Source organism: Acinetobacter zhairuonensis (assembly GCF_022601715.1).
In the GTDB taxonomy this organism is placed as follows: Bacteria; Pseudomonadota; Gammaproteobacteria; order Pseudomonadales; family Moraxellaceae; genus Acinetobacter.
Window position 1 is genome coordinate 1 of record NZ_JAKVIM010000001.1, and the last position, 57671, is coordinate 57671.

Here is a 57671-nt window from a genome sequence, read left to right on the forward strand (position 1 = left end):
CTACATCTACATCTACATCTACATCTACATCTACATCTACATCTACATCTACATCTACATCTACATCTACATCTACAATTTTCTGAAAGTTAAGTTTTCGAATGCTTAGATTGGCATATTCATTGCTTATTTTATGCTATCTGGTCAGACCAGTCAGACAATGCGTTGATATGGAGCAACAATGGATTTACAGCAATTTAACCAGTTGAGTCGTGTGCAAGCCCAAGCGCTATTACAGCCTTGTGTACATATTCCACATTGGATTGAAGCATTAATTCAACAGCGACCATTTTCCTCGACAGATCAACTGTTTCACTATGCAGTTGAACAGGCGCAGGGATGGAGTTGGGTAGAAATTGCGGAAGCCTTGGCGCAACATCCACGCATTGGTGAGCGTAAAGCAGCAGCAGAATTGTCAGCGAAAGAACAGGATTTTTCTAAACATGAGCAGTCCCAGCTAGGTGCAGATGTAGCATTACAACAAGCACTGTATCAGGGCAATCTAGATTATGAGCACAAATTTGGACATATTTTCCTGATTCGTGCTGCTGGGCGTACAGGGCAAGAAATGCTCTCGGAATTACACCGTCGTCTTAGCAATACCATTCAACAGGAACAGCAAGAAGTACAGCAGCAGTTGACCGAAATTGCAGTACTGCGTTTAAAACAGGAAATTCAATAATGGCTGGAATTAGTACTCATATTTTAAATGCATCTGTCGGGCAGCCTGCAGTTGATGTCGTGGTGAAATTATTGCGTCATTTCGGCGATTCATGTGTGTTGCTAGATACACAACACACTGATCAAGACGGTCGAATCAAAGCCTTTGATGTAGATCAGTTTGAGCAGGGTAATTATCAATTGGTCTTTGAAGTCGCTGCTTATTTTGAGCAGCAGCACGTTGCCAGTTTTTATCCACGTGTCTGTATTGATTTTAAGGTCGTAGATGAAACTCAGCACTACCATGTGCCGTTATTAATCAGCCCATTTTCTTATTCAACTTATCGCGGTAGTTAAAGGTCACCGAAGCCTTCACAAGATTCAGGACTTTGAGGAACAACACATGCAGCACCAGAATATAAACTCAGAAACACCGAATATTGCCCCAGAACATCAACAGTTGGGATTGAATAAAAATGTCATGTTTGGCTTACAACATGTTTTGACCATGTATGGCGGCATTATTGCACCACCGTTGATTATTGGTGCTGCTGCAGGCTTGGCGCCAGCTGAAATTGGACTTTTGATTGCAGCCGCTTTATTTGTAGGTGGTTTAGCTACGGTATTGCAAACCATCGGTTTTAAATACTTTGGTGCGAAATTACCGATTGTACAAGGGGTATCGTTTGCGGGTGTGGCAACCATTCTAGCAATATTAAGTACGGGCGGGGGCTTGCCAACGGTTTATGGAGCCGTGATTGCAGCATCCCTTATCGGATTGGCAATAGCGCCATTTTTCTCCAGAATTATTCGCTTTTTCCCACCCGTAGTGACGGGTTGTGTGATTACCATGATTGGTATTTCACTGACACCTGTGGCGATTCGCTGGATTATGGGGGGTAATCCCAAAGCTGAAAACTGGGGAGATCCTGCCAATGTCGGCTTAGCCGCACTGACTTTAGCCATCGTGCTGATTTTCAGTATGCTGCGCAGTGTGATTTTACGTCGCTTAGCTATTTTGGTTGCGATAGTGCTGGGTACGATCTTCGCTTGGAGCATGGGCTTTACCGATTTCAGTAAAGTCGCAGCGGGTCCTATATTTGCGATACCGAATCTGTTTCATTTCGGTCTGCCTGTATTTGAAGTCACCGCCATTCTGTCTATGCTGATTGTCACGCTGGTGATTATGACCGAAACGACAGCGGACATTATTGCGCTTGGGGAGATTGTAGGTACGCCAGTAGATGCTAAACGCATTGGAGATGGTATTCGTGCAGATATGTTGTCTAGTGCTATTTCACCTTTATTTGGTTCATTTTCTCAAAGTGCCTTTGCCCAGAATGTTGGCTTGGTGGCAATCACTGGGGTGAAAAGCCGTTTTGTGGTCGCAACAGCGGGAGGCATTCTGATTGTATTAGGCTTACTGCCAATTGTGGGACGTTTAGTTGCCTCGATTCCTATGCCTGTATTGGGTGGTGCAGGGATCGTCTTGTTTGGTACGGTTGCCGCAAGTGGGATTCGTACACTGGCAAAAGTAGATTATAGCGATAACAGCAATTTGATTATTGTGGCGACTTCCTTGGCGATAGGCATGATTCCGATTGTAAATCATGAGTTTTATGCACAATTCCCAACATGGGTGAAAACCTTATTACATTCGGGCATTAGCTCAACCTGTATCAGTGCCATTTTACTGAACTTGCTGTTCAATCATTTACCACGGACGCGATCACAACTGGGCTTAGATTCGATTGCATCTGAAACGAAGCATACGTCTTCATAGCTCTGTTGCTATTCACTTAATTCTTCAATTTTTTAGTCAAACTTAATTTAAAAGGTGCTTATTCAATTTTGAATAGGTCTAGGGGAGCTTTTGACTTCAAATAGTCCAAAAGCATATTTAAATAATAAACAAGTAATTGTTTATTAAAAATAAATTAATTTTAAATATTGATCTTGGGGTTGTTATGCAAACGTTTAAATTAAAATCAGCACTGTTCATGCTCGCAATGACTTCGGCAATGCAAAGTTGGGCAGCAGACACCAGTCTGAATGGGATGTTCAATATGGGACAGGATTGTCAAATCGAATCCAATTCAGTGGCGACATTTGGTGCAGCACTGGGTTGTGGTGCAGTCCATGGAGCAGTAAAGAGCCTGTATTATTCGACCAATAATGCCTACTTTGTCGAAGGTTTAAACCAAGACACGGTTTCGATGGGCGGCTATATTCGCTATGAAACCGCTCCATTTTATGGGGTACAAGCCGCAATTGGTTATGACCTGCAACGTCGTTTAGATGAGAAAAATAAGCATCCTGAAGTCTCAGAACTGAAAGAAGACCGTGATGGTTTGGCTGAAGCCTACATCTCATGGAAAAATGACATGGCACGGGTGACCATTGGTAATCAGCGCTTAAATTTACCTTTTATGGGGGATTATGCTGATCGACGTGTACTGTTGAATCTTTACCAAGCGGCTGATGTACAGATAGGTAATCACAAAGATTATTTACGCTTCACCAAAGTGAATAAATTCAAGAGTTATGGTGATGATGAATTTACTGAAACTTCGCGTCAAAATGCCAATCTTGATACCGATGGGGGCTGGTTGATTGGTTTAGGTAAAGCCTTTAATTTCGATAACCAAAAACAGTTAAAAACACAGTTCTGGTATCAAAGTTATGATGACTATACCGATTTGATTTATACCCAAGCTGATTTCGCTTTACCATTATGGAAAACCGCCCCTGAATTCTCTGTGCAATATATCAATGGACGAGAGCAGGGTAAGGCATTGGCAGGTGAGGTGAATAGCAATATTTTTGGTGTGCAAGCAGCATTCAAAGTCGTACCGAAAGCCACATTAAAACTCGCTTATGATTATATTAAACCTGATCATGAGAGTTATTTAAATGGTGCATTACTAACACCCTATGCCACGAAAACCTCGTCGGGTGAAATTTTTGCCCAGCCATTTTTCACCAGTACCCAAGACTTAGGAGCGGGCAATGCACTGATGGTCTCACTGGATGGCATGCTGGCGGATCAGTTGATTGGTGGGGTACGCTATTCATTCATGGATTTGAAAGAGGCAGAAAATGTTGAAAGTCGTAATCAATCAGAATATATGCTGTTTGGAATTTACAATTTTAAAGGGGTACTGAAAGGTTTAAGCGTGAGTAACTTTGCGGGCATTCAAACTTCGCCACGCTACAACAAAGACTTTTTACAAAACCGTTTTGCCATTTCTTATAAATTTTAAGATCTACACAGGATTAGCATTTTTTCTCGAGCAAGGATGCTGTTTTTTTACAGATATATAGACACAAAAATGCCCCGAATCTCGGGGCATTTTTATAGCAAGGTTTAGTCTAAAGGATTACCGACAATATTGCTGATAATGCCTTGCATGATATGGCTACCTTGTTCTTGATACAGCGACTGATACCATTCTTCAGTCAACTGACGATCTTTCATATGGGTCACATCACAACGCTTACGGGCACGCAGTACCATTTCACGGGTACGTTCATTGCGTTTGTTTTGATAGCGGGTTAAGGCATCTTCCAAACCAAAAGTATTGATTTGTAAGGCACGTGCCAAATAAATGGCATCTTCCATGGCTTGGCAGCCACCTTGACCAATGTCAGGGGTAGTGCTGTGTGCAGCATCACCAAGTAACACTACACGTCCTTTGTAGAACGTCATAAAGGGTTCAATGTCATGAATTTCGACCCGATTGGTCTTTTGCTCATCAATACTGTCAATCAACAGTTGTACAGGTTCACACCAACCTGCAAAGTATTGTTTTAAAGTCGCTTTGTATTGCTCACGTTGATTCGGTAATCCGACATCCAAGGGCACATCAAAGAAGAAATAGAAACGGTTATCGGCAACAGGCATCAGCGAGACACGTTTACCTTCGCCAATATATGTGGTCCATTGTCGAGCAGGAGCGAGTCCTTCATTAATTTCGACCAGACCATTCCAATTGACATAGCCAGCATAACGGCGTTCAACCGTATGTCCCAGTACGTGTTGACGTGTGAGAGAGTGGGTGCCATCTGCACCAATCAGCAAGTCGGCTTCGACCGATGATCCATCTTGAAAATGAATGCAGACCTGCGTAGCTTGGTCTTCGATGCGAATCATCTTTTTTCCCAGCTGAATATCCTGCATGCCAAAGTGCTGCATTAACAGGTTTTGCAAATCGGCACGTGAAACAGGATAAGCCTTTTGCCCGACTTCTTTGTACAGCGGCGTCAGGCTAAATTGGGTCATGGTTAGCTGATTTAAGCCATCTACATACGCCAAGGATTCCATTTCACCACCCAGTGCTTGAATCTCATGCGTCAGACCAAGGTAGTTCAAGCACTTGACCCCATTCGACCACAGCGAAATTGCAGCACCGACAGGCAAAATTTCAGTGGCTTGCTCGTAAATCGTGACTTGATGCCCGAATTTTTTTAAGGCGATACCTGCGGTCAAACCGCCCATACCTGCACCGACAATTGCAATCTTCATGGATGAGAACCCTATCTATTTTATTTAAACAATTAAAATGTATAAGGTGCTTTAAGCGAGAACTGTGCCAATTTTACGTCACTGGTTTTACTGGTATGACCAGTGTTTATGCATCATAAAATTGCAGAAAAAATCTAAACGATCTTTGATGATTCATAATATGAGAGAAAGTGGTGCAAGAAGTGAAAAGGGCTTCTTGGTTGAGGTTCAAAAGTGATATTTGCACCAAGAAATTCTAAGGATGATATTTCTTACTAGTGAGTTTTAAGGGATAACTCAAATGATAACCTGAGCTGAAAGCCCCATGATGCTGAGCAGATGTCAGCATGAATTGACTAGATTTGGATATTCAAACAAGGGAGATAAAAATAAACGAGGGTAAAGTTTTGACCATCGTTTAAATTGCAGGCTGGAAAAACGGACTTAATTGATTGCTTGATGTCTAGAGAAGTAAACCCCTGCACGTTGTGCAGCACCAATGATATGCGCTTGCATGGCTTTTTCAGCTGCTAAGGCATCTTGCTGGCAGAGTGCCTTTAAGATGGCTTCATGCTCTTGCACAGTTTTAAAGGCTAAATTTGGTTGTAAAAAGGGTAAGATCTGGCTCTTTTTAGTCCATTCGGTGTGCATCTTAAGTGTTTGAATAATCGATTGATTGTTGCTTAAATCAATAATGTATTGATGAAAGGCATAATCAAATTCGGAAGCCGCTTGCCAGTCTTGTTTCTGAATCGCATGGCTGAGTTGCTCATGGTATTGCTGTAACAGGACTTTGTCTTCGGGGCTTAAATATTCGCATGCCAACAGCGCCGAAAAACTTTCTAAAACATAACGTAATTGATAGAAATCTTTTAAAGATACACGATGTTCGCCGTCCCACTGTTCCGAGGCTTGGCTATGTTGTGAAATCACATAAACCCCTTTACCTGCCTTAATTTCCAGTAAACCTAAAGCAGCGAGTCGGGTCACGGCTTCTCGTAAAGAGGCACGGCTAATGCCCAGTTGTAGCGCCAATTCACGTTGTGAGGGCAATACTGAACCAACACCATAAACACCTTGCTGAATGCGTTGATGAATCACTTCTACAGCTTGCTCAGTCACCTGAGATGATTTTCTATTGAGCATGGCTTGAGGCTTCATAATAAGCACCGCATCCTATTTAAAAACGAACAACTTGATTCTACACAAAAAAACGAAAAGGATTCGTTTTTTGCAGCAAAATAAGCGAGAATTTTGCAACAGGTCAGACCAGTTGGACTGGTTTTTGCATAATTTAAATCAAAGATAATTTTAGGAATGTTCAATGACGGTGCATATTGCCAAATCTGTAGTTTTACCAGAAGCGTTAAACGGTCTCACCAACTTAGCGGATGCGCGTATTGGTGCCAGTATTGTGTCTTGCTCGGATGAGTTTTTTGCCAAAGCAGAGCGCATGCTTCAAGCCGAACCAGCTCAATTTATTGAAGGTAAATATGATGACAACGGTAAATGGATGGATGGCTGGGAAACACGACGCAAGCGCGAAGCGGGTTATGACTGGTGCATTGTCCGTTTAGGCGTGGCAGGAATTGTGTCGGGTTTTGATGTGGATACATCTTTCTTTACAGGAAATTATCCAGCATCGGCTTCGATTGAAGGTTGCTATGCAGCAGATGATCAGCTTGAACACGCCGAATGGTTGCCGTTACTAAGTAATTCTGTACTGTCACCCGATCAGCATCATATTTTCCAGTGTGACCCGCAAAAAGTGACGCATATTCGCATCAATATTTTCCCTGATGGTGGCATTGCCCGCTTACGTATCTATGGTCAGGTAGTTCTTGAAAAGATTGATCCTGATCAAGTGCTGGATTTAATTGGACTGAAGAATGGTGGACGCATTGTGGCATTTAGTGATGCGCATTTTGGTCACCCAAGTAATCTGATTAAACCCGATGCTGGGTTAAATATGGGCGATGGCTGGGAAACCAAACGCCGCCGTGCGCCTGGGTTTGACTGGTGCATTATCGCCTTGGGGCAGGCTGGGCATGTCGATCAGATTGAAGTCGATACGGCATTTTTTAAAGGCAATTTCCCTGCATTTTGTTCGATTCAGGCGGCATATGTGGAAAATGCCACGGATGCTCAGCTTATTCCGCAAAGTATGTTCTGGTCGTTCTTGCTCGAGCAGCAACCGTTAACGATGGATCACCAGCATACGTATAGCACTGAAATTTCGTCGCATGAAAAGGTCAATTATATCCGCGTCAATATGATTCCAGATGGCGGAATTAGCCGTATCCGTCTCTGGGGAAAAATGTCAGCACAATAATCTACCCAGCAGTTTCAGCATCTTGAATGAGATGCTGACTCAGAAAAATGATAAGAGAAGAATGAGATATGCATGAACCAGCCATTATGATTCAACCTTTAACCCGAGAAAGTTTCGCACCTTTTGGTGATGTGATTGAAACTGAGGGAAGGGATCATTTTCCAATTAATCAAGGATTGACTCAGCGCTTTCATGCACTGTCTTTGATCCAAATGGGGGGCGAAAATGGGGCAGTGGGGCTGAGCATTTTTCATAATCTGTTATCTACGCCTGTACCGTTTAAAATTGAAATGCTGGAGCGGCATCCGCTGGGTTCACAGTCTTTTGTGCCTTTGGATGGGCAAAAATTTCTGATAGTGGTTGCACTTCCTTTCGATCAAGTGCATCCAGATGAGCAACGCATCTCTGTCTTTCTCAGCAATGGTCAGCAAGGTGTTACTTACCATCAAGGGGTGTGGCATCATCCTTTGCTTACGCTTGAAGCGAACAGTGATTTCTTGGTGGTCGATCGGATTGGTGAAGGTCACAATTGTGATATTCATACCTTGTCGCAGCCCGTTTGGGTGGTCGAGTCGTGTACACAGTCAGAGATGGTTGGTCTCTGACTGTGTAAACGCTATTGAAAGCAGAGATAGAGATATAGTTTAAAGTATTGGTAGGTAGCTCATTTTAATTTAGAATTCTCAATCGTACGAATATTCGAGTATCTTTATTATTTTCTAATTAAGATTTTTCTATAAAACATAAATATTGATTTTCTATGTCAACAAAACGTTATGTAGTAAGAGAGTTGCTTGAACAGCATACAAAGCAAAAAAAGCAAGAAAAATTAGAGCAAAGACGTTTAGCACTTGAGCAACGCGCAAAGCACAAGAAACAGAATAAAATCCTACTAGTATTTTTGTTGATTCTATTTGTTCCACCTTTACTTTTATTTCCTGCATTTCCAAAAAATCTATGGCAGTATGAAATTTATCGCTACATCACTGAAAGCATGTTTATCATTATTGGAACTAAAGGCCCTTTGCCATTTTTTACTATTCTTTCCAGTATTTATGTCACTTTTGTGATGCTAGTGTTAAGTGTTTATCTATGCTTTGTATTTATTAAAAATGTCGGGATAAAAAAGCAATTTCAAGAAGTAATTTATAGTAAATTCTTTCATGCCGAGTTTGAGGCATCGAAGAAATACCCTTGGCTTGAGAAGTCATTCATCAAGAAAACAATTGTTTCGGGTATGTTTTTCTTTTGCTTTGTAATGAGTCTGATTCATTTTCTTATAGATGATATCTCCTTTCAGGATGGAAGTCGCAGAGGAGCACTCATTCAGTTGGGCTATAACTATCGGATTGGTGTGCTTGTATGGGAAAGTGTGTTTAGTATCTGTACTGTCTTCCCATTTTTCTATTTCATTTTTTTATTCATTTATCTTTTTAACTATTTTTTTCGCGGATTAGGCACTGGAAAAATTATTATTCCCCAAAAAGTGGTACATAAAGGAACCAAGAAGAGCTCACAGAAAAGATCATAAACAAAAATAAATCGAATATGGTTTAATAATAGACAGAGACAATTTGTCTCTGTCTGAAATGAGTCAAGGATTAATATTTCCCTTCAAAGTTGGCGCTAATACGCTGTTTTAAATATTTTTTTGCTGTAATCGCAGGATATTTATGGGCCGGACTTTCAATCAGCACATCTTCATTGGCTTGGCAGAAAAATGCCAAACTATAACGTGCACCTTGATATTCATGGGCTTCAGGGTTTTTCACGCGATGGAAGTTGGATGGCAATTGGTCATCACTCCAGCGCATCAGCATATCGCCAATATTACAGGTAATCACATCATCCCGCGGTTCAATGCTGGTCCATTGTTGCTGTTCCATATCTTTACCTGGACAGACTTGCAAACCACCTTGACCCTTGCGCTGGAACAATAAGGTTAAGCAGTCGAAGTCGGTGTGCGCACCTGCACGCCATAAGCCAAGTTGATCTTTCAGTGCAGGATCAACCGCATAGTAATGCAGCATACGCAGGGTACTTTGATAGCTTTCTTGTTGAGGGTCATGTGCATGCGTAAAGAAATCATCGGCAAAACCAAGCTTATAGGCAAAGCAGGACAAAATTTTCATCCCCACTTCCCAGCAAGCATGTTCAAATTGCAACATGGTCTGCTTGAAGTTTGGTAACTCTTGCTCAGAAGGATACAAGCCTTCCATGCGCGGGCGAGTGATTTGATAAGATTCCTTTTGATCAGGCGTATGTGTCGATGGTCGGACTTGCGCCTTACTTTCCCAGCCAGAGTTTCGCTTTAATGGATACTGGGCTTTGACGGGTTCAGGTAGTTGAAAGAAACGCTGTGTCATTTCAAAAGCATTATTGATTTGCTCTAGCGGAATCCCGTGATGTGAGACTTGAAAAAAGCCAATATCGGTCGCGGCTTGCCAGAGCTGGTCAGCGATTTCATATTTGCGTTGTTCAAAATCAGATAAATCAATCACGCGGACTTCGCGTTCAAAGGTTTCTTGACCGAAGGCGCCCATTCGCGCTTCTTTTTTTAATTCATCTAGGCTGTAATCATCTTCAGCAATGGGGTTCAGGATGGGATGGTTCATATCTCTACCTCAAATTTTGGATATACATGACCCAATCTTGCTGTAGACAGGAGAAAGGGTCATTTTGGTCAAAAAAAGCCACATATTCTTTGGTGAAGAACATGGACATATTTCTGAGCAATGACCCACAAAGATGACAGAAAGAAAAATCTTTGCTGAACGCTTCTACTCTGCTTTAAGCTAAGCATTTTTTATACCAAGACAGAGAATCAATAAAAAATAGAAAATATAGCGTGTGAAATAAGCAATTTTTAACTTGTGATGAATCAGGATGGAATGGGAGTAAAAGAATGAATCATTTTTGCACATTGGGATGCTGTAAATTGGTGCGTAAGCTGACTAATCTCGTCGAGTAAGTTTAGGTTGGGAGTAGATGCTGCTTCATCTACGATTTGAAAAAGGATTAAGATGCAGTCTTATTTAACTTAAGATATTGAAAAATAATTAAAATTATAAATTGGCATAGAGCTTGCTAAATCTAGCTTGAGTATAAGCGGTTAGTGTGTAGCTTACACATGGGACATTGCTCTACAGCGTTGGCTGTTCCTCTTTTAGGGGACAAGGCTAAGTTTGGCTTGGCTTTGAGAGAAAATGTATCTGAACATTTTACCCCTAAAAAAGAATAGCAAAGTGAGTTCATGCATAGATTAGGGGTATTACTTATGAAAATTCATCACCGTGTAGGCAAAGGTCATTTAGCTCTCCTTGCTGGTGCTTTACTTTGGAGTTCCTTCTCGCAGGCTGCCGATAAACTGGTTTTGCAAACCACTTGGTATGCTCAAGCCGAACAGGGCGGTTATTATCAAGCTTTGGCACAAGGCATTTATAAAAAATACGGATTAGATGTCGAAATTAAAATTGGCGGTCCACAAGTCAATAATATGACCCTGCTGCTATCAAAACGTGCCGATATTATTATTAACTATGATTTACAAGTGCTGAAAGGCATGGAAAGTAATTTTCCCATTAAGGCCATTGCTGCACCATTCCAGTTTGATCCGCAAGGAATACTCACCCATGCCGATGTTAAATCCCTATCCGGGTTAAAAGGGAAAACCATTCTGGTCTCGACCAGTGGGCAAGCAAGCTGGTGGCCATGGTTAAAAAACAAATATAAGTTAGATGCTGCGCAAGCACGCCCGTATACCTTCAATATGCAACCGTTCCTTGCGGGTAAAAATGTCGCGCAACAAGCCTACGCCACTTCAGAAGTTTTCCAAGCCAGAAAAGCAGAACCTTCAAGTAAATTCTTCTTATTTGCCGATGCTGGCTATCCCGCGTATGGCGGAATTTTAGTGACCCGTAATGATGTGATTCAGTCCAAACCTGATGTGGTACAGCGTTTTGTAAAAGCCTCGATGGAGGGCTGGAAAAATTACTTAGCCGATCCAAGACTCGGTAATGCCATCATCAAAAAAGAAAATCCAAATATGCAGGATGATCTGTTGGCATTTGCTGTGGGGCAAATGAAACAACTGCGTCTGATTGATGGTGGCGATGCCAAAAGCAAAGGCATTGGTGTCATGACTGATGCACGCTGGAAAGCGACCCGAGATTTTATGGTTGGTGCAGGTTTATTGGATGCCAAGGTCAACTGGAAAAATGCTTACACCACTCAGTTTGTAAGTTCTGTCAAAAAATAATACCCGTAACAGGTTAATAAAATAAGGCAGTTTGCCTGAAGGGGAAACCTTATGAATTTTGCATTACCCATTGAAGAGATGCTGCAACAATCGAGCAGCTTTATCCCCCCGATGCTGATGGCTAGAGGCGTGGAAAAGACTTATCCCAATGGAACCCATGCCTTACAACGTCTGGATTTAGATATTGCCCGTGGGGAAATCGTTTCTCTGCTCGGACCCTCAGGTTGTGGCAAAAGTACCTTGCTGAAAATGTTTGCCGATCTGGAACAACCTACTGCTGGACAAGTGCGCTGGAATGGTAAAAATGACATTCAGTCGCAGTGCAAAATGGCGATGGTGTTTCAGGAAGCGACCCTGATGCCATGGGCGAATATTGAAGACAATGTGCGCTTACCGTTGGATTTACAAGGCGTATCTAAATCCGTCCGTACGGCAAAAGTGCATGAGGCTTTAAAAGCCGTAGGATTAGAAAAATTTACTCAAGCCTATCCGCGAGAACTTTCAGGCGGAATGCAAATGCGAGCATCTCTAGCTCGAGCCTTGGTCACAGAACCAGATTTGTTACTCATGGATGAACCCTTTGGGGCTTTAGATGAATTTACCCGTCATAAACTCGACAGTGATATCCGCCAGTTATGGTCGGAACGTGATTTAACCGTGGTATTTGTCACCCACAGTATTTATGAAGCGGTGTATTTATCCTCTCGTGTCATTGTCATGGGTGCTCGTCCAGGCCGAGTGGTCGCGGATATTGAAATTGATGGTCCGTATGCGCGGGATGAAAGCTTCCGTACTTCAGCAGCGTTTATTCAACAATGTTCATATCTATCACAAGTATTGGCTCAAGCGAGTGGAGGGCATGATCATGATTAAACCGTTAATCAAGAACCCTGCTATTCAACGGATTGCAGCACCCATGATGTTAGGTTTGTTGTTGCTGCTGACTTGGCAAATCAGTTTTCAGCAACTTGATGTGCCTGTGTATATTGTTCCTAAACCAAGCGATATCGCCATGACCTTGGTGAATCAGTCAGGGCTATTATTTGGTAGCTTGTGGGTCACTTTAAAAATCACCTTATTGGCATTTCTCAGTGCGGTAATTATTGGCACTTTGGTCGCTTTTTTGTTTGTGCAAAGTCGTGTCATTGAAGCCTGCTTTATGCCTTATGCCATTTTATTCCAAGTCACACCAATTGTTGCGATTGCACCGTTGGTGATTATCTGGATTCAAAACACCACGTTGGCTTTGGTGGTCTGTGCCATGTTGGTGGCGATTTTCCCGATTTTGACCAATACCACTTTGGGGTTGCGTAGTGTAAATAAGGGCTTATTGAATTTATTCCAAATTAATAAAGCCAGTCGCTGGCAGATTTTGTTGCGCTTGCGTGTCCCGAATGCGCTACCGTATTTCTTTGGTGGGCTACGGATTTCTTGTGGTCTTGCATTGATTGGTGCGGTGGTCTCTGAGTTTGTGGCAGGTACGGGCGGCACCAGTGCTGGACTGGCTTATCAGATTTTACAAGCAGGTTTTCAACTGGACTTACCTTTAATGTTTGCAGCGTTGTTACTGATTACCTGCACAGGCTTGGCGTTATTTGTGCTGATGTCTTGGATCAGTACTTTGTTTTTAAGTAAGTGGCACGAAAGTGAGCAGGTCTAATGAATACTCAATATCTAATTAAAAATGCTTATGCCATTTTGACGGGTTTATCTGGCGATGCAGCACGCTCTAGTGCAACCGATATTCGTATTCAGGATGGAAAAATCAGTGCCTTAGGACAGCTCAGCCCAGAACCAGAAGATACCATTGTTGATGCCAAAGATTGTGTGATTTACCCAGCATGGGTGAATACGCATCATCATCTGTTTCAGTCATTACTGAAAGGGGAGCCACAAGGTTTAAACCAGAGCTTAACGTCTTGGCTGGCCAGTACACCATATCGCTTTCGTGGTGCGTTTGATGAGGCAACCTTTCGTATAGCCGTACGTATTGGGCTGATTGAGTTATTGCGCTCGGGCTGCGCCACAGTGGCCGATCATCATTACCTATATTGGCCAAATATGCCGTTTGATGGTGCTGCAATCTTATTTGAAGAAGCGGAAAAACTTGGAATGCGCTTTGTGCTGTGTCGTGGCGGAGCAACCCAAACCCGTGGTTTGGAAAGTGAGTTACCTCAAGCCTTGCGTGCAGAAAAGTTTGAAGATTACATGTTGGATGTTGAACGCTTGGTTCAGCAATATCATCAAAAAGATGCCAATGCATTTCGAAAGATTGTCATGGCACCAACCTCCAGTCTACATTCGACTACTGCGCAACAATTTAGAGAAAGTGCTAAATTTGCGCGGCAACTCGGGATTGGACTGCATAGCCATTTGTCTGAAACCGTCGATTATTTGGATGCGGCCAAGCATAAATTTTCCATGACACCTGTGCAGTTCTGTGCGGAACATGATTGGGTGGGTTCAGATGTCTGGTTCGCGCATCTAGTCAAATTGTTGCCTGAAGAAATCAAGATTTTAGGTCAAACCCATACAGGGATTGCGCATTGTCCACAAAGTAATGCGCGCTTAGGCAGTGGTATTGCCGACTTGGTAGCTTTAGAACATGCGGGCATGACCATTTCAATTGGGGTGGATGGTGCAGCCTCCAATGAAGCAGCCGATATGTTGTCTGAAACGCATGCAGCTTGGCTCATGCAACGCGCCCGTAAAGGCATGTTGGCGGTTCCTCAATATGATGGTGGATTATTTGAAGGCGGAGCTGATGCCGCGACCATTGAAGATATTGTGCGCTGGGGGACAGCAGGTGGCGCAAAAATTCTAGGTCTAGATCAAGTCGGTACGATTGAAGTCGGGCAGCAAGCAGATTTTGTTCTGTATCAGTTAGATGATCCCCGTTACTTTGGTCTACATGATATTGCCATTGGTCCGATTGCAAGTGGTGGTCGGGCACATATTAAAGCCATGTTTGTAGCTGGAAAAATAGTGGTACAGGATGATCAAATTCCAGATGTAGACATGAAGGAGTTGGCTTGGCAAGCAAGGCAGGCGGTGCAGTTACTGCAACAGCGGACTTTACAAGTGGCTTAAATGAAGTTCTGAAACACATTTTAATCTCTATAAAAGAGTTTACAGATTTTCACTGTAAGCTCTTTAAATATTTTAGGTGGGTTGTTTTTAATATTTTTATAAGTCGTATATTCTAGTTTTTAAGTGAGTTTAATATAGGATTTGATCATTAAAATTTTATTAACTTAAGTATTTTTATTCGAATATACATATATGTATATTTATAGCTTTATTTTTTTATACTCCCCGTGACTATATTTTTTATAAAAATTACAAAATTTTTATAAAATAAATTTAATTTTTAAAATTCACATGAACTTATATCTGTTTTTAAATAATAATTTATTGAATAATAAGTATTTTATTTTATGACTTGTTGGTCGGATTAAATGTTTTACTTTTTGAGTGTCGCAAGTAATTCAATATTTTATTGACAATATTTGTCAAATTAATCCAATGATGGTCATTTTAGCTAAAGAATTATTAGTTGTATTTTAATTATATCTTATTAATGTTGCTTTTGAAGTTTTTCTGTATTTTTAGGGAATTGAAATTAGTTTTTAAAGTGTGATAATTTTCACCAAATGTTATATTTATTTTGATTAAAAATGCAAAAAAAAATTAGATCACATGTGCTGGCCTCAGGATTTACATTGATTGAACTCATGATTACTATTGTGATTGCCGCGATTTTAGCTGCAATCGCAATACCTTCATATCAAAGTTATATCAAGAAATCACAGCTTCGAGCTGCGCAAAATGATTTGGTTGCATTAAGTTTAGTTTTTGAAAATTATTATCAGCGTAATCTATCTTATCCAAATGTTGATTATGCTGATACGAATGCATTAATAGCCTCAACAGCATTTCCACAATGGTCTCCAAGTAAAAAAGAAATTTTTGAGTTTTCCAGCGCTAAAGTCAATGCTGGCAAAGGATATGAATTATTGGCTACAGCCAAAAGTAGCAGTAATTTAAATGGTTGTATTTTAAAAATTACAAATACAAATACCAGAACTGCGACAACAAGTTGTGAAGGAAAGACCTCGTGGTAATCAGCAATATCAGAGAGGCTGGTTTAAGCCTAATCGAACTGATGATTACCATTACTATTCTGGCTATTTTAGTGGTCAGCGGAACAGCATTAACAGGTCAATGGTCAAGACAAACAGAATTAGATAAAGCCTCTATGGCTTTAAACAGTGCAATGGGATTAGCCAAAGCGACGGCTATTCGAAATGAATTTGCGCAAACAGCAGACTCTTCAGCCAGTCAAATATGCTTTGATGCCAATACCAAAGTACTCGAAGTTCATAAAGCGAGCGCAACTCAGGCTGCAAGTTGTAGCAATACAGTCGTATTTAGTTATCCCCTCAGTCAGCGCATAGAAATTAAGAATGTAGATACGACCTCCTTCAAATGCTTTTCATTTAATCATTTTGGGCAGGTTGCGACTGAAATTACGGGGAACTGTAAAAAGAATTTAACGCTCACGCTCAGTAACGGGACATTAAATGAAAGCCTTACATTCAATTAAATCAAACCAACACGGGGTTGGTTTATTGGAGGCACTCATCGCTGTTGCACTTTCCAGCTTTGTCATTTTAGGTGCACTTTATAGTATGGGGCGTATGTTTGTGAGCCAGAAGCAGACCAATGTGCAATATATTGTAATTAATGAATTACGAGCAAAGTTACAGAATGCAACCTCGTCCGAGAAGGCTGAATGGTGCAATGGTACAAGCCATCCAACCATTACATTGCCTAAGGAAACTTCTGCAACAGATGTAAAGGTTATTTGTAAGTCAATGGACGTGACCGTAAACAATGCCAGCAACTCAAGTTATAACAAAACAATTACAGAAACGCAGTTAGTCAAATTTGAGCTAGATAATGCCTTGCTCGGTGGAAAAGTAACCGTTGGGGAAGAGTTAAAATGAGACATCAAACTGGGGTGACTTTAATTAGTTTATTGGTGGGCTTGGTGATTGCTATGTTGTGTGTAATCGCTTTACTAAGTTCCTATCGCGTGGTGGTGAAGTCCGGTGTGGAGTCTCGTATGGCGACAAGTCACGATACTCAGCTACAGCGTGGTTTAACGACGGCACAAATGTTTTTGCAAAATGCTGGTTTTGGTTTATCTGGATCAAATCACATACAGACATCAAGCATAGAAGTGAATAGTCAAAACCTTTCAGCCTTATTGTGGCGTTATAAAACTGGAACTAGCACTTTTTGTCAGGGTTTGGTGGATATAAAAAGTTCAGATAATAAGAAACGACAGTTAGTTTTACTGCAAGGCACTCAGGATAGCAGTAGTACAAGTTGTGATGATACAACCAACTTATCTACCCTCACTTGGAAAGTGCAAAGTGCATTAGCAACTTTGGAAGATTTTTCAGACGATAAAACCAATCCTGTACAGATCAATTTTACTCAGTCCAGCAGTGCATGTACGCCGTATGGTGCCGGAAAAGTTGATGCGAGTGTGCAACATCCTTTAATTCTGATTTCCGCCAAAACCAGTACGCAGCATATTGCAGGTTTAGCTACGGTGGAAATTCCAGTTTGTGTTGTCAATATAACGGTGTGATGAGATAAAAATTATGAACTTACCAACATCTCAACGTGGTTTTGCAACAATACTCATCGTGTTATTAATTGGACTTGCAATAGGTGGTTCTGCATTAGGGACAGCTTATTATCTCAATACTTCGCAAAAAAGTTTAGTTTCCAGTCATGCATTGACCAATGCTCAATCAGGGGCTTGGACGGGTGTAGAAATCTTTCGTAAATATTTGAACGGATTAGATGCTGATGGTCTTCATGCCTTGAATGGGCAAAACTTAACATTGAACATTCAAGATGGTCGTACATTAACAGTTAACTCTATTGTGAGCACAAAAACGAGTACAAGCCCAGGAAAATATGAAGTCACTGCAACTATTCAGAATATGAGTGATCGTTCAGAGGCATCTGCGACCATTCAAATTGTCTATGAAGTGGCTTTAGATGCGAGTTCGACACCCGATGATAATAACTCTATTGGAACGTCGAGTTTTCCTGCGGCAATGAACTTTTATGGTGACTTGGATGCACGAGGCGGAATTAAGTTATCGAATGGAGATAATGCGCGTGCTGTTATTAATGTTGCTGGAAATTTCACAGCAAACTCAATTAAAGGCATTAAAACCTTAAATGTCATTGGCAATGTGAATATTTCGGGCGCAGGCATTGAGGGTTTAGAAAATATCTATACCAATGGTAATGTCAATTTATCGGGGAGTGGTTCAGTCAATCTCATCTCAGCAAAAGGAACAGTGACCACCAATGGCTCATGGTCTGAAGGCAATATTTATGCAGATCAGGACGTAACAATTAGTAGTAGCGGTGCTGTAAATAGTATTGATACAAAGGCATCAATTTTTGCTGGCGGAAATGCAGCCATTGGTACTGCGATTGCAGGTAAAACGATCAATATTACCAATGCATCGATACAAAAGGCTTTAGCTAACGAGAAAATCAACCATTCAAATTGGAAAAATTTAGCCTATGCAACCAGTGGCGATGTGCTGACTTGTGTACAAGAGCATTGGTATGATTTTACCTTGTTAAAAGCAGCATCATTTGCGAATTGTCCGAATGTTCCTGAAAAAATGCAAAAAATTGCAGCAGGTACGCAAGTGGCTTCCCCTCAAGGTGCATTGGTCACGGTCACGATGTCAAGTAAACCGATGGTGAATGCGCTGGATTATGAACAACAAGCCAATTATACCTTTAGTGTAAATAGCAATAATCAAATTCTGGTGTATGTGCGCAATGTCAATAGTGTGCCTGAAGGAGAGTATCGTATTGGAATGCAAAAAATTCAAAATCAGAAGTCATGGGGATACTTGTGTAAAACCGTGGATTCAAATAATTTCTGCACTTCCAATATTGTCGCCAATTTAGGTCGACGGGTGGATAATGGTCCTGAAATTATTAAATATGAAAATGGTAAATGGGTTTTAAAAGATACTCAGAGCCAAGTAGCATCTCTTGCTCCAGGGGTGCTCTTCTTTAAGGGTTCGATTGATATTTCACATGGTTATTATGTAAACACAATCATCAGTACAGGAAGCATTAATTATGGCAATGGTAATATTGAATTGATTGCACCGAATTATGCTGGTGCTCAAGCAACCTGTAATAGTTCAACCTTTAATATCCCAAGTAATTTATGTAGTTCATCAACTTCACTTATTCCTGCCAGTATTGGCAATATTGGTTTACTTGCTGGATCTTGCACAAATTCAACCACATTAGCGTTGTGTGAAAGCAGTTATGTGGGTGGAGATATTACTTTTAATGGTTCAGCAGAAGTGGAAGGGAATATTATTGCAGGAAATAAAATTATTACGGGTGGCTCAACCAGTATCAAAGGATCTATTTTAGCTTCAGCACATGGTGTTTCTAAGGGATCATCTTTAGGTGGTTCAACTGATATTGATTTTAATGGTACGACTTCGGATAACACCACAATTATCTTACCTGGTGGAGACGATGAAGAAGAAAGTGAAGATACTTCTTTAAGTGATAGGGCCAAAATTAAGTGGGCAAGATATCTATAAGTTGATGTAATTTTTAGACAGCCAATGAGTATTTTGAAATCTTTGGCTTAATCTTTTGCATACTTTACAGGTGTTTAAGATTCATTTTTTAGTAACTTTAAACGTAATCATTCAATCTAAAACAACCAAGAAATGGAATTTAGACACTGAAATGAGGCACTATCACCTCATTTCAGTTCTAGATGCTGTTGAATGATTTGGGCTAAGGTTTTGATCGCATTTTCGATCTGAATCAGATCAAAATCACCGAGCCCTAGAATCAGTCCAGAGCGTGTCCCTGCCTGAGAAAAAGTGGGTGATACGGCTTTAATTGAAATGCCCGCTTCAAGTGCTGATTGTGCAATTTTTAGATCATCCGCAGGGGCTGTCAACCAGAGCACCATGTGCATGCCTTGATCGCCTGATTCGATAAAAGCATGTGTTTTCGGAATATAGCGATCAATCAATTGAATCAGCAGTTGGCGATTTTCTGCATACACATTGCGTATGCGACGAATATGTCGTTCTAAATAGCCTTCTTGTATAAATGCAGCCAACACATGCTGATCGGCAGAAGGGGGATGACGATCGATTAGTGCTCTAAGACCACAAAAAGGCGCCACCAAGACTTTTGGTAATACCGCGTAGCCCAATCTTAACGAAGGAAAAAGCACCTTACTAAAGGTCCCCAGATAAATGACCTGATCAGGTGCCATCCCTTGCAGTGCGGGAAAGGGCTGCCCTGTGTAACGGAGTTCACTGTCATAATCATCTTCAATAATCCATGCCCGTTGCTGTTTTGCCCATTCAACCAGTTCGGTGCGTCGAGCCAAACTCATTGGCATCCCTAGTGGGTATTGATGCGAAGGGGTGACAAAGGCAGCCTGTGCATAAGGTGCCAGTTCAATCCCTTTTTGGACTTGAATCCCTTCTTCATCAACAGGAATGCGGTTGATTTGCAGATGCTGCAACGAATTTTCCAGAATAGCCGTCGTTCCGCGATAGGCAGGGTCTTCAGTCCAGACAGCGTCATGCTTGCTAAATAAAATTTGGCTACAAAGATACAGCGCTTGCTGAATACCACTGGTAATGACAATTTGCTCAGGTTCACACTGGACGGAGCGGGAGCGTCGAACATAGTCGGCTATCGCCGAACGGAGTGCATAGACACCTTGAGGATCATCATAACCTGAAGGGGCTGCTACGCCACGCGCGCGAAAGCGATTGCCAAATTTGCGCCATGCATCACTGGGTTGCGTACGCCCTGTAGGAACAGAAATGGCAAATGGGCGGTGAGCTAAAGGTCTAAATTCTTTGAGAATCTCAGCATATTTTCGTGCTGCTTCGGTCAAAGATTCGGTATCAATGGATTGGGTCGATGCTGCTTGAGGACTTGATCTTTTGAGCGCATGTGAAACAAAAGTGCCCTGACGTGCACGTGCTTCTAAAACGCCTTCGGCAATCAGTTGATCATAAGCTTCGATAATCGTTCCACGAGCGATGCCTAAGGTTTGAGCCAGTTCGCGTGAAGAAGGCAATGGATCACCAGCGTGTAAATCCCCTTGTTGTACTGCGTCTCTTAAAATCTGAATCAGTTGCGAGGCAATCTGTCCCTGAGTTTTATTCAGTTTGACCATTGAGGGGAGGTCGATCACTTTTGTGATTCTTGCCATAATTCTGGTCTACTCAAAATAAAATAAACTGGTTCTTTTAATAATCCAGTGAATAGGGGAAATTTACAACAATAAAGTCATCTTCGGTTTGAGTCACCAATAAAGGAGTGTAAGCCATGTATATCCCCGCAGATTTTGACATCCCGCAAATTGACGTCATGCATCAACTCATCAAACAGCATGCCTTGGGTATTTTGATTACGCATGGCAGCAGTGGGTTGGATGCGAATCATCTTCCTTTTGAGCTGAGCACGGAGCAGTCTGAACTTGGAGTTTTACATGCACATGTGTCAAGAAACAATCCTGTCTGGCAAGACACTCAAGATGGGGAAGAGGTGCTGGTGATATTTCGAGCGGGAGATGCATATATCTCTCCACAGTGGTATCCAAGTAAACATGAGCATCATCAACAAGTTCCAACATGGAATTACATGGTGGTACATGCCTATGGCACAGTGAAAATCCGTGATGATGAACGCTATGTCCGAGGTGTGGTGGCACGCTTAACGCGGACACATGAAGCCACACAAGCGGAACCTTGGAAAATGTCCGATGCACCAAAAGACTATTTAGAACCGATGCTAAAAGCCATAGTAGGGATTGAAATTGAAATCACCCGATTGCAAGGCAAAGCCAAACTCGGGCAAAACAAAGACTATCTGGACGTTTTTGGTGCCGCCAATGCCTTAACACAAACAGGGCAAAATGCTATTGGCGATGCCATGCATCAGGTTGCAGCATTAAAAAAAGTTATGTGAATAAAGAATAAGTTGAGGAATCCAGTATGCAATGGATCAAGCCAGTGACCTTGGTTGGGCAAAATGTCATTTTAAAACCACTTGAAGAATCACATCATCTTGAGTTGAGTGAGGCGGTACAAGATGGTGAGTTATGGAAACTTTGGTACACCTCCATTCCAAAACCAGAAAACATGTTGGTTGAAATTCATAGACGTTTAGCGCTACAACAGCAAGGTCAAATGTTGCCTTTTACAGTCTTTGAACGCCATAGTGGCAAAGTTTTAGGCATGACCAGTTTCATGAATATTGACGTTGCTCACCATCGCTTAGAAATCGGCTCGACATGGTATCGTCAATCCGCACAGCGTAGTGCAGTAAATACTGAAGCTAAGCAACTCTTGCTGAGCCATGCCTTTGACGTTTTGAACTGTATTGCAGTTGAGTTTCGTACATCATCATTTAATTTTAAGAGCCGCGCTGCAATTGAGCGCTTAGGCGCCAAACTGGATGGAATATTAAGAAGTCATCAGATTGTTAAAGATGACATCTTAAGAGATACCTATGTGTACAGTATTTTGCAAAGTGAGTGGCCTGCAGTCAGACAGAATTTAGTGTTCAAATTACGTAGATAAAGCGAGGTTAGGGCGTTGGAGAGGATGTTGGGTATATATGTTATTAATCGGGCTTTTCCAATTCCCAAGCGAGAGTTAACCAAGCGCATTTGGCAGGAAAAAAACAAGGAAAACACAAATTAAGAGTGGAGAATTGAATCGAGAATTTTAAGCGATTCTTATATTTATAATTGAAAAAATGAAGTACTCCGATGATGCCGCTGCATGTGTCGTTACCCTGAACCCGATGAGTTCAAGGTGGACGCGACGTATACTTGCTGGGTTTCCCACTCGAAGGTGGGCATACACTCTAAATATACAGAACGCAATCCATAAGTTTAAGTATCGGCAGGGGAATAGACCCGCTGGCGAACATCTCAGAGTTAAGCCTAGTATAACGGATAATGGAATACTGGCAAATCATACAAGGCAAAGAACTGTAAAGTTTGGTGCTGTTTGTCGAGAGATTATGCAAATAAACGTGAAACTAGGTAAGTGTTTGCACTTCTTCAAGAATAGTGCTTAACAAACGTTCGCAATGTGCATATTCCTGTAGAGACTTATTCATGGCGAGCACTTCTTGCATTAATTCAAGTGCCACCATAATAATCAGCTTGCTAGGCTCTACGCGCGGTGCCTGACGACGAAACTCATCATATTTGTCATTTAGCAATTGTGCGGCACGTTCTAAGTCACCTTTTTTATCTTCAGTGGTGGCTAAACGAAAGCTATGTCCCAATACACGTAGTTCAACAGGAATTTGTTCACTCATGATTGCATTTCCTCATTTACTTCGGTGGGATGTGCCAATTGTTGAATTTCTTGCGCATGCTGATCTTGTTCAGTACCTAAAATGGACAGGCGCTGAATAATGGTTTCAACTTTGGTACGTGCCAACTCATTTTTTTGTAACAATCGTTCACGTTCTTGCTGCAAACCTTGAATTTCTTGCTGCGCATGACGTTGTTCATTTTGCATTTTTTCTTTAATGACACGTAACTCATTACGTTCACTTAGAATATCCTGAAAACGATTTTTTAAATCGGTACAGCTTTTTTCCAAACGACTATAACGGTCCGCTAACGCCGTTGCATCTGTATTGAGTTGCTTGAATTGTGACTGTAACTCAGTCAATTGTTCAGTCAGGTTCTCAATTTCTTCTTGTTTTTTGGTAATAATGCCATTTTTATGTACAACTTGGGCATGGTGCTGCTCAGCGGCAGTTGCGCTGGCTTCGGTTAATGCATTATTTTCGGTTTCATAATGCGCGAGTCGGGTTTTTAAAACGCCAATATGCGCCTGTAGACGCTGTAATTCTTCTAACATAACGTAGTCGCACAGTGTTGCAAACAAAGGTAATATATAAGAAGTATAGAGATTGGATAAACGAATGCAAGACGATATTTCAGGTTGGTCAGAATGGCACCAACATTTTTCCCAAATTGAAGAGATTTCAAGCCCAAGTGAGTTACATGGGTTACTGACAGGTATCGTTTGTGTGACTCAATCACCAACGCGTGAAGAGTGGCAACAAATTTTATCGACCTTAAATGTGCCAGAATTAAGCGAAATTGCTTTATCTGTACTTACAGATGAGGCAGAAGACGTATCTCACGCACTGTCTGAAGATGAATTGGACTATCTACCATTACTTCCAGATGATGAGCATGTCTTGGCAGATCGTGTTCAAGCCTTGGCAGACTGGTGTGCAGGTGTGGTACTAGGCTTTGGTTTGGCATCAGGTCATATTCGTCAAGATGAAATGGAGCTGATCGAGCATTTGCAAGATGTCGCTGCGGTCGAATTTGAAGATTCTGACAATGACGACGAAGGCGAAGACAGTTATCAAGAGCTGTATGAGTTTGTACGCCTCATTCCTGTGAGCTTAGCTTTAGGACGTAAGAAAGTTGCGGTAGATGAAAGTTCTTTGTTACAAAACGTGCATGCGCAAATGCAGCAGCATAAAAATGGTTCTGAAACCAGTGTTGTAGAAATGTTTACACCACATCGACCAAGTTAATTTTGGTCGAGTATTTGCTTTAAGATCGCAATCACAGTAACCCTATTCTTTATTAAACAAGACCGAAGAACATTTAATGAAAAAACTGACTCAAGTAGATTTTAAGGAACGTCGTGACCGCCTCGCAGAGGAAATGGGACCACACAGCATCGCGATTATTGCAACCAGCCCAGTGGCAATTCGTAACCGAGATGCAGACTACAAATTTCGAGCGGACAGCAGTTTTTTCTATTTGACCGGTTTTGCTGAACCAGAAGCGGTTGCTGTGATTGAAACGTATGAATCATTAGATGAAGGCTATACCTATAGCTTGTTCTGCCGTGAACGTAACCGTGAGATGGAAATCTGGAACGGATATCGTGCAGGGATTGATGGGGCTATAGATGATTATGAAGCTGATGAAGCTTATGCGATTGATTTGCTCGATGAAGAAATCATCGAGAAATTAGTCAATAAGCAGAAATTATTTTATCGCATTGGACATAGTTCTGAGTTTGATGTCCGTGTCAGTAAATGGATTCAGCAGGCTGATGCACAGCAACGCCGTGGCAATGAATCACCAGCGCAAGTGATTCAGTTGGATCGCATCCTAGATGAAATCCGTTTATTTAAAACCGAACAAGAAATTGAATTGATGCAAATTGCATCGAATATCAGTGCAAAAGCACATACCCGTGCCATGCAAGCGGTGCGTGCAGGCATGATGGAGTATGCGTTGGAAGCCGAACTGAATTATGTATTTGGGCAACAAGGTTGCGTACCAGCCTATAACAGTATTGTGGGTGGTGGTCCCAATGCTTGTATCTTGCACTATGTTGAAAATAATCAAGAATTGAAAGATGGTGATTTGGTACTGATTGATGCCGCTTGTGAATATGAGCTTTATGCATCGGACATTACCCGTACTTTCCCTGTGAATGGAAAATTTAGCCCTGAACAAAAAGCTTTATATGAAATTGTGTTAAAAGCCCAGCTTGCTGCGATTGATGCCGTACAAATTGGCAACTCTTATAAAGAGCCACACAATGTTGCGGTGCGTATTTTGGTGGAAGGTTTATTGTCACTCGGCATTATGCAGGGAGATATCGAACAAATTATTGAAACCGAAGCTTACCGTCAGTTTTATATGCATGGCACAGGACACTGGTTAGGTATGGATGTGCATGATGTGGGTGCTTATAAGCAAGCAGGGGAATGGCGTCCATATGAAGGGGGTATGGTGGTGACCATTGAGCCAGGGCTTTATATTGCCCCTGATGATGAAACCGTGGATGCGAAATGGCGTGGAATCGGCATTCGGATTGAGGATGATGTGGTTGCAACAGCCAATGGCCCACTGGTTTTAACCAAAGATGTTGTGAAATCAGTAGAAGATATTGAAGCGTTGATGGCTCAGTAATCATAATTTTAAAAAAGCCGATCTTCTGATCGGCTTTTGAATATTTGGATTTTGTAGTAGAGATTTTATGTTAAATAGCCCCTTGATCAGGGGCTATTTTTTGAATAACAACATTTGAAAATTATCAAAGATTAATAATTTTTGATATTTTTTTCACTTTAATGTAGGCACAGATGCAGAGTAAAGCTCCTGAGAACACCCAAACATAAGCACCGATTAGAACTGGTTGGCTGTTTTTGCCATCTATCACTAAAATAGTGACAAGACCATAGCTCATCATTGCTAAAGTTATACAGCTCCAACGAAATGACTTGGGATCATTTTCATTTAATAAAAAATATGTAAAAACGAGTGATAAATTTGCCCAAATTGGAAAAACTAAAATAATGGGAGCGATTAAAAATTGTAAAAAAAACGAATATACAAAAAGTTCATATCCTTTCATGCCATCGAATACAGGAAGAAGCCATGAAATAATCAGAATTAAAACGGCCATTAATGAAAAAAAATCGACAATCTTTTCTTTAAAAAATTTCATTATGAATAATTTATAAGTAAGTAATCGCAGTTTACTTCAAATGTCTTACTGGTATATAGATATATAGAGCATAAAAAACCCGACATCCTGTCGGGTTTTTCGTATTGTGTGTTTAGGTATAACTCCTGTCATACTTCACGTCCTGGTGTCGCACTTATCATTATTGTTTTATGTGTTGGAACATCTTGTTCTCTATGTCCCCATCATATGAAAAATCCCCATACTGACATAGACGCAATGGTCCCTAATTCATGTCAGCCTGAGCTTACAACATTGCTCAAAACTTACCCCAAGGTTTATCCGCAGAAATTGCGGATAGTTTCGGGACTGGATGTATTGAGTTATCAGGGAAAAGTTAAAATATGAGCGTTTTTGTGCATTTTTTGGCTAGAGTAAAATTTTTAAGTATCTGATATTTAAGTCAATATATAAACATACTTCGTATAAACGCCATTATGTTTAATGGACTAATTTTCTTCAATTAGCATGTAGACTAAGTCCATCTCAGGGCAAAGATATCCCATTGAAGTTAAAGCTGCTGTGATTTGCCCTCTATGATGAGTCCCATGATTGAAAACATGCAATAGAGTGGCAGCATAAGGCAAATTCATGTTTTTACCTGAAGATGTTTTGTACTGTAAGTCATATTTGAATTTTTCAACATCAACATCTCTTAAAAAATCTATCCAATTACGAGCTTTGTCCTCTAGCTGATATATCAGCTTGTCTTTATCATTTTCTATGATGGTGTTTAACATAAGTACAGGTGACGGTTTTCCTAAAAAGCGAGGAAACCACAGGTAGTGTTCACCAATAAGTAAATGATTTAAAGTTCCAGAGATACTTTTGAAATAAAGTCCACATTCGGCATTGAAATCATGATTAGAAACATTCTTCAAAACTTGATTTAATTTGCGGGTAGACCAAACGTTATATCGAGCTAATAATTCATAAGTTTTTAAATCCATCCATTTTACTCTTTAATTGCCTGCTGGAAAGCCATGAAACATCCATTGTATGCCCCACAAAATAGCTAAAATTAAAATTACAAAAAAGATGACTTCTAATTTTTTCATTTTTAAATGTTTCTAAAATAAACATAATACGGATTATGCGAAATGCGGACGTTTAAGGCCGCATTTTTTTATTTTTTAAACTAGATTCTTTCGATATTGAATAAAGCCAGTATTTATCGCTACTTGATCATATAAAATTCTTGCTTGATAGTTTGTTTCTTGAGTTAACCAATAGACTCGAGAACAATTTTTCTTATGAGCTTTAGCATATACCGCTTCTATCAAACTTTTACCACAGCCTTTAGCACGATTATCTGATTGTACAAATAGGTCTTGAAGGTAGCAATAATCGCCCTCTGTCCAGGTGCTACGATGAAAAATATAGTGCACTAGACCAATTAGTTTATTATCTACTTCAAGTACAAAACACCCCATTTCTTCACTTTCATCAATTAGACGATTAAAAGTTAATTTAGAAAGTTCTGATGTTAAACTCACTTTATAGAAGTCCTGATATCCCTTCCAAAGATTTAACCAATTCTCATAATCTTGTTTTAGAAGTTTTCTTACTTGCATGACCCTCTCTCTTTAATTTTCCTAAAATTAACATAATGCACGTTATGCGAAATGCTCTTTTTTATTTCATATAATTCATAAATTTATATCAAGCTGGTCTACTGTTCAGCGCACTAGATCGACTTTTTCATGATTTTTTATGTTCCACGAACAATGATTCAACATTGTTTCACGTTTTTATAAGTTAGCTTAAACAAAAACTTGAGTAAGTTTAGCAATAGCCGATGGTACATACTTTTTCAAAATCATGACTGCACACTTTACCTTGATAGTACGTAAAACCGTCCATTTCATTATAAAAATGAAACGCTTTCATGTAATATAAAATCCATTAAAACTTATAGGTATTTTGAGGCTACTCACCTCGAATACGCCATAAAAAGGAAACAAGCATGCAGCAAGAAGTCATCATTGTCGGTGGTGGAATGGTCGGACTAAGTCTGGCTTTAATGTTGGCGAAAGCGAATATTGCAGTCAAACTGCTCGAAGCCATCAAATACCCAAATTATGATGACATCAATCTTGCCCCTTACCATTCCAGTTTTGATGCGCGAAACAGTGCCTTATCTCGCCGTAGTGTACAAATTTACCAAGAACTCGGTTTATGGAATGCCTTGCAGCAACATGCAACGCCTATCTTACAAGTGCATATTACCGAACAGGGCAGCTTTGGTAAGGCACGCTTATTGGCAGAACAAGAAAAAGTCGAAAGTTTTGGTCAGGTTATTGAAAATGCTTGGTTAGGACGTGTGCTACTGACGCAAGTTCGCCAGCAAGCATTAATTGAACTGATAGATGGTGTGCAAGTTACCTCACTTACACAAGATGCAGAGCATGCTTATATTACGGCATCACGTGGTGAAGAGCAGCTACAACTGCAAGCCAAACTGGTGATTGCTGCTGATGGCCGAGATTCATTTTGTCGTCAGGCGCTGGGCATTGGTGTTTCTGAGCATGATTATGACCAAGTGGCAATTGTCACCACAGTACAAACCTCAAAACCACATCAGCATGTCGGCTTTGAGCGTTTCAGTCCGCTTGGCCCATTAGCATTACTGCCTTTACCAGGTGAATACCGCCGTTCTGTGGTTTGGCCTGTGAAAAAGGGCACCGAACAGGAATGGTTAGGTGAAGAAAATGACCAGCATTTCTTGGATGCCTTACAGCAAACCTATGGTGACCGTGCGGGAAAATTCCAGAAAACAGGCAAGCGTTTTAGCTATCCATTGACTCAAGTTTTAGCAGAAAAACAGGCAGTAGGGCGTGTGGTACTGATGGGCAATGCCGCACATACCATTCACCCCGTAGCTGGACAAGGTTTTAACCTGTGTATGCGCGACGCTTATGTATTGCTGCGCTATTTAGAAGCACAACAAGCCGCAGGTGCTGACATTGGCGAACCAAACATGTTGCTTGAATATGAACAAGCCCGTTTAAAAGACCAGCAACGCGTGATTAAGTTCTGCGACAGCGTGGTGCGTGGTTTTAGCAATCAAAATCCGATGCTGAAATTATTACGCAATACTGGACTCATCGCCTTCGACTTGATTCCAGGGATTAAGCCACTCGTCGCCACTTACGCAATGGGATTAAAAGCATGAGCCAAGTTCTCGATGTTGTGATTGTCGGTGGTGGATTGGTCGGTGGATTAACTGCCTTATTGCTGGCTCAAGGCGGTGTACAAGCCACTGTTTTAGATGCCGCCCCAATTCTAGATGAAAGCAAGGTGTTGGCGGTTGCCAATCCTCGTGTGCTGGCTTTGAGTCAAGCCACTATTCATTTGCTAAAAACCGTTCAAGTCTGGGATTTGCTGGCACGTCAAATGCCCTATAGCGGTATGCAAGTCTGGAATAAAAATGGCTATGGCGACATCAATTTCGGGCATGCCAGTGAAAAAACACCCTCCATTGAGCAAGCGCTAGGCTCAATGGTGGAACCAAGTATTCTCAATTTAGCCATTCAGCAACGCATGTTGAGCCAAGTGAAAGATTATCGAACCCAAGTGAAAGTGACACGTGTGGAGCGTGGAGTTGGCGTTTGGCATATTCACCTCGCCGATGGTACGAAATTACAAACCAAACTGGTGATTGGTGCGGATGGCGCGAATTCTTTTGTCCGTGAACAAGCTTTTATTGATCTGGATGTATTGGATTATCGCCAAGCAGGTATCACCTGTGCCATTCGTACTGCACAGCCGCATAAACATGTAGCACGACAAATCTTCTTGGAAACAGGCCCGTTGGCATTTTTACCGATGGCGAGTTTGAACCCAGAGCAAGATGGTTATTGGCAATCGATTGTTTGGACCTTACCTGATGATTATGCCGAAGAATATACTGGATTGGATGATCACGCCTTTTTACAACTGTTGACGCGAGAAAGTCAGCATATGTTGGGAGAAGTGCTGGAAGTCACTCCTCGGGCAATGTTCCCTTTAAAAGCGCGAGCAGCACAGCAATATATGACTTCAGGTCTGGTGCTCATTGGCGATGCAGCGCATGTGATCCATCCTTTGGCGGGACAAGGGGTGAATATTGGCTGTTTGGATGCAGCGATACTCTGTGATGCCTTATTGCATGATTTTTCGCGGGGAGTTTGGGCGCATGATCAAACCTTGCAACGTTATGAGCATAGCCGTAAAGGACAGAACGATGCCATGATGCACAGCATGTCGGCAATTGGCTGGTTAGAAACCACAACCTTATTCCCTGTGATTTGGGCGCGGAATGTCGGTCTAAAACAAGTCGAGCAGCAGCCCGTATTGAAAGATGCCTTTATGCTGCAAGCCAATGGTTTACAGGTGCTGAAAAATACCCGTTATGCAAATTAGATTTAAAAAGATAGTTTTTAGGCATTTAGTTAAATCTAATTACGAATTTGATTAAAAAAGATACGATTATTTTGCATTAACTACTAGGCGAAATCGATTTAGATTGATAAATTTCATCGTAATTCGAAACCAATTCGAAACGAAGTAATTAGAAGTCATTGCGGGGAGAGAAAGATGACGGATATGAATGATTATGATGACGTAGAAGACTCAGCAGTGGATGAGGATGAAGCGAAGGCTGCCGAAAAAGGTGCATCTGATGAAGCTACCGAAGGTACTTCTGATGGTGATGTTGCTGAGGCAGAAACATTAACCGTGACGGCGAAACTCAAGCAACGTCAGGCATTGGAAGATGAAGTGGCAGCATTTTTAGCACGTGGTGGACGGATTACCGAAGTTCCACCAGATGAATCTGCACACGACTAATCTGAGCATAAAAAACCACTCTTGCGAGTGGTTTTTTATGCGTTCGGATATTAATGGGCATCTTGCATCATTACTTTTACCTTATTTATTTTTACCCTTTAAGGAGAAATAAAATAGGCTGATGGAAGAAGCTTAAGGTGTTGCCTTAATCTGCGGTCAGCTCTAAAGCACGCTGATACGCAATTTTCTTCTTAATACCCGTCAAGTCCGCAGCCAGTTGTGAGGCTGCTTTTACCGATAAATCTTGTAGTAGGCGTTTCAGAAGTTGATCTAACTTCTCTTGTTCCATGTCTTTTTCTTGGGTTGCACCGCCCACCACCAACACAATTTCACCTTTTTGCTGATTATGGTCAGATTCGATGAACTGAACCAATTCACCCAAGGTCATTTTGCGAATGGTTTCAAAGGTTTTGGTAATTTCTCTGGCAAAACCCACAGGGCGGTCAGCACCAAAGACTTCAGCCATCGCTTTCACGCTCTCCAAAATACGATGCGGTGCTTCATAAAAAATTAGGGTTTGAGTTTCATCTTTTAGCTTTTCGAGTTGTAACAGGCGCTGTGATGCTTTAGACGACAAGAAACCTTCAAAACTAAAACGGTCACTTGGTAAACCGACACTACTTAAAGCGGCAATCGCTGCACAAGCTCCAGGTACGGGAATTACACGAATGCCATGTTCTTGCGCAGCACGAACCAATTTAAATCCCGGATCGCTAATTAAGGGTGTGCCCGCATCACTGATCAATGCCATACTTTCACCTTTTAACAGGCGCTGCACCAAGATATCAATTTTATTGCTTTCATTGTGGTCATGGCAGGCGGTCAGTGGCGTCGAAATATTAAAATGCTTCAGTAATTGGGCAGAGGTACGAGTATCTTCAGCAGCGATGACACTGACTGATTTCAGGGTATCAATTGCACGAAAAGTCATGTCATCTAAGTGCCCGATCGGGGTGGCTACAACAAATAACTGAGCACTCATGTGAAGTCTCCATGCCAAAAAAAATTAATAAGTAAAAGAAGGACGCGATAAAAGTAGTGAGGGAGCTGTATTCCCCAAACGCGTAAGAATATGGGTATTCTACCTGAATCCTTGACCTAGGCGCGAATTAGATTCGATTGACTTATGCTATTCAGTCTTTGGCAACGAGCCAAGCATGGAGATTGAACCATGAGCGGAATTAAACCATGATGAATATTAAAACTTTGTCATAACCGCATTATTTATTTTCAATTGTGATCTGATTCATGCTTACACTAGAATAATCTCAGATCAAAATAAAATCAGTCTTCATGAGATGAAATTAACAATAGATGCTTTTAATAATGGATCAGAAAAATTGAGTCGCAAAACTACAGCACAAGCCCTTGGTGATTGGGCGGAAAAAGAAGCGCTGAAGCTATTACAGCAGCAAGGTTTTCAATTGGTACAACAAAACTTTCATAGCCGTTATGGTGAATTGGATCTGGTGGTGCAGCAAGGAGAAGATTTACTCTTGGTGGAGGTCAAGGCACGAGCTTTGACCCGTTATGCCCATGCGAATGAAGTGGTGTCGGTGTCGAAACAGCGTAAATTAATCAAGACTGCACTGTGTTTTTTGAATGAATATCCTGAATTTCAGCAGTTCTATTGTCGATTTGATGTGATTTGTTTTGATTTTTATCAACAATTTGCAAAAACAGTACAGTATGACTTTTCCAGTTTCACTTATGATCTGCAGTGGATAGAAAATGCTTTTACTTTTGATTCAGAGTTCATTAATCTTTGAAGTAACAGGAAGCATCAATGCTATAGAAAAATGAATGAAATAAGTGAGGAGTCTTGCTGAGTGTTGAATCGTATTGCAATGACAGTGCTTTGTGTCGCAGGTCTTAGTTTAACGGGCTGTGCGAGTTTTATTTCAGGTGGTACAGGGACTGCACCAGTTGGAACCGATAGTGGGGTACGCTCACTTGGACAGGTCTTTATTGATTCCTCAATTGAACGTACAGCGAATATTAATTTATATAAATTAGATTCTCGTTTTAAACAGTCGCGCGTCAATATTGAAAGCTTTTATGGCAATGTGTTGCTGACAGGGCAAGTGCCAGACCAGCATTTAAAACAACTGGCTGAAGACAATGTTCGCGCGATGAGCGATGTAAAAAATGTGCATAATTTTATCACGGTAGGTGATAAAATTGGTTATAACACCATCATGCAAGATGCGACTGCGACAGCAAATACACGTGGCTTAATTATGAAAGCTGCTGTAGTTGCAGACAGCAAAGTCCGTGTACATACTGAAGATGGTGTATTGTACGTGATGGGGCGTTTGAATAATGCTGAAATCAATGATTTGAACAATGTGTTACAGCAAGTGGGTAACGTAACTAAAATCGTGACATTGGTTGATGATGTCGATCAAGGACAAAAGTCAATAAATTCTAGTTTGGTAAGCCCTGTAGCCAGTAATGCGCAGCCCGAAGTTCAAACGCCTGTAGCTATTGACCCAGATCAGGTAGAACCGACGAATGTTCAATAAATCCGAATATTGGATTAGACAACTAAATGACACCGTGGGGACTGCGAAAGATTTTATTCGAGACTTTCGCATCTACGATGTCGGCAGCTATGCATTGAATCAACTCACACCACGTGAGGGATATACACTGCATGAAAACATTGCTTATGGCTTAAAAGCACGTCATCGTCTCGATTTATTCAAAGCGCATAAACCGCAGTTGAATCAACCTTTAATTGTATTTGTGCATGGTGGGGCTTGGACGCACGGAGATAAAAGTTCTTACCGTTTTGTGGGGGAAGCTTTTGCTCGTGAAGGTTATGACGTAGCAGTGATCAATTATCACCTCGCTCCGCAGTACATTTTCCCAAGCTATGTGGATGATTTAACCCTTGCGCTTAATTTCTTGAGTCTGCACCAGCACAAGCTGGCAATTCGTACCGATAATGTGGTGTTGATGGGGCATTCGGCAGGGGCATTTAATGTGATGTCAGCCGTCTATCATCCACAGCAGTATGAGCTGCAATGCCGTGCACAAATCCGCGCCATCATTGGCGTCGCGGGTCCTTATCATTTTGATTATAAAGGTGACCCACTCTGTGCAGAGGCATTTGATCAAAGTGTGCCTTTCCAACAGGTCATGCCGTATTACTTTGTCGCATCCAACAGTATTAAGCATTATTTGATGATGGCAGAGAATGACCAAATTGTGGGACATAACAATACTGAAGACTTTGATCGCGTACTGAAAGAAAAAGGCAATCACAGTAAAATGATCGTGATTCCACGTACAGGGCATATTACCGTGATGGGATCAGTATCGAGTTTGTTCAGCCGTTATTTTGAAACCAAAGAACAAATTTTGGTGGCAATAGAGGAAGCGTTAAAGCCATAGATGCGTGTCATCTGCAACAGGCTGTCCTTGAGTTACATGCATGATCATGGCGTGTGCGATACTCCCTTTGAATGGAATTTGAGGGAGTTGATCAAATTTGAAAAATTGTGCATCACTGATTTCTTCTTCTTGTAATTGAATATCACCCGCGGCATATTCAGCACGAAAGGCAATCATTAAATTACTCGGGAAGGGCCAAGGCTGGCTCGCCAGATATTGAATATTCTTCAGCTTTAAACCGACTTCTTCTTCAGTTTCACGACGTACTGCATCTTCCAAGGTTTCACCCACTTCGACAAAGCCAGCAATCAGACCATACATATTGTTGGTGTTTTTTGCGTTCTTGGCTAAAAGGATTTCATCTTCACCGCGGGTAATCACGGTAATGACGCAAGGTTGAACACGCGGATATTGATGATAGTGGCAAGCAGGGCAGATCATGGCATATTCGGAGGCATGTACTTGCGTTTCATGCCCGCAATGACTACAGAATTTGTGATTGCGACGCCACTCTAACAGTTGTAGCGCACGACTGGCTTGTTCAAACTGCTTGGTGGTCCATTGGGTCAGCAGCTGGCGAATAGGCACCAATTGTAAGCCGTCTGGAATGCTTTCATGGGCGAGAAGATCACGGGCAATGACAGTATTGCCCGTGTGTAAATGCAGATCACTTGCTAAACGCTCAACTTTAGGCAGTTGGAGTTGTTCATCGACCAGAAGTTGTTGTTGATGAAAAATATAGGCAAGTGATAATTCTGACATTAGGCGGCTACTTTGGCATTTAGTTTTTGACTGCTGTTCAATGCTACATCAAACATAGAGTGTAATACAGGCTGTTTGTTCTTCAGATTGTCAATCATCATTTCGGCACTGGCTAAAGTATCCAAGATGTAATTCACTTCCTGTTGAGTAATACTGCCTGATACCTCAAGCTTTTGTTCTACAAAATTCGCAGCATTTTTTAAAGCTTGCTGACCGTTTACGGCATTCAGGAACAACAGCGCACCGCTGATTTCATGTAACTGAGCTGGTAAATTGCCTAGAGCCCCCAAGAATTGATCTTGCAGATATTGCACCAGACTTGTTGCAGAACTATCCACCAAGGTTTTGGTTTCATTCAGCAATGCTTCATGCGCTTCATCGAGGCGATCCAGTGAAACATGCATGTTGTTCACACGAAGCTGCAAACGGTTCGAGGTGTGATGGCGTTCAAGAATACCAATTGAGTTCATGGCAGATAGAATGCCTTTCATCAATTGTTGAGCAAAGTTTTCATCTTTCAACACATCAGTCTGGTTCAAGGTTTCAGCTTGACGAGATAGGTCCTGATACGCTTCATTCAGGTTCAAGACTTTGAAAATATTGGCTAATTCTTTAATTTTAGCTTGTAATTCTTGTGTCTTTTCTACGGACATGGTTTGGTAATTATATTCAATTTCATTTCGAATTTGAGCCATTTCAGTGGTTACAAGTTCGCTAATGGTGTGAATGGTATTAAAGTCTGGACCATATAGATGGCGACTAAATACATGCAGTTGCGTGTCGGTGAGTGCATCATCCCCAATATTGAGTTGGTCACGGATGCTTTGTGCTGACTCATCTTCTTGGCTAATACACAAGCTCAGAATATTCGACAGGTCTTTTAAGTTGGCATTGAAACTTTCAGGCGCAAGGAAAAATGCGGCCATATTGCGTTCAATGTCAATCAGACTGCGTAAGCGGGCATCGGTAAACAGTAAATTATCAATTTGGTTGAAAGCAACGTGTACCAGTCCCCAGTATTGTTGGCTTGGTAATTGATTCGCTAAACCTGCGAGATAAGATCCGACAAGACGAATCGCCTGTAAATCAAGTTCAGTTTCTTGCTGCTTAAGTAGTTTATGCAATGCAAGTTTATATAAGCGATGCACGTATTCAGACTTTTCAAGGGTCGGAGTGCTTGGTAACTGGAAATTGGGTTTAACCGTGTTCAGTAGAGATTCAAGCTGATGACCTTCATGCGTAAGTGGTTTACCTAGCGCTAGCTCTAGGCGGTTTAGAGTGTCTAGCAGGAACTGAGGAATCTTGACTTCGCGCAGGCAGATAAACTCAATATAGCGTTTTAGCATGGTGGTGCCTTCGCTCAGAGCGATCACATCCTGCGTATTGATGTTCTCAGGATTTGCCATGATCTTGCGCATCAATTCAGCAGAATATTGTGCAATTTGCCCTAAGTTTGGCATATCAATTAACACTAAAACTTGCGCACATTGTTCAAACTGGTTCAGTGCATCATCAATCCCAAACGGTAGGGTATGATCCTCTGCTAAGGTACTGACCGCAGCTTCAACTAACTTGATCGAGTTATCAACCTCATTTTTTATTATCAGTAAGGCCGTAGGATCAAAATGAATAGAGGTTTGGTAAGACATTTATCTGCACCTTTCCTAGTGTATTATCTGTTTATGTTTGGCTGAGTTAGAACGTTATTTCTTGTATTTAACTATAACTGATGTCCCCAAGGTTTAAATACAAAAAATAACAGAATCTCTAGAAATTATTTTGAAAAAAAGCAAGGTTTTCCCTGTTTTTCCTCAATTTGTTTGACCCAAGTCTCATGTGCAGCCAATTCTTCCTCTGAAGGTAAAATCACAGCTAAGCCAGTTTCATCAATTTGTCGTCTGTTACTCGCGCCTAGCTGTTGTTCACTTTGCGACAGGGCATCCATATCGAAGGAAACCTGCCCACCCGTCATGGCTAAATAAACATCTGCCAGAATTTCAGCATCGAGTAATGCACCGTGGAAGGTACGGTCACGTTGTACAATTTCATAACGTCGTACCAACGCATCCAAAGAGTTTTTCTGTCCTGGATGCTTACTTTTTGCCATGGCTAAAGTATCGGTGACTTCACAGACTTCAGAGAGTGGACCATGACCTGTACGTTTAAACTCCATGTCCAAGAAGTTCATATCGAAGGTCGCGTTATGCGCAATAATCTCCGCGCCTTTTAAGTAGTCAAACAGCACATCTGCAATTTCTGCATATTTAGGTTTATCTGTTAAAAACTCATCGGTAATGCCGTGGACATTGACCGAGTCGCCCACTTCTTTTTCTGGGTTGATATAAATATGAATCGAGCTGCCCGTGAGTTTGCGATTGATCATTTCAATCGCACCAACTTCAATAATGCGGTCGCTGTCTTGGAAGTAGAAACCTGTGGTTTCCGTATCCAGAATGAGTTGTCGTGGACCAAAAGCTTCTACGCTTGCAGGCGTAATTACAATTTGCGGGTGTGAACTAGACGTTGGCACTGTTGTAGATGTCTGAGTCGCTTGAAGCGTTTCTATGTTAATCACGGTTTCAGTGACATCTTCGACTATTTCAAGTTCAGTCAATTCTGTCTCTTCATCTGCAAAATCTAGACCGAATGGGTCGTCAAACAGCCAGTCGGATTCAGCTTTTTTTTTATCTTCTGCGCGAGTTTCAATGGCTGCTGTTACGGTTTTTGCCGCTTGGTCCGCCCCTAAATTGGCCAGTTGATCAGCCATTTCATTGCCTGCATGACCTGCATGACCTTTAATCCAGTTCCATTCAATCTCTCGACCTTGGCAGACGCTATCCAGCTTTTGCCATAAGTCTGGATTTTTGACATCTTTCCAGTTTTTCTTTTTCCAGCCATGAATCCACTCGGTAATGCCTTGTTTGACATAGTTGGAGTCGGTCCAAATAATCAGTTTGGCTGATTTTGGGCAAGCCAGTACGCCTTCAATCGCAGCAGTCAGTTCCATACGATTGTTGGTGGTTTGCGTTTCACCCCCAAAGATTTTACGTTCTTCGTGCGCTGTAACGATATAGGCTCCCCAACCTCCGAGTGCGCCATCCTTACCATTTCCACGACAAGCGCCATCGACATAGAGCGTAATTGTTTCAGACATAAAGGGTCATCCAGCCAGCAAAGAAAATTAACAGAAGCGAATCCAATCTTCTATTGTATAACGCATTTGTGCTTTGGAAGTGTATTACATGGTTAATTTTTAATTTCTTGTAACATTTATCATGGAATCGCGCTAAATTATTGCCTTGAGTCTCTGTGATGCTTCACTACAATGGCAGTGCTAAAAAATAAATTTTATACGAGTTGTTTGGATTTTTTTATGTATAAACCAACCACGTTCTTGTGGCAGCCCTCGGTTCCAACATTATTTAAGATTACTGTATTGGGTTCTGCACTCGCTGCATTAGGATTAACCACAGGTTGTGCATCGAGCCAAAGTACGACCAAGGCTGCATCATCAAAACAGGTTGGCTCAAATTATTTAGATGCAAATAGTTTAGATTCTTTAGAAGATCTTTTGTCTGCGACGGATATGCGTGCTGTGGAAGGCGATCGGTTACTCATTTTAAAACATGGTGATGTGTGGAAGCGCATGACCGTAGGTTTTAAAATGGATCTCAATCACTGGGATTCGCGGATTGAAGCGCAGCGTAGCTGGTTCGTTTCACGTCAGCCTTATATTGAGCGTTTGAGTGCACGCGCATCTCGTTATCTTTACCATACAGTAAAAGAAGCAGAGCGTCGTGGTTTACCGACCGAACTTGCGCTGTTGCCGATTATTGAAAGTTCGTATGACCCTGCTGCGACCAGTAGTGCAGCCGCTGCGGGATTATGGCAGTTCATTCCAAGTACGGGGCGTATTTACGGGCTAAAACAGACGGGCATGTATGATGGTCGTCGAGATGTCGTCGAGTCTACTCGTGCTGCGTATGAGTTTTTAGGCAGTCTTTATAATCAATTTGGTTCTTGGGAATTGGCTTTGGCGGCGTATAACGCTGGACCAGGTCGTATTCAACAGGCGATTAACCGTAACCGCGAGGCAGGCTTGCCAACCGATTATTGGTCTTTACGCTTACCTCAAGAAACTATGAACTATGTACCGCGTTTCTTGGCAGTCGCACAAATCATTAAAAATCCGAATGCCTATGGCGTGACCTTACCCCCAATTGCTAACCGACCGCACTTTAGAGAAATTAGTGTAGGTCCTGCGAGTCTGAATGATGTTGCAGCGATTACAGGTTTAAGCCGTGCGGAACTTTATGCACTGAACCCAGGACATCGTGGTGACCGCATTGATAGCAGTAGTCCAATGCGTATTTTGATTCCCGCAGATATTAGCCCTACGGTGGATGCGAAACTGTCTAAACTGCAATCTGGTTCAGGCGGTTTATGGGCCAGTGCAGCACCTATAAACAACAGTTCGACCACAACGATAATTACGCCAAGTAAATCGACCCCGCCAACTTTGGTGGCGAGTAACACCACCAAAACGGCAGATACATCTACCAAAACCACCGTTTCGACCAATTCAGGTCGTCCATTATCGACCACACCGCGTGGTGCGGATGCTTTAGCTGCATTTGCGTCGAGTACCGTGGTACCGAGTGCACCGCGTATTCCAGTTGCCGTCACGCCTGCGAAGAATGTACAGCCTGTAAGTGTTGAACCGCCGATTTCAGCGGTTGAGCGTGAGCAAATCAGAGCCGCGGTTCAAGCCGAAGATGCCACTAAAACAGTGGATCAGGTGTTACAACCAGTAGCGACCAAAGCTGAGCAGGATCAAGTGGTTGCTGAACTGAAAGAGATCGCGCCACAAGGCACTGAAATTGTTGATCCTTATGATGGCAAGATTAAGCTTACGGCAATTCAGACCAGTCAATCAGTTGCTGAACAACAAGGTAAAGAGTTAACCAAAGGCTTTTCTTATCCAAAGTCAGTGACAGACAATACCAAACTCGATTCTGATGAAGCGCAGCGGAATAAAGATAAGAATTATGTCAAAACAGCATCAGAAATTATGGTTGTGCCGCCAAAAGGCAAGCGTACAACCTATACCGTTCAGTCTGGCGATACCTTAGCGACCATTGCACTAAAAAATGGTGTGAACTGGCGTGATATTGCCAAATGGAATCAGATTGATCCGAATGCGACCTTGTTTGTGGGCACCAGCATTTATTTATACGATGCCAAACCTGTTCAGGATCGTTCTGCTACTACTAGCAAGCCTGAGAGCTATGTAGTACAAGCCAATGATAACTTGACCAGTGTGGCGAGCCAGTTTGGTCTTTCGGTCAAACAGTTGGCAGACTATAACGATTTAACCGTGACCAGTGGTTTGTTTGTGGGTCAGAAATTATCGTTAAAAGACAATAGTTCTACTAGCGCAAAAAGTACGACTGAAAAAGCGACGAGCAAGAGCAGCATCAAAACCAAGTCCTATGCAGTAAAACGTGGCGAGTATTTGAAGCTGATTGCTGACCGTTACGCATTGTCTAATCAAGAATTGGCAGATTTAACGCCAGGTTTGAATGCGGGCAGTAACTTGCTGGTTGGACAAAAAATTAATGTGCCGTTGAATTTAGTCAATGATGATGCATCATCTTCAGAAAAAACAGCGGTGAAAGTGGATGCAGTAAAATCTACCACAAGTGTTAAAACTGAAACTTATAAAGTTCAGCGTGGGGATACCCTGTATAGCATTGCTGCACAATCTAAAATATCACTCAGTGATTTGGCTGACTTAAATCAGATGTCTAGCAATAGTGGCGTGTACGTGGGTCAAAGTATTAAGGTGCCTGCCGGTTCTACTGTGCCTGAAACCTATGTGGTGCAATCAGGTGACAGCTTGTCTGCCATTGCTAGCAAATACAATTTAAGTCAAGACAATCTGGCGAACTTGAATGGGATTGGGCGTAATGCCAATGTCCGTGTCGGTCAACGCTTAAAGTTGACTGGTGAAGTAGCAGAGGTTGAAAAAGAAAGCACGATTACTGCTGCTGAAAAAGATATTCATGTGGTGAAATCGGGTGAGACTTTGGGCAGCATTGCCAAGAAATATCATTTGCAGTTGAGCTATTTGGCTGCACTGAATGATCTTTCGACCAATGCTCCTTTACGTATCGGTCAACGTTTAAAAGTTGACGGTGATTTACCGACGAAAACCAACGTTAAAGCGGACAGCAGCCCGAAAAAGAGCAGTGTGAGTAGCAAAGACACCGAGAAATATACGGTGAAATCGGGTGAGTCATTAAATTTGATTGCTAGTCGTGTGGGAATTTCAGTGTCTGAGTTGGCAAGCCTGAATGACCTAAGTCCGCGTACAGGTTTACAAGTCGGTCAAATCATCCTGATTCCGAAAACAGTGAAAGACTACAAAGTCAGATCAGGTGACAACCTGATTCGTTTGGCTGCGCGTTACGGGGTTGAAGCCAGTGCCTTGGCAGAAATGAATGACATGAAACCATCTGCACAGTTAAAAATTGGAGATGTGATTAAAGTTCCGAATCTTTAATTCACAACTCGGATAGGTTTGCCGTGCGTATGACGAGCAAAACAATTGCTATTTACTTGCTCTACACGAGCAGCATGATGGTTATGCAACAGGCGTGGTCAGCTGTACAGACCACGCCTTATATTGCTGTGCATAGTCAGCCGAAATATGCGGGTTTAAAGGCGATGCCTTATGCTAATCCACAAGCGCCAAAAGGTGGTTATATCAGTACCGCGGCAACAGGTACTTTTGATAATCTGAATAGCATGAATGGTAAAGGCAGTGCCACCGAGGGCGTGAATTATTTATTTGATACCTTAATGGATAATTCGTTGGATGAAACAGGCGTGATGTATCCCTTATTGGCCAATCAAGTCACCTTTGATCCTGCCAATCCTCAATTCATTATTTTTCATTTAAACCCGCAAGCGCGTTTCAGTAATGGCACGCCTGTCACTGCTGAAGATGTCAAATTTAGTTTCGATGCTTATCAAACCAAAGCCAATTTGGGCTTACAGATGTATTTGTCGAATTTGGCTAAAACTGAAGTGCTGTCCAAATCAAAGGTCAAATTCAGTTTTAAGTCCAATAAAACTAAGGAAATGCCGCTGATTGTGGCGAGTCTCCCTATTTACTCCAAGCAAGATTGGAAAAATAAAGATTTTACCCGCATTACGTTGCAACCGATTTTAGGTTCAGGTCCTTATTTAGTTGAACGTATAGATGCGGGGCGTAGCATTACTTATAAACGCAACCCGCATTATTGGGCGAAAGACTTAATGGTTAATCGTGGGCGTTACAATTTCGATCGCATGCAATATGTGTATTACCGGAATAATGATATTGCCTTCGAGGGATTTAAGTCGGGGCAATATACCTTACATGAAGAAAAGAAGACCAAGACCTGGGTCACGGGTTATCAATTTCCAGCGGTAAAAGCGGGTATGGTCAAGCAATATAGTCATCGTCTGGCACGACCTGTGGTCAATCAAAGTTTGGTCTTCAATACCCGGAAAGCGCCATTTAATGATATTTATTTTCGGAAGGCGCTGAGCTATGCCTACGATTTTGAATGGCTGAATAAAGCCTTATTTTATGGGCAGTATCAACGCCTACAAAGCCATTTTCAAGGCAGTGAGTTAGCGGCGACAGGGCAGCCGAGTGCTGCGGAATTAAAACTGTTGCAGCCTTATTTATCCAAGCTACATCCATTGCAACGACAAGGCGTATTGTCTAACTGGAAATATCCTGTGTCTGATGCAGATGGCTTTAATCGTCCGAATTTATTACAAGCGCGTAGTATCTTGCTAAAAGCGGGATATCAATATCGGCAGGGGCAGTTGTATAGTCAAAACGGGCGTGCAGTTCAGTTTGAAGTGTTGCTCTATCAAGAGGGTGCACAACGTACCATTATGCCGTGGATGCGCAATCTGAAAAAACTCGGGATCAATGTCAAATTGCGTCAGGTGGATGTATCGCAATATATGGAGCGCATGCGCCGCTACGAATTCGATGTGACTACGTTGGAAATGCCACAGTCGCTGACTCCAGGCAGTGAGCAGGCGCAAATGTGGAGTAGTAGTGCTGCACGCGAGTTTGGAAACTATAATTATGCGGGCATTCAAAATGCCGAGATTGATCATGCGGTGCAGCAGATCATACAAGCACCGAACCGAGAACAATTGATTGTCCGAACCCGAGTTTTGGATCGTTTGTTACGGGCAGGTTATTATCAAATCCTGACTTATGGTAAAAATGACAATTGGTATGCCTATTGGAACATGTACCAGCAACCAAAAGTACAACCAAAATTATCTTTAGGTTTGGATTATTGGTGGAGTGATCCAGCACAAGCCAGAAAAGTCAGCCAATACCTCGGCAAATAAAGTTAGAGGGCTGTTATGGTATTTTCAGTGATGCCATACGCTTAGACGTTTAAATCATGCAAAAAATAAGGATACGCAATTGGGTACGTATATTCTAAAAAGGCTGTTCCTGATTATTCCGACCTTATTTTTTATTCTTTGTATTAACTTTGCTGTGATTCAGATTGCCCCAAGTGGACCTGTTGAGCGTGCGATTCAACAAGCCGAGTCATTCCAGCGCTTACAAGCCGTTAAAGCCGGTGTAGCTCCTGACAGTAGCAATTATCAAGGTGCAAAGGGACTCAGTGAGGAAATGATTCAGCAAATTGAAGCGCAGTATGGTTTTGATCAACCTGCTTATATGCGTTTTGGTCTGATGCTGAAAAACTATCTGAGTTTCAATTTTGGCATTAGTTTTTTCAAAGATAAGCCTGTGACTCAATTAATTTGGGAAAAAATGCCCGTCTCAATTTCCTTGGGACTTTGGAGCAGTTTACTGATTTATTTTATTGCCATTCCATTGGGGATTCGCAAGGCGAAACAACATGGCATGTTGTTTGATAAAACCACCTCACTGATCTTAGCGATGGGTTATGCGGTGCCTGCCTTTGTTTTTGCCATTTTGCTGATTGTCTTCTTTGCTGGTGGCAGCTATTTTCAGTGGTTCCCACTACAGGGTTTGGTCTCGGATAATTTCCAGCAACTCAGTCTGCTGGCTAAAGTTCATGATTATTTTTGGCACTTAACTTTGCCGATATTGGCAATGGTGTTGGGTGGATTTGCGAGTTTGGCTTATTTAACCAAATATTCATTTTTGGAAGAACTGAATAAACCCTACGTTTGGGCTGCACGTGCCAAAGGGTTGAGTGAGTCCCGCGTCCAGTATGGGCATGTATTTCGGAATGCCATATTGGTGATTATGGCGGGTTTGCCTGAAGCCTTATTGGGTATTTTCTTTGTCGGTAATTTATTTATTGAGATTGTCTTTAATCTGGATGGTTTGGGCTTATTGGGCTTCGAGGCGATTATTCAGCGCGATTATCCTGTCATCTTCGGCACTTTGTTTATCTTTACCTTATTGGGTTTAATCCTACGTTTAATCTGTGATGTGCTGTATCAATGTGTTGATCCGAGGATTGATTTTGAATCACGAGGGAAACACTAATGTCTCCGATGATTCAAGCACGTCTACAGCGGTTTCGACAAAACCGTTTGGGATATTTTTGCTTTATTTTATTTAGCTTGATTTTCGTGTTGTCTTTGGGTGCGAATCTGATTGCCAATGAAAAGCCGTTGCTGGTGAAATATCAACACTCTTTTTATTTTCCTGTTTTTAAAGCCTACCCTGAAACCACCTTTGGTGGCGTGTTTGAATCAGAAGCGGACTATAGAGATCCAGTGGTCCAGCAATTGATTGCCGATCAGGGCTGGGCGATTTGGCCTGTGGTTCGTTACGCGGCACAAACCCCTAATTTGGATTTAGCCGTTCCAGTTCCATCTGCACCGACATTACAAAATTGGCTGGGTACAGATGATCAGGGACGAGATGTATTTGCCAGAATTCTATACGCCTTACGTGTTTCGCTGCTGTTTGGTTTTGCTCTAACCTTGTTTTCAGCAGTGATCGGAATCTTTGTTGGGGCATTACAGGGCTACTATGGCGGTTGGATCGATTTGATCGGACAACGGATATTGGAAGTCTGGGGTGGTTTGCCGATGCTGTTTATGGTGATGATTCTGGTCAGTATCTTTACTCCAAGCGTGTACTGGCTATTTGTCATCATGCTATTTTTCGGCTGGACGACTTTAGTCAATTTAGTGCGAGCAGAATTTTTGCGTGCCCGTAATTTGGATTATGTTCGAGCCGCACGTGCATTGGGGGTGTCCGATGCGCGGATTATTGTGCGACATATCTTGCCGAATGTGATCAGTTCCAGTTTATCTCAGTTACCGTTTATGTTGACTGCGAATATTACTGCTTTAGCAGCGTTGGATTTTCTAGGTTTGGGTTTACCTGCTGATACCGCATCGTTAGGTGAAATTTTGCTACAAGGTAAAAATAACTTAGATGCACCGTGGTTGGCTTTAGCAGGCTTCTTTACTTTGGCAATTGTATTGTCACTGTTAATTTATATTGGGGAGGCGGCACGAGATGCATCCGATCCACGACATTAATTGCTTGCCGTCCGTGATTTTAGAGGTCAAGCAACTTCAGATACAGCATGAACAGCATATTTTGCTAGAGAACTTATCCTTTCAACTGCATCAGGGGCAAACACTGGCTTTGGTAGGGGAAAGTGGATCGAGTAAATCCATCAGTTGTCTGGCTTTGTTAGGCTTATTACCACAGAGTCTGAGCAGATCTGGTTCTGTAATCTATGCTGATGTGGACTTATTTACTTGTAGGTCACAGCATTTACAAGCAATTCGTGGTCATAAAATCGCTATGATTTTCCAAGACCCAATGACCGCGCTGAATCCTTTACATCAGGTCGATAAAATCGTTGGAGAGGTCTTAAGTTTGCAAGGCTTATCCAAACAGCAGGTATGCCAAAAGGTCGTGCAATTATTGAAGGATGTGGGCTTACAGCATCCTGAACACTTACTAAAACGCTATCCGCACCAACTTTCAGGTGGTCAGCGACAACGGGTGATGATTGCCGCGGCTTTAGCACTAGACCCTGAGATTTTGATCGCAGATGAACCGACCACAGCTTTAGATGTGACCCTGCAACTACAGATTCTGGATTTATTAAAAAATTTGCAACAGCAACGCAAGATGTCACTGATTTTGATTAGTCATGATTTGAATTTGGTCCGCCACTATGCGGATGATGTCATTGTGATGAATCAGGGTAGAGTAGAGCAACAAGGAGCAACTGAGCAGGTCTTTCAACATCCTGCAACTCCCTATACCCGTGAATTGATGAATCATGATTTTGGTCAAGCCTTAGCACCAGTCATGAGCACGACAGTCCTGCAATTAGAACAGTTGTTGGTGCAGTATCCAATCAAGCAAGGTTGGTTGAATCGTGTCACTGGACAGCACACTGCCGTTGAAATTGACAGTTTGCAAGTACACCAAGGTGAGTGCTGGGGGATTGTAGGTGAAAGCGGTTCAGGTAAAAGTTCAATGGCTTTGGCAATTGCGCGTCTGATTCAGAGCCAAGGGAAGATCCTGTTTCAGCAGCGGGATTTAAATACCTTAAATCAAAAACAATTACGTCCATTCCGCACGGACTTTCAGATGGTCTTTCAGGACCCATTTAGCAGTTTAAATCCACGTTTAACTGTGGAGCAGCTTATTGCTGAAGGTCTAACTGTCAAGCAGCAACCTGAGCATGAGATTGCTGCGCAAGTCAGTCAGGCTTTAGTCGATGTAGAATTAGACGACAGCTTCAAGCTGCGTTATCCGCATGAGTTGTCTGGTGGGCAACGGCAACGGGTCGCTTTGGCGCGTGCCTTGATATTACAGCCACAATTGATGATTCTAGATGAACCGACTTCATCTTTAGACCGTAGTACGCAGCGGGCAATTGTGCAGCTCTTACGCCGTTTACAGCAGCAGTATCAATTGAGTTATGTGTTGATTAGCCATGATTTGCATGTGGTGCGTGCTATCGCACAAAACATCTTGGTTCTTCGTGAAGCGCAAGTGGTCGAGATGCAGGCAACGGAGGCACTGTTTGCTCATCCGCAAAGTCCATATACTCAGCAACTGATTCAGGCGAGCCAGTACAGTTAAATTGATAAAGTTGACAAAATAAATTGTCAAATATGACTTGACCTCTCAGATAAAGTATTTAGAGTAAAATCACTAAATAAAAGAATGAGGAATATCAGATGAGTCGCATTGCCGAGCCTTTACAGATTCGAAATACAACATTCAAAAACCGTATGATCAAAGGGGCAATGAGTGAGGCACTCGCTAATCAAGTAGGGCAGCCTAATCGGCTACATTTGGGTTTATATGAGGCTTGGGCAAAAGGTGGCTTGGGTTGTGCCATTACAGGCAATGTCATGGTGGATGCACGTGCCAAAAATGAACCGGGTGTGGTGGTGCTTGAATCTGAGCGTGATCTTGCGGAGCTGCGTCAATGGGCGAAACTGGGTCAACAATATGGCATGGTGCAGTTGGTGCAATTGTCGCATCCAGGACGACAATGTACCAAAGGCATCAATCGTGAAACTGTAGCACCTTCTGCTGTTCCATTTAGTCCAATGTTGGCAACGACTTTTGGCACACCGAGAGAATTAAGAGAAGACGAAATTTTAGAGATTATTCAGCGTTTCGCTCGTGCGGCACAGATTTGTGAAAAAGCTGGTTTTGAAGGCGTACAACTGCATGGGGCGCATGGTTATCTCATTAGTCAGTTTCTCTCACCGTTGACCAACAAGCGTCAAGATCAGTGGGGAGGCAGTATAGAGAATCGTATGCGCTTTCTGATGGAAATCTATCAAGCCGTGCGTGCAGCAACCTCAGATGATTTCATCATTTCAGTCAAACTCAATTCGGCTGATTTTCAGCGCGGTGGTATCACTGAGGAAGATGTGATTACCGTATTTAAAGCGATAGATGCTGCAGGGATTGATTTGATCGAGATTTCTGGCGGTACCTATGAAGCACCCGCAATGGCGGGAGCCAAAGAAGACAAGCGGAAAGCCAGCACCATTGCCCGTGAAGCCTATTTCCTCGATTTTGCTGAAAAGATCCGACAGCAAGTGAGTTGCCATCTAATGGTGACAGGAGGCTTTCGTACAGCTCAAGGCATGAATGCTGCGCTGGAAAGCGGGGCTTGTGACTTTATTGGTATTGCGCGTCCATTTGCAGTCGAAACCGATTTAGCAGATCGTGTGTTGGTTGGACAAGATGTCCGTTATGCCGTTGATAAGATTAAAACAGGTATTCCAATGGTCGATAAAATGGCGATTATGGAAATTATTTGGTATGCCGCTCAATTTAAGTCGATTGCTCACGGTAAACGCCCAAATCCAAAGCTTTCACCACTGAAAGTATTTTGCAGTTATGTGACGGGTAATTTAAAAGCCGTAATCCAAGGGCAAATTAACTCGCGTAAGAGTGCATAATTTTTGGTATTTGATTGATCTTTTGCGTGCAGCTGTTTATCTGCCAGTTCTACGGGATAAGCGTCTGCACACATGAAATCGTTTGCAAAGCCTATAGAAAATAAAAAAGCCTGAGTCATTATGCTCAGGCTTTTTTATGAGATGAAACATCTCGGAATATGGCGTCCCTACGGGGATTCGAACCCCGGTTACCGCCGTGAAAGGGCGATGTCCTAGGCCTCTAGACGATAGGGACTTAATGAGGCAGGTACTTCTGAAAACTAAACCATCAATTAAATGGCGTCCCTACGGGGATTCGAACCCCGGTTACCGCCGTGAAAGGGCGATGTCCTAGGCCTCTAGACGATAGGGACGTTTCAGAGGTGGGCGTATATTAGGGCGAATAACGGGGAGTGTCAAACATTTTTCTGCAATAAAATTGAAAAATACGCGTATATGTTTAAAATTAAAACAAATTGTGGGGGTCTGATTAAACAATACGCATTTTTGTCGAAAAACGCAGAAAGTACTCATGATTTAGAGTTCAGCGTGTGCAGGGATGATATAGGTTTTTAAAAAACCTAAAAGAAAAGAGCGACTCGGGTCGCTCTTTTTCATGTGCTTATGCTTGAGGTGTTTTATGGTGATAAAACACGTAATAGCTGAGATAGCACAGTGCAATAAAGATTAAACAGCCAATAAAGCCCGCCCACATTTCAGGATCTGCTGCCATACTAATACAGGTGATAAAACAGAAGACAAAACCTAAAATAGGCACAATCGGGAACAGTGGTGCTGCAAAGCCCAACTCTTTCGCGGTACGACCTTGTTTATACCATTGGCGGCGGAAATTGAATTGGCTTAAGCAAATGCTCATCCACACCACGACCATGGTGAATGCTGCAACCCCTAAGAGGTTTTTGAAGATGGTTTCAGGTGCAAATTGCTCCGACAGTAAACCAGGAATCGCACCAAACATGGTGACAATAATGGCAACCGTTGGAATACCTTTGTGATTCACCTTTGAGAATACTGCAGGCAATTGCTTCTTGTCAGACAAAGCCCACATCATACGTGAAGCAGCATATAAACCTGAGTTTGCAGCTGACAGCAATGCAGTAATAATCACAAAGCGAATAATGTCTTCCGCATGTGGAATACCAATATAGGTAAATACCGTCACGAATGGACTGCTACTGACGCCGCTACCACCCAAGCCTGCCATTTGATGTGGCAGTAGGGCACTAATCACCACAATGGTACCCACAAAGAAAATCAATAAGCGCCAAATGGCAGCATTGATCGCTTTAGGGACATTTTTTGCAGGATCTTCGGTTTCACCCGCAGCCACACCGATTAACTCTGTACCCGAGAAGGCAAAGTTAACAATTAACATGGTGGCAAAGATTGGGAATAAGCCTTGCGGGAACCAGCCCTCTGCGGTGAGGTTGCTAAACAATGGTGCCGAGCTATAGCCTTGGAATGACAACACACCAAAGATAGCCAAGAGACCTAAAATAATGAAACTGATAACGGTCACGACTTTAACCAGAGACAACCAGAACTCTGATTCTGCAAAAAGTCGGGTTGAACTCATGTTTAGGCCAAAAATAATGGCTGCAAAGATCAGCGTCCAAATCCAGACGGAAATATGTGGGAACCATTCCTGCATCAGCAGGGCAGCTGCGGTGAATTCAGTTCCGAGGGTTGCTGTCCATGTGAGCCAATATAGCCATGTAATGGTATAGCCTGTCCCTGGACCTATGTATTTTTGTGCATATGCGCCGAAAGAACCTGATACAGGCATGTGTACCGCCAGTTCTCCCAGACATAACATCACCATATAGGCAATTAAACCACCTAAGATATAAGCGATGATGGCACCTACAGGCCCCGTTTGTGCAATGACTTCACCCGACCCTAAAAATAGACCTGTCCCGATTGCACCACCAAGTGAAATCATGACCAGATGTCGAGTACTCATAGCGCGTTTTAAAGGCGCAGAATTGCCCTGATGCATAGCATCATTCGGAGATTGAGATGACTGCATAAGAGAGAGAGAAAATAGAATAATGAAGCGCGCTATTGTAGTGCAAAACTACAAATCTGCAATGTAATAATAATGAATTATGCGTTTTGAATGATCGTATGAAACGAGATATGGCGTCCCTACGGGGATTCGAACCCCGGTTACCGCCGTGAAAGGGCGATGTCCTAGGCCTCTAGACGATAGGGACGTTGCGAGGTGATGCGTATATTATGTATTTTTTTCTTTACTGTCAAATATGTTATTACATTATTTCTAAAAAATGAGTCTGTTTGTGTAAAAAATGTCTTACTTATTGAGTTAAGCGCAATTTTTTACGGTTTAAGCCTACTTAATATGCTTTTGCATGGTCTTGGTTGGATTAAAGTTTGAATCAAATTTATATATATATCGCGTCGAAAATAGAGTCAAGCAAGACGTTTCTTGATTCATTTTTAGAATGCTCATCCAGGTTGGTTTAGATTTTTTTATTGATAACAGAGGAGATTGAAAATTAGCTGTTCAAATGGTTTGGAAGGATTTTACCATTGAGAAAATGAGTCATTAGAGATCATGGAATCATGCAATTTATTAGAGTAATAAACTGCGGGCATCAATCAATCAATTGAACGGACGACCTGACTTAATGGTCTGGTGTCTGATGCGGATTGTGTACCGGCTCGGACGGAGTCATTTGAGTGGTAGAAGATGCTTTTGGATCATCTTTCGATGCAATATACAAATAAATCGCTGATGGAGAAAGAATCAGTAAAACCAGTAAAATTTTCTTCAACATAGGTCAATCAGAATTGAAAAATAAAGACGTCAGTATAACCAATTCTAGGTCGTAGAATGAAGGTTGAATGTTTAGATATGCGTTTTTGCGAAAGCAAATAGATGGCGTCCCTACGGGGATTCGAACCCCGGTTACCGCCGTGAAAGGGCGATGTCCTAGGCCTCTAGACGATAGGGACGTTTAGAAGATGGCGGTATCTTATTGATCCGCCACCAAAGTGTCAAGTATATGAGGAGAGAGTTTGTTCAAAATATAGCAAAACAGTTCTGCAGTCTTTCGTGTGTCATACAAAGCTGAGTGTGCTTCTTTGCCATCAAACTCAATGCCCGCTTGAATACAGGATTTGGCAAGTACGGTTTGACCAAAAGTAATTGCACTTAAGGTCACGGTGTCAAATACCGAGAAACTGTGAAACGGATTTTGATTTTTGGTGCCTGTACGTGCAATAGCAGCTTGCACAAAACCCAAATCAAAATGAGCATTGTGACCGACTAAAATGGCATGGGTGCAATTTTGTTGGCGACGAACTTCATTCACCGCTTTGAAAATCCGCTTTAATGCTGATTTTTCATCTTCAGCCATCGCGACTCGCATGGGATTAAAGGGATCAATCCCAATAAAGTCCAGTGAGCGACGATCTAGATTTGCGCCTTCAAACGGGTTGATGTGTGCGTGGTGGGCTTCACCAGGTACAAACTTGCCATCTGCATCGTAAATAATTGGAATCGCTGCTATTTCTAACAGCGCGTCACTTTGGGAATTAAAACCTGCGGTTTCGACATCGACCACCACAGGTAAAAATCCACGGAAACGCTGACCAATTACTGGTAGAGTTTCATTTGTCACACTTTTCTCCATTGGATGGTTTTACCTGCATAAAGCGGGATAATCTTGTCACCATCTAAATAATCAAAACTTTCAGGAATCACTTGATCTTCTTTCACAAGTGTAATGGTTTCTGTATTACGTGGAAGACCATAGAAGTCTGCACCAAAGTGGCTAGCGAAGCCTTCAAGTCGTTCTAGCTTATTCACTTGGTCAAAGGCTTGAGCATAAAGTTCAATTGCCGTTGGCGCACTATAGCAGCCCGCACAACCACAAGCATTTTCTTTGGCATTTTTCGAGTGCGGAGCACTGTCAGTCCCTAAGAAGAATTTAGGATTGCCACTGGTTGCCACTTCCAACAGTGTTTGCTGGTGCGTCTGGCGTTTTAAAATTGGCAAGCAATAGAAATGCGGTTTAATCCCACCAACCAACATGTCATTGCGATTAAATAATAAATGTTGCGGGGTGATGGTCGCAGCAACATTACGGTCTTGTTCTAACACAAAATGCGCAGCTTCACTGGTGGTGATGTGTTCAAGTACCAATTTTAATTTCGGGAATTGCTTTAATAGTGGCGCTAACACTTCATCTAAGAAGCGCTTTTCACGGTCAAAAATATCGACATGATTATGTGTGACTTCACCATGTAATAGCAGTGGCACTTGATGTTCTTCAAGTTGCTCAATCACCGCATAGACTTTGCGAATATCACTTACGCCATTGTCCGAGTTAGTGGTTGCACCAGCAGGATAAAGTTTGATGGCATTCACGAACTCGGAATCTTTGATTTTTTTGACTTCACTCGCTGGAGTACTATCTGTGAAATACAGCACCATACGTGGGTCAAACGGATTGCCTTCTGGCACATGCGCCATAATGCGTTCACGATAAGCAAGTGCTTCGTCCACAGTTTTCACGGGTGGAACAAGATTAGGCATACAAATCGCACGCTTAAACTGGTTTGCTAAATCGGGAACGGTACGTTTCAGTGCAAGGCCGTCACGTAAGTGGGCATGCCAATCGTCTGGCTGCAAAAGAGTAATCGTATTCAAGGCGATTTCGGACTAAAAAATAAATCAGATGATAATCTATATCAGTCTGCAATGCTAAGTCGAATTACAGATAAATGGCTTAATTCTGGTAAATATAGAAGGCATTTTTATTGTTTTTCTGTGAGGAGAGAATTGACTCAGTTGGTAAATCTTGGGATTTAGCTGGTTTCGAACAGGGATTAAAGTAATATAAAACTGAAGAAAATAAAAGAAAAAACCGCCAACTTGGGGCGGTCTTTTCTTTAGGTATTCAGTAGTTGAAAACCTTAGTTTTTGTCTTTCAATTGTGGCACTGCAGAACCAGCACCAATCGACAATAAACCTGAGTTTGTATAGATACCAAGTTTCGCACGTGTATCAGTAATGTCTAGGTTACGCATGGTTAACTGACCAATACGATCCATTGGCGTAAACATTGAATCACCTTTCTCCATGGTTAAACGCTCAGCTTCATAAGTGAGGTTCGGAGATTCAGTATTCATGATGGTGTAGTCATTACCACGACGTAATTCTAAAGTCACAGTACCAGTAATCGCTTTAGCAACCCAACGTTGAGCAGTTTCACGCAACATGAGTGCTTGTGAATCGAACCAACGACCTTGGTATAACAAACGACCTAAACGTAAACCGTTGATACGGTATTGTTCAATTGTGTCTTCGTTATGAATACCAGTCACTAAACGCTCGTAAGCAATATGAAGTAACGCCATACCTGGTGCTTCATAAATACCACGAGATTTCGCTTCGATAATACGGTTTTCGATTTGGTCAGACATACCTAGACCATGACGACCACCAATACGGTTCGCTTCAAGAATAAAGTCGACTGGATTTTCAAAACGTTGACCGTTCAGCGCTACAGGGAAGCCTTCTTCAAAAGTAATCGATACTTCTTCAGCATCAATTTTTACGTCATCTTTCCAGAATGCCACGCCCATGATTGGGTCTACGATTTTGATGCCAGCATTAAGGTATTCAAGATCTTTTGCTTCGTGAGTCGCACCCAACATGTTTGAGTCAGTTGAGTAAGCTTTCTCTTTCGACATTTTGTAGTCAAAACCATTGTCGATGAGGAACTGTGACATTTCTGCACGGCCACCTAATTCATCAATAAAGGTTTGGTCTAACCAAGGTTTGTAAATTTTAAGCGCTGGGTTGGTCAACAAACCATAACGGTAGAAACGTTCAATGTCATTACCTTTGTACGTTGAACCATCACCCCAGATGTTCACGTCGTCTTCTTTCATTGCAGTTACAAGCATAGTACCTGTTACTGCACGACCAAGAGGAGTCGTGTTGAAATATGGCATACCGCCAGTGCTAATATGGAAAGCACCACACTGAATTGCTGCAATACCTTCAAGCGCAAGTTGCATACGGCAGTCAACCAAACGTGCTTTTACCGCACCGTAAGCTTCAGCTTTTTTAGGAATGGCATCGTAGTCATCTTCATCAGGCTGACCTAAGTTTGCCGTATATGCATAAGGCTCTGCGCCTTTTTGTTTCATCCACAATAAAGCAGCTGAAGTATCTAGACCACCAGAGAAGGCAATACCAACTTTTTTGCCAACTGGGACATTCTGCAAGATAGTTGCATTATCAGTCATTGTTAATCCTAACGATATAAATATAGGCACCGAGAATGGGTGGCCTGAAAGAATATATATTTTTGCGATTGTAGCACTTTTCCAGACGCTTGTTTTCGCAAAACAAAGTCAAAATAAAAAAAACAGTAAATTTTCTAAGGGATATACGAGGATTTAAGTGATTAGAGGCAATATTTTGCTGCATGTTGAGTATTGGTAATTCACATTAAAATCAGACAAGTGCTCGGATGCCTGTATAAATGTACAACAAATGAATCCATTCGACTAAAGTTGAATAAATGACCAGTTGGGTTGGATATATTTAAAAAAAATAAATAAAAACAGGGACGTTAAGTGGATTGTGTATTTTCTCTAAAAACAGAGGTTTTTATAAATTGATCAAATATATTGGTCTGACCAATATATTTATTATGCTTTTTTATTGACCTGTTTTGGGTTTAAAATTACTATAATGGTGCACACTGTGATTATTTTTTTACGCTTTTGGTTTATTGGTCTGACCAATATGGTATTTTTACCTCAGGATGATCTGACCAACTCAAGGTTCTAGCAAGCATTTCAAGGAGACGACAATGCTTCAACATTGGCAGCAAGTTTACGATCCTATTGGCAATATCTGGCTTTCCAGTTTAATTGCACTTATTCCAATTGTTTTTTTCTTTTTAGCGTTGGCTGTATTTCGCCTGAAGGGTAGCGTCGCTGGGACAATTACCGTTGTTTTAGCGCTGTTGGTTTCTTTATTTGCCTATCAAATGCCGACTATGATGGCATTTGCTTCTTTGGTTTATGGCTTCTTTTACGGCTTATGGCCAATCGCTTGGATTATTATCGGGGCAGTTTTCCTATATAAAATTTCGGTGAAAACGGGTCAATTTGACATTATCCGTTCTTCTATTTTGTCGATTACTGAAGATCAGCGTTTACAAATGCTGTTGGTGGGCTTTGCCTTTGGTACCTTCCTTGAAGGTGCGGCAGGTTTTGGTGCGCCCGTAGCGATTACGGCTGCTTTATTGGTTGGACTTGGATTTAAACCGTTATATGCAGCGGGCTTATGCTTAATTGTGAATACTGCACCTGTTGCATTTGGCGCTATGGGGATTCCAATTATTGTAGCGGGTCAGGTGTCTGGGGTAGACACGCACGAGATCAGCCAGATGGTCGGTCGCCAATTGCCATTTATGGTGCCAATTGTGTTGTTCTGGATTATGGCCATTATGGATGGCTGGCGCGGTGTGAAGGAAACTTGGCCTGCGGTATTGGTCGGTGGCGGTTCATTCGCACTGGCGCAATTCCTCACTTCTAACTATGTAGGTCCAGAATTACCCGACATTACTGCGGCAATTGCTTCTTTGGTGAGCTTGACTATTTTATTGAAATACTGGAAACCGAAACATATTTTCCGTTTCAAAGCTGAAGATATGCATATCGATGCGAATAGCTTAAATGCAGACCAACAGAAGACATATTCAATTGGTCAAATTGCCAAGGCATGGTCTCCATTCATGATCTTAACCGTGATGGTGACGATCTGGAGTATCAAACCATTTAAAGATTTGTTCGCCAAAGATGGTGCATTGCATGATCTTGTGATTTCAATCAAAGTGCCGTTCTTGCATCAAGTGGTTCAAAAAATGCCACCTGTCGTGCCTGAAATTAAAGACTATGACGCTATCTTTAAGTTTGACTGGCTGTCTGCGACAGGGACTGCAATCATGATTGCAGCAATCATCACCATCATTTATTTAAAAATGAAGCCACGCGAAGCAGTAGTGACCTTTGGTGAAACCATCAATGAATTAAAAACCCCAATTTATTCAATTGGTATGGTGTTGGCATTTGCCTTTATCGCCAACTATTCTGGCATGTCTGCAACTTTGGCATTGGCTTTGGCACATACAGGTCATGCATTTACCTTCTTCTCACCATTCTTGGGCTGGATCGGGGTGTTCTTGACCGGTTCAGATACTTCTGCAAATGCCTTGTTCAGTGCGCTACAAGCAACGACTGCACAACAAATTGGTGTGCCAGAAGTGTTATTGGTGGCTGCCAATACCAGTGGTGGTGTAACTGGTAAAATGATTTCCCCTCAATCTATTGCAATTGCCTGTGCGGCAGTGGGCTTGGTGGGTAAAGAATCCGATTTGTTCCGTTTTACAGTGAAACACAGTATCACTTTTACAGTAATGATCGGTATTATTATTACCTTACAAGCATATGTGTTCCCATGGATGATTCCATAACACCCGTAGATTGAAGGACCGCGGTATGAAAGTCTCTGACAGAGTTTTACAAAGTTTACGTCATTTGATTGAGACCCAACAAATGAAAGTCGGAGACCGTTTACCCGCTGAAAGAAAGTTGTGTGAGCAACTCGGTGTATCTCGCTCCTCTTTGCGTGAGGCGATACAGCAACTGACCAGTCAGGGCATGCTGGTCAGCAAAGTTGGAGCGGGGACTTATTTACAGCAATTACCCAGCTCTTGGTCG

Annotated in this window: 52 protein-coding genes, 4 tRNA genes, 1 other RNA gene and 1 pseudogene (1 of these 58 running past the window's edge); 35 read left to right on the forward strand and 23 right to left on the reverse strand. The window is 42.0% G+C overall.

The features are described 5' to 3' along the window. The first annotated feature begins 181 nt into the window (after positions 1 to 181). The 4 genes from uraD to MKI85_RS00020 all read left to right on the forward strand — a co-directional run bounded on the left by uraD (position 182) and on the right by MKI85_RS00020 (position 3923). Positions 182 to 682, forward strand: coding sequence for a 2-oxo-4-hydroxy-4-carboxy-5-ureidoimidazoline decarboxylase (uraD, locus tag MKI85_RS00005; RefSeq protein ID WP_241623789.1), 501 nt, complete (start codon positions 182 to 184; stop codon positions 680 to 682). Continuing rightward, a complete protein-coding gene (gene uraH, locus MKI85_RS00010) occupies positions 682 to 1017 on the forward strand; it encodes a hydroxyisourate hydrolase (RefSeq protein WP_241623791.1) in 336 nt (111 codons plus the stop codon). The genes uraD and uraH overlap by 1 nt, the downstream gene beginning before the upstream one ends. A gap of 46 nt (positions 1018 to 1063) precedes the next feature. Continuing rightward, the gene (locus MKI85_RS00015; RefSeq protein ID WP_241623793.1) at positions 1064 to 2443 is read left to right on the forward strand and encodes a nucleobase:cation symporter-2 family protein; all 1380 of its coding nucleotides are present in this window, start codon (positions 1064 to 1066) and stop codon (positions 2441 to 2443) included. 184 nt (positions 2444 to 2627) lie between these two features. Continuing rightward, positions 2628 to 3923 (forward strand): hypothetical protein, encoded by a 1296-nt coding sequence (locus tag MKI85_RS00020; protein ID WP_241623795.1) that lies wholly within the window; start codon positions 2628 to 2630, stop codon positions 3921 to 3923. A 104-nt stretch (positions 3924 to 4027) separates the two neighbouring features. Here the strand turns inward: MKI85_RS00020 and hpxO are convergent, their stop codons facing one another. Beyond that, positions 4028 to 5185 (reverse strand): FAD-dependent urate hydroxylase HpxO, encoded by a 1158-nt coding sequence (gene hpxO / locus MKI85_RS00025; protein WP_241623797.1) that lies wholly within the window; start codon positions 5183 to 5185, stop codon positions 4028 to 4030. A 423-nt stretch (positions 5186 to 5608) separates the two neighbouring features. After that, positions 5609 to 6325 (reverse strand): FadR/GntR family transcriptional regulator, encoded by a 717-nt coding sequence (locus MKI85_RS00030; RefSeq protein WP_241623799.1) that lies wholly within the window; start codon positions 6323 to 6325, stop codon positions 5609 to 5611. A gap of 163 nt (positions 6326 to 6488) precedes the next feature. Between MKI85_RS00030 and alc the strand changes: the two genes are divergently transcribed. The 3 genes from alc (at position 6489) to MKI85_RS00045 (ending at position 9027) form a co-directional block, all read left to right on the forward strand. Further along, positions 6489 to 7496 carry an allantoicase gene (gene alc, locus MKI85_RS00035; protein WP_241623801.1) on the forward strand — a complete coding sequence of 336 codons (1008 nt, stop codon included), beginning with the start codon at positions 6489 to 6491 and terminating at the stop codon, positions 7494 to 7496. Between the two features lie 68 nt (positions 7497 to 7564). Next, a complete protein-coding gene (locus tag MKI85_RS00040) occupies positions 7565 to 8101 on the forward strand; it encodes an ureidoglycolate lyase (RefSeq protein WP_241623803.1) in 537 nt (178 codons plus the stop codon). 155 nt (positions 8102 to 8256) lie between these two features. Further along, a complete protein-coding gene (locus MKI85_RS00045; protein ID WP_241623805.1) occupies positions 8257 to 9027 on the forward strand; it encodes a hypothetical protein in 771 nt (256 codons plus the stop codon). 70 nt (positions 9028 to 9097) lie between these two features. Here the strand turns inward: MKI85_RS00045 and MKI85_RS00050 are convergent, their stop codons facing one another. Continuing rightward, positions 9098 to 10111 (reverse strand): isopenicillin N synthase family dioxygenase, encoded by a 1014-nt coding sequence (locus MKI85_RS00050; RefSeq protein WP_241623807.1) that lies wholly within the window; start codon positions 10109 to 10111, stop codon positions 9098 to 9100. Between the two features lie 662 nt (positions 10112 to 10773). Between MKI85_RS00050 and MKI85_RS00055 the strand changes: the two genes are divergently transcribed. The 10 genes and pseudogenes from MKI85_RS00055 to MKI85_RS00100 all read left to right on the forward strand — a co-directional run bounded on the left by MKI85_RS00055 (position 10774) and on the right by MKI85_RS00100 (position 19433). Next, entirely contained in the window at positions 10774 to 11754 is a 981-nt protein-coding gene (locus tag MKI85_RS00055) for an ABC transporter substrate-binding protein (protein WP_241623809.1), read from the forward strand. 51 nt (positions 11755 to 11805) lie between these two features. Then, on the forward strand, positions 11806 to 12627 hold the full coding sequence (locus MKI85_RS00060; RefSeq protein WP_241623811.1) for an ABC transporter ATP-binding protein: 822 nt from the start codon (positions 11806 to 11808) through the stop codon (positions 12625 to 12627). Beyond that, positions 12620 to 13414, forward strand: a complete 795-nt coding sequence (locus MKI85_RS00065; RefSeq protein ID WP_241623813.1) for an ABC transporter permease — start codon at positions 12620 to 12622, stop codon at positions 13412 to 13414. Before MKI85_RS00060 ends, MKI85_RS00065 begins: the two co-directional genes overlap by 8 nt. After that, entirely contained in the window at positions 13414 to 14844 is a 1431-nt protein-coding gene (locus MKI85_RS00070) for an amidohydrolase family protein (protein ID WP_241623814.1), read from the forward strand. The genes MKI85_RS00065 and MKI85_RS00070 overlap by 1 nt, the downstream gene beginning before the upstream one ends. Positions 14845 to 15431: 587 nt before the next feature. Further along, positions 15432 to 15555 (forward strand): annotated as a pseudogene (locus tag MKI85_RS16935) (prepilin-type N-terminal cleavage/methylation domain-containing protein); the annotation flags it as partial. Further along, positions 15552 to 15878: a type IV pilin protein gene (locus MKI85_RS00080; RefSeq protein WP_413351757.1), complete on the forward strand. Its 327-nt coding sequence runs from the start codon at positions 15552 to 15554 to the stop codon at positions 15876 to 15878. The pseudogene MKI85_RS16935 and the gene MKI85_RS00080, both read left to right, overlap by 4 nt. Then, the gene (locus MKI85_RS00085; protein WP_241623816.1) at positions 15872 to 16360 is read left to right on the forward strand and encodes a pilus assembly FimT family protein; all 489 of its coding nucleotides are present in this window, start codon (positions 15872 to 15874) and stop codon (positions 16358 to 16360) included. Before MKI85_RS00080 ends, MKI85_RS00085 begins: the two co-directional genes overlap by 7 nt. After that, positions 16338 to 16763, forward strand: a complete 426-nt coding sequence (locus MKI85_RS00090; RefSeq protein ID WP_241623818.1) for a type IV pilus modification PilV family protein — start codon at positions 16338 to 16340, stop codon at positions 16761 to 16763. Before MKI85_RS00085 ends, MKI85_RS00090 begins: the two co-directional genes overlap by 23 nt. Then, the gene (locus MKI85_RS00095) at positions 16760 to 17416 is read left to right on the forward strand and encodes a hypothetical protein (RefSeq protein ID WP_241623820.1); all 657 of its coding nucleotides are present in this window, start codon (positions 16760 to 16762) and stop codon (positions 17414 to 17416) included. The genes MKI85_RS00090 and MKI85_RS00095 overlap by 4 nt, the downstream gene beginning before the upstream one ends. A gap of 13 nt (positions 17417 to 17429) precedes the next feature. Beyond that, complete coding sequence (locus MKI85_RS00100) at positions 17430 to 19433, forward strand: hypothetical protein (protein ID WP_241623822.1); 2004 nt, start codon at positions 17430 to 17432, stop codon at positions 19431 to 19433. Between the two features lie 167 nt (positions 19434 to 19600). Here MKI85_RS00100 and pdxR read toward each other — a convergent pair whose 3' ends face one another. Then, positions 19601 to 21085 carry a MocR-like pyridoxine biosynthesis transcription factor PdxR gene (pdxR, locus tag MKI85_RS00105; RefSeq protein WP_241623824.1) on the reverse strand — a complete coding sequence of 495 codons (1485 nt, stop codon included), beginning with the start codon at positions 21083 to 21085 and terminating at the stop codon, positions 19601 to 19603. A 116-nt stretch (positions 21086 to 21201) separates the two neighbouring features. Here pdxR and MKI85_RS00110 point away from each other — a divergent pair, with 116 nt between their 5' ends. Further along, positions 21202 to 21843 carry an FMN-binding negative transcriptional regulator gene (locus MKI85_RS00110; RefSeq protein WP_241623826.1) on the forward strand — a complete coding sequence of 214 codons (642 nt, stop codon included), beginning with the start codon at positions 21202 to 21204 and terminating at the stop codon, positions 21841 to 21843. A 26-nt stretch (positions 21844 to 21869) separates the two neighbouring features. Next, entirely contained in the window at positions 21870 to 22457 is a 588-nt protein-coding gene (locus MKI85_RS00115) for a GNAT family N-acetyltransferase (RefSeq protein WP_241623828.1), read from the forward strand. A gap of 181 nt (positions 22458 to 22638) precedes the next feature. Here the strand turns inward: MKI85_RS00115 and ssrS are convergent. From ssrS to MKI85_RS00130, 3 genes are all read right to left on the reverse strand, one after another. Beyond that, a non-coding RNA gene (ssrS, locus tag MKI85_RS00120) (6S RNA) lies at positions 22639 to 22823 on the reverse strand. Positions 22824 to 22923: 100 nt separating this feature from the next. Continuing rightward, positions 22924 to 23208, reverse strand: a complete 285-nt coding sequence (locus MKI85_RS00125) for a cell division protein ZapA (protein ID WP_161933538.1) — start codon at positions 23206 to 23208, stop codon at positions 22924 to 22926. After that, a complete protein-coding gene (locus MKI85_RS00130; RefSeq protein WP_241623830.1) occupies positions 23205 to 23762 on the reverse strand; it encodes a hypothetical protein in 558 nt (185 codons plus the stop codon). The genes MKI85_RS00125 and MKI85_RS00130 overlap by 4 nt, the downstream gene beginning before the upstream one ends. A 64-nt stretch (positions 23763 to 23826) precedes the next feature. Between MKI85_RS00130 and MKI85_RS00135 the strand changes: the two genes are divergently transcribed. Both MKI85_RS00135 and pepP read left to right on the forward strand, forming a co-directional pair. After that, positions 23827 to 24456: a UPF0149 family protein gene (locus tag MKI85_RS00135; RefSeq protein ID WP_241623832.1), complete on the forward strand. Its 630-nt coding sequence runs from the start codon at positions 23827 to 23829 to the stop codon at positions 24454 to 24456. A 76-nt stretch (positions 24457 to 24532) separates the two neighbouring features. Next, positions 24533 to 25855, forward strand: a complete 1323-nt coding sequence (pepP, locus tag MKI85_RS00140; RefSeq protein ID WP_241623834.1) for a Xaa-Pro aminopeptidase — start codon at positions 24533 to 24535, stop codon at positions 25853 to 25855. Between the two features lie 124 nt (positions 25856 to 25979). On the opposite strand, the gene MKI85_RS00145 is transcribed toward pepP, so the two are convergent. The 3 genes from MKI85_RS00145 to MKI85_RS00155 all read right to left on the reverse strand — a co-directional run bounded on the left by MKI85_RS00145 (position 25980) and on the right by MKI85_RS00155 (position 27985). Next, on the reverse strand, positions 25980 to 26393 hold the full coding sequence (locus MKI85_RS00145) for a hypothetical protein (RefSeq protein ID WP_241623836.1): 414 nt from the start codon (positions 26391 to 26393) through the stop codon (positions 25980 to 25982). A 467-nt stretch (positions 26394 to 26860) separates the two neighbouring features. Next, on the reverse strand, positions 26861 to 27361 hold the full coding sequence (locus tag MKI85_RS00150) for a DinB family protein (RefSeq protein WP_241623838.1): 501 nt from the start codon (positions 27359 to 27361) through the stop codon (positions 26861 to 26863). A gap of 183 nt (positions 27362 to 27544) precedes the next feature. Then, a complete protein-coding gene (locus MKI85_RS00155; protein ID WP_241623840.1) occupies positions 27545 to 27985 on the reverse strand; it encodes a GNAT family N-acetyltransferase in 441 nt (146 codons plus the stop codon). A gap of 392 nt (positions 27986 to 28377) precedes the next feature. On the opposite strand from MKI85_RS00155, the gene ubiH reads away from it, so the two are divergent. The 3 genes from ubiH to MKI85_RS00170 all read left to right on the forward strand — a co-directional run bounded on the left by ubiH (position 28378) and on the right by MKI85_RS00170 (position 31241). Beyond that, positions 28378 to 29586 carry a 2-octaprenyl-6-methoxyphenyl hydroxylase gene (gene ubiH, locus MKI85_RS00160; RefSeq protein WP_241623842.1) on the forward strand — a complete coding sequence of 403 codons (1209 nt, stop codon included), beginning with the start codon at positions 28378 to 28380 and terminating at the stop codon, positions 29584 to 29586. Next, on the forward strand, positions 29583 to 30815 hold the full coding sequence (locus MKI85_RS00165) for an FAD-dependent monooxygenase (RefSeq protein WP_241623844.1): 1233 nt from the start codon (positions 29583 to 29585) through the stop codon (positions 30813 to 30815). Before ubiH ends, MKI85_RS00165 begins: the two co-directional genes overlap by 4 nt. A gap of 174 nt (positions 30816 to 30989) precedes the next feature. Continuing rightward, positions 30990 to 31241, forward strand: a complete 252-nt coding sequence (locus tag MKI85_RS00170) for a hypothetical protein (protein ID WP_241623846.1) — start codon at positions 30990 to 30992, stop codon at positions 31239 to 31241. Between the two features lie 145 nt (positions 31242 to 31386). On the opposite strand, the gene rsmI is transcribed toward MKI85_RS00170, so the two are convergent. Continuing rightward, positions 31387 to 32223 (reverse strand): 16S rRNA (cytidine(1402)-2'-O)-methyltransferase, encoded by an 837-nt coding sequence (gene rsmI / locus MKI85_RS00175; protein ID WP_241623848.1) that lies wholly within the window; start codon positions 32221 to 32223, stop codon positions 31387 to 31389. Between the two features lie 316 nt (positions 32224 to 32539). Here rsmI and MKI85_RS00180 point away from each other — a divergent pair, with 316 nt between their 5' ends. From MKI85_RS00180 to MKI85_RS00190, 3 genes are read left to right on the forward strand one after another with little or no spacing between them, the layout of a single operon-like run. Further along, a complete protein-coding gene (locus tag MKI85_RS00180) occupies positions 32540 to 33010 on the forward strand; it encodes a YraN family protein (RefSeq protein ID WP_413350620.1) in 471 nt (156 codons plus the stop codon). Between the two features lie 60 nt (positions 33011 to 33070). Beyond that, on the forward strand, positions 33071 to 33766 hold the full coding sequence (locus MKI85_RS00185) for a BON domain-containing protein (protein WP_241623852.1): 696 nt from the start codon (positions 33071 to 33073) through the stop codon (positions 33764 to 33766). Then, positions 33756 to 34640 (forward strand): alpha/beta hydrolase, encoded by an 885-nt coding sequence (locus MKI85_RS00190; protein WP_241623854.1) that lies wholly within the window; start codon positions 33756 to 33758, stop codon positions 34638 to 34640. The genes MKI85_RS00185 and MKI85_RS00190 overlap by 11 nt, the downstream gene beginning before the upstream one ends. Here the strand turns inward: MKI85_RS00190 and nudC are convergent. From nudC to dnaQ, 3 genes are all read right to left on the reverse strand, one after another. Further along, on the reverse strand, positions 34629 to 35402 hold the full coding sequence (gene nudC, locus MKI85_RS00195) for an NAD(+) diphosphatase (protein ID WP_241623856.1): 774 nt from the start codon (positions 35400 to 35402) through the stop codon (positions 34629 to 34631). The two genes, MKI85_RS00190 and nudC, sit on opposite strands and share 12 nt — an antisense overlap. Next, entirely contained in the window at positions 35402 to 37051 is a 1650-nt protein-coding gene (locus MKI85_RS00200; RefSeq protein WP_241623858.1) for a chemotaxis protein, read from the reverse strand. Before MKI85_RS00200 ends, nudC begins: the two co-directional genes overlap by 1 nt. Before the next feature lie 125 nt (positions 37052 to 37176). Next, positions 37177 to 38556: a DNA polymerase III subunit epsilon gene (gene dnaQ / locus MKI85_RS00205; RefSeq protein ID WP_241623860.1), complete on the reverse strand. Its 1380-nt coding sequence runs from the start codon at positions 38554 to 38556 to the stop codon at positions 37177 to 37179. A 219-nt stretch (positions 38557 to 38775) separates the two neighbouring features. Between dnaQ and MKI85_RS00210 the strand changes: the two genes are divergently transcribed. From MKI85_RS00210 to MKI85_RS00235, 6 genes are all read left to right on the forward strand, one after another. Next, on the forward strand, positions 38776 to 41967 hold the full coding sequence (locus tag MKI85_RS00210) for a LysM peptidoglycan-binding domain-containing protein (protein ID WP_241623863.1): 3192 nt from the start codon (positions 38776 to 38778) through the stop codon (positions 41965 to 41967). A gap of 74 nt (positions 41968 to 42041) precedes the next feature. Continuing rightward, on the forward strand, positions 42042 to 43832 hold the full coding sequence (locus MKI85_RS00215; RefSeq protein WP_241624414.1) for an extracellular solute-binding protein: 1791 nt from the start codon (positions 42042 to 42044) through the stop codon (positions 43830 to 43832). A 79-nt stretch (positions 43833 to 43911) separates the two neighbouring features. Further along, entirely contained in the window at positions 43912 to 44976 is a 1065-nt protein-coding gene (locus tag MKI85_RS00220; protein ID WP_241623865.1) for a microcin C ABC transporter permease YejB, read from the forward strand. Next, positions 44976 to 45986 (forward strand): ABC transporter permease, encoded by a 1011-nt coding sequence (locus tag MKI85_RS00225; RefSeq protein ID WP_241623866.1) that lies wholly within the window; start codon positions 44976 to 44978, stop codon positions 45984 to 45986. The genes MKI85_RS00220 and MKI85_RS00225 overlap by 1 nt, the downstream gene beginning before the upstream one ends. Continuing rightward, on the forward strand, positions 45964 to 47556 hold the full coding sequence (locus MKI85_RS00230) for a dipeptide ABC transporter ATP-binding protein (RefSeq protein WP_241623868.1): 1593 nt from the start codon (positions 45964 to 45966) through the stop codon (positions 47554 to 47556). The genes MKI85_RS00225 and MKI85_RS00230 overlap by 23 nt, the downstream gene beginning before the upstream one ends. 98 nt (positions 47557 to 47654) lie before the next feature. Continuing rightward, entirely contained in the window at positions 47655 to 48899 is a 1245-nt protein-coding gene (locus tag MKI85_RS00235) for an NADH:flavin oxidoreductase/NADH oxidase family protein (protein WP_241623870.1), read from the forward strand. Positions 48900 to 49058: 159 nt separating this feature from the next. Here MKI85_RS00235 and MKI85_RS00240 read toward each other — a convergent pair. From MKI85_RS00240 to argG, 9 genes are all read right to left on the reverse strand, one after another. Continuing rightward, positions 49059 to 49134, reverse strand: a tRNA-Glu gene (locus MKI85_RS00240). Between the two features lie 42 nt (positions 49135 to 49176). After that, positions 49177 to 49252 (reverse strand) — tRNA-Glu (locus tag MKI85_RS00245). Between the two features lie 248 nt (positions 49253 to 49500). Beyond that, positions 49501 to 50928 carry an amino acid permease gene (locus tag MKI85_RS00250; protein WP_241623872.1) on the reverse strand — a complete coding sequence of 476 codons (1428 nt, stop codon included), beginning with the start codon at positions 50926 to 50928 and terminating at the stop codon, positions 49501 to 49503. A 111-nt stretch (positions 50929 to 51039) separates the two neighbouring features. Beyond that, positions 51040 to 51115, reverse strand: a tRNA-Glu gene (locus tag MKI85_RS00255). 432 nt (positions 51116 to 51547) lie between these two features. Next, entirely contained in the window at positions 51548 to 51700 is a 153-nt protein-coding gene (locus tag MKI85_RS00260) for a hypothetical protein (protein ID WP_241623874.1), read from the reverse strand. A gap of 102 nt (positions 51701 to 51802) precedes the next feature. Then, a tRNA-Glu gene (locus tag MKI85_RS00265) sits at positions 51803 to 51878 on the reverse strand. Positions 51879 to 51898: 20 nt separating this feature from the next. Next, the gene (gene rnt, locus MKI85_RS00270) at positions 51899 to 52558 is read right to left on the reverse strand and encodes a ribonuclease T (protein WP_241623876.1); all 660 of its coding nucleotides are present in this window, start codon (positions 52556 to 52558) and stop codon (positions 51899 to 51901) included. Then, positions 52543 to 53577, reverse strand: coding sequence for a dihydroorotase (gene pyrC, locus MKI85_RS00275; protein WP_241623878.1), 1035 nt, complete (start codon positions 53575 to 53577; stop codon positions 52543 to 52545). Before pyrC ends, rnt begins: the two co-directional genes overlap by 16 nt. A gap of 266 nt (positions 53578 to 53843) precedes the next feature. Beyond that, positions 53844 to 55184, reverse strand: a complete 1341-nt coding sequence (gene argG / locus MKI85_RS00280; RefSeq protein WP_241623880.1) for an argininosuccinate synthase — start codon at positions 55182 to 55184, stop codon at positions 53844 to 53846. 572 nt (positions 55185 to 55756) lie between these two features. Here argG and lldP point away from each other — a divergent pair. Next, positions 55757 to 57424 (forward strand): L-lactate permease, encoded by a 1668-nt coding sequence (lldP, locus tag MKI85_RS00285; RefSeq protein WP_241623882.1) that lies wholly within the window; start codon positions 55757 to 55759, stop codon positions 57422 to 57424. Positions 57425 to 57449: 25 nt separating this feature from the next. Beyond that, positions 57450 to 57671, forward strand: the beginning of a protein-coding gene (gene lldR / locus MKI85_RS00290; protein ID WP_241623884.1) for a transcriptional regulator LldR. Its footprint extends 522 nt past the window's final position; 222 of the gene's 744 nt are visible here — the first part of the coding sequence; it begins with the start codon at positions 57450 to 57452; the stop codon falls past the right edge of the window.

Excerpts from the sequence above, each read along its gene's own strand:
- uraD (WP_241623789.1), top strand. The coding sequence starts at position 182 with ATGGATTTACAGCAATTTAACCAGTTGAGTCGTGTGCAAGCCCAAGCG.
- uraH (WP_241623791.1), top strand. The coding sequence starts at position 682 with ATGGCTGGAATTAGTACTCATATTTTAAATGCATCTGTCGGGCAGCCT.
- MKI85_RS00015 (WP_241623793.1), top strand. The coding sequence starts at position 1,064 with ATGCAGCACCAGAATATAAACTCAGAAACACCGAATATTGCCCCAGAA.
- MKI85_RS00020 (WP_241623795.1), top strand. The coding sequence starts at position 2,628 with ATGCAAACGTTTAAATTAAAATCAGCACTGTTCATGCTCGCAATGACT.
- hpxO (WP_241623797.1), bottom strand. The coding sequence starts at position 5,185 with ATGAAGATTGCAATTGTCGGTGCAGGTATGGGCGGTTTGACCGCAGGT.
- MKI85_RS00030 (WP_241623799.1), bottom strand. The coding sequence starts at position 6,325 with ATGAAGCCTCAAGCCATGCTCAATAGAAAATCATCTCAGGTGACTGAG.
- alc (WP_241623801.1), top strand. The coding sequence starts at position 6,489 with ATGACGGTGCATATTGCCAAATCTGTAGTTTTACCAGAAGCGTTAAAC.
- MKI85_RS00040 (WP_241623803.1), top strand. The coding sequence starts at position 7,565 with ATGCATGAACCAGCCATTATGATTCAACCTTTAACCCGAGAAAGTTTC.
- MKI85_RS00045 (WP_241623805.1), top strand. The coding sequence starts at position 8,257 with ATGTCAACAAAACGTTATGTAGTAAGAGAGTTGCTTGAACAGCATACA.
- MKI85_RS00050 (WP_241623807.1), bottom strand. The coding sequence starts at position 10,111 with ATGAACCATCCCATCCTGAACCCCATTGCTGAAGATGATTACAGCCTA.
- MKI85_RS00055 (WP_241623809.1), top strand. The coding sequence starts at position 10,774 with ATGAAAATTCATCACCGTGTAGGCAAAGGTCATTTAGCTCTCCTTGCT.
- MKI85_RS00060 (WP_241623811.1), top strand. The coding sequence starts at position 11,806 with ATGAATTTTGCATTACCCATTGAAGAGATGCTGCAACAATCGAGCAGC.
- MKI85_RS00065 (WP_241623813.1), top strand. The coding sequence starts at position 12,620 with ATGATTAAACCGTTAATCAAGAACCCTGCTATTCAACGGATTGCAGCA.
- MKI85_RS00070 (WP_241623814.1), top strand. The coding sequence starts at position 13,414 with ATGAATACTCAATATCTAATTAAAAATGCTTATGCCATTTTGACGGGT.
- MKI85_RS00090 (WP_241623818.1), top strand. The coding sequence starts at position 16,338 with ATGAAAGCCTTACATTCAATTAAATCAAACCAACACGGGGTTGGTTTA.
- MKI85_RS00095 (WP_241623820.1), top strand. The coding sequence starts at position 16,760 with ATGAGACATCAAACTGGGGTGACTTTAATTAGTTTATTGGTGGGCTTG.
- MKI85_RS00100 (WP_241623822.1), top strand. The coding sequence starts at position 17,430 with ATGAACTTACCAACATCTCAACGTGGTTTTGCAACAATACTCATCGTG.
- pdxR (WP_241623824.1), bottom strand. The coding sequence starts at position 21,085 with ATGGCAAGAATCACAAAAGTGATCGACCTCCCCTCAATGGTCAAACTG.
- MKI85_RS00110 (WP_241623826.1), top strand. The coding sequence starts at position 21,202 with ATGTATATCCCCGCAGATTTTGACATCCCGCAAATTGACGTCATGCAT.
- MKI85_RS00115 (WP_241623828.1), top strand. The coding sequence starts at position 21,870 with ATGCAATGGATCAAGCCAGTGACCTTGGTTGGGCAAAATGTCATTTTA.
- MKI85_RS00125 (WP_161933538.1), bottom strand. The coding sequence starts at position 23,208 with ATGAGTGAACAAATTCCTGTTGAACTACGTGTATTGGGACATAGCTTT.
- MKI85_RS00130 (WP_241623830.1), bottom strand. The coding sequence starts at position 23,762 with ATGTTAGAAGAATTACAGCGTCTACAGGCGCATATTGGCGTTTTAAAA.
- MKI85_RS00135 (WP_241623832.1), top strand. The coding sequence starts at position 23,827 with ATGCAAGACGATATTTCAGGTTGGTCAGAATGGCACCAACATTTTTCC.
- pepP (WP_241623834.1), top strand. The coding sequence starts at position 24,533 with ATGAAAAAACTGACTCAAGTAGATTTTAAGGAACGTCGTGACCGCCTC.
- MKI85_RS00145 (WP_241623836.1), bottom strand. The coding sequence starts at position 26,393 with ATGAAATTTTTTAAAGAAAAGATTGTCGATTTTTTTTCATTAATGGCC.
- MKI85_RS00150 (WP_241623838.1), bottom strand. The coding sequence starts at position 27,361 with ATGGATTTAAAAACTTATGAATTATTAGCTCGATATAACGTTTGGTCT.
- MKI85_RS00155 (WP_241623840.1), bottom strand. The coding sequence starts at position 27,985 with ATGCAAGTAAGAAAACTTCTAAAACAAGATTATGAGAATTGGTTAAAT.
- ubiH (WP_241623842.1), top strand. The coding sequence starts at position 28,378 with ATGCAGCAAGAAGTCATCATTGTCGGTGGTGGAATGGTCGGACTAAGT.
- MKI85_RS00165 (WP_241623844.1), top strand. The coding sequence starts at position 29,583 with ATGAGCCAAGTTCTCGATGTTGTGATTGTCGGTGGTGGATTGGTCGGT.
- MKI85_RS00170 (WP_241623846.1), top strand. The coding sequence starts at position 30,990 with ATGACGGATATGAATGATTATGATGACGTAGAAGACTCAGCAGTGGAT.
- rsmI (WP_241623848.1), bottom strand. The coding sequence starts at position 32,223 with ATGAGTGCTCAGTTATTTGTTGTAGCCACCCCGATCGGGCACTTAGAT.
- MKI85_RS00180 (WP_413350620.1), top strand. The coding sequence starts at position 32,540 with ATGAAATTAACAATAGATGCTTTTAATAATGGATCAGAAAAATTGAGT.
- MKI85_RS00190 (WP_241623854.1), top strand. The coding sequence starts at position 33,756 with ATGTTCAATAAATCCGAATATTGGATTAGACAACTAAATGACACCGTG.
- nudC (WP_241623856.1), bottom strand. The coding sequence starts at position 35,402 with ATGTCAGAATTATCACTTGCCTATATTTTTCATCAACAACAACTTCTG.
- MKI85_RS00200 (WP_241623858.1), bottom strand. The coding sequence starts at position 37,051 with ATGTCTTACCAAACCTCTATTCATTTTGATCCTACGGCCTTACTGATA.
- dnaQ (WP_241623860.1), bottom strand. The coding sequence starts at position 38,556 with ATGTCTGAAACAATTACGCTCTATGTCGATGGCGCTTGTCGTGGAAAT.
- MKI85_RS00210 (WP_241623863.1), top strand. The coding sequence starts at position 38,776 with ATGTATAAACCAACCACGTTCTTGTGGCAGCCCTCGGTTCCAACATTA.
- MKI85_RS00215 (WP_241624414.1), top strand. The coding sequence starts at position 42,042 with ATGATGGTTATGCAACAGGCGTGGTCAGCTGTACAGACCACGCCTTAT.
- MKI85_RS00225 (WP_241623866.1), top strand. The coding sequence starts at position 44,976 with ATGTCTCCGATGATTCAAGCACGTCTACAGCGGTTTCGACAAAACCGT.
- MKI85_RS00230 (WP_241623868.1), top strand. The coding sequence starts at position 45,964 with ATGCATCCGATCCACGACATTAATTGCTTGCCGTCCGTGATTTTAGAG.
- MKI85_RS00235 (WP_241623870.1), top strand. The coding sequence starts at position 47,655 with ATGAGTCGCATTGCCGAGCCTTTACAGATTCGAAATACAACATTCAAA.
- MKI85_RS00250 (WP_241623872.1), bottom strand. The coding sequence starts at position 50,928 with ATGCAGTCATCTCAATCTCCGAATGATGCTATGCATCAGGGCAATTCT.
- MKI85_RS00260 (WP_241623874.1), bottom strand. The coding sequence starts at position 51,700 with ATGTTGAAGAAAATTTTACTGGTTTTACTGATTCTTTCTCCATCAGCG.
- rnt (WP_241623876.1), bottom strand. The coding sequence starts at position 52,558 with ATGGAGAAAAGTGTGACAAATGAAACTCTACCAGTAATTGGTCAGCGT.
- argG (WP_241623880.1), bottom strand. The coding sequence starts at position 55,184 with ATGACTGATAATGCAACTATCTTGCAGAATGTCCCAGTTGGCAAAAAA.
- lldP (WP_241623882.1), top strand. The coding sequence starts at position 55,757 with ATGCTTCAACATTGGCAGCAAGTTTACGATCCTATTGGCAATATCTGG.